The organism is Xenorhabdus hominickii, assembly GCF_002632725.1.
Classification (GTDB): domain Bacteria; phylum Pseudomonadota; class Gammaproteobacteria; order Enterobacterales; family Enterobacteriaceae; genus Xenorhabdus; species Xenorhabdus hominickii.
Window position 1 is genome coordinate 533,296 of sequence record NZ_NJAI01000001.1, and the last position, 43,619, is coordinate 576,914.

Annotated in this window: 34 protein-coding genes and 3 tRNA genes (1 of these 37 running past the window's edge); 13 read left to right on the forward strand and 24 right to left on the reverse strand. The window is 44.3% G+C overall.

Annotated elements, in window-relative coordinates:
- From rnr to tsaE, 11 genes are all read right to left on the reverse strand, one after another.
- Positions 1 to 1,400, reverse strand: the 5' portion of a protein-coding gene (rnr, locus tag Xhom_RS02315; protein WP_069317232.1) for a ribonuclease R. Its footprint begins 1,033 nt before the window's first position; 1,400 of the gene's 2,433 nt are visible here — the first part of the coding sequence; its start codon is at positions 1,398 to 1,400; its stop codon lies beyond the left edge, outside the window.
- A 31-nt stretch (positions 1,401 to 1,431) separates the two neighbouring features.
- Positions 1,432 to 1,863 (reverse strand): nitric oxide-sensing transcriptional repressor NsrR, encoded by a 432-nt coding sequence (nsrR, locus tag Xhom_RS02320; RefSeq protein ID WP_069317233.1) that lies wholly within the window; start codon positions 1,861 to 1,863, stop codon positions 1,432 to 1,434.
- A 223-nt stretch (positions 1,864 to 2,086) separates the two neighbouring features.
- The gene (locus Xhom_RS02325; RefSeq protein ID WP_069317234.1) at positions 2,087 to 3,385 is read right to left on the reverse strand and encodes an adenylosuccinate synthase; all 1,299 of its coding nucleotides are present in this window, start codon (positions 3,383 to 3,385) and stop codon (positions 2,087 to 2,089) included.
- Between the two features lie 247 nt (positions 3,386 to 3,632).
- On the reverse strand, positions 3,633 to 4,634 hold the full coding sequence (hflC, locus tag Xhom_RS02330) for a protease modulator HflC (RefSeq protein WP_069317235.1): 1,002 nt from the start codon (positions 4,632 to 4,634) through the stop codon (positions 3,633 to 3,635).
- A gap of 2 nt (positions 4,635 to 4,636) precedes the next feature.
- The gene (gene hflK / locus Xhom_RS02335; RefSeq protein WP_069317236.1) at positions 4,637 to 5,881 is read right to left on the reverse strand and encodes an FtsH protease activity modulator HflK; all 1,245 of its coding nucleotides are present in this window, start codon (positions 5,879 to 5,881) and stop codon (positions 4,637 to 4,639) included.
- Positions 5,882 to 6,203: 322 nt separating this feature from the next.
- Positions 6,204 to 7,484, reverse strand: coding sequence for a ribosome rescue GTPase HflX (hflX, locus tag Xhom_RS02340; protein ID WP_069317237.1), 1,281 nt, complete (start codon positions 7,482 to 7,484; stop codon positions 6,204 to 6,206).
- A 96-nt stretch (positions 7,485 to 7,580) separates the two neighbouring features.
- Positions 7,581 to 7,883 (reverse strand): RNA chaperone Hfq, encoded by a 303-nt coding sequence (gene hfq / locus Xhom_RS02345; protein ID WP_069317238.1) that lies wholly within the window; start codon positions 7,881 to 7,883, stop codon positions 7,581 to 7,583.
- 108 nt (positions 7,884 to 7,991) lie between these two features.
- Positions 7,992 to 8,933 carry a tRNA (adenosine(37)-N6)-dimethylallyltransferase MiaA gene (gene miaA / locus Xhom_RS02350; RefSeq protein ID WP_069317239.1) on the reverse strand — a complete coding sequence of 314 codons (942 nt, stop codon included), beginning with the start codon at positions 8,931 to 8,933 and terminating at the stop codon, positions 7,992 to 7,994.
- Positions 8,926 to 10,953, reverse strand: a complete 2,028-nt coding sequence (gene mutL, locus Xhom_RS02355; protein WP_069317240.1) for a DNA mismatch repair endonuclease MutL — start codon at positions 10,951 to 10,953, stop codon at positions 8,926 to 8,928. Before mutL ends, miaA begins: the two co-directional genes overlap by 8 nt.
- A 45-nt stretch (positions 10,954 to 10,998) precedes the next feature.
- Positions 10,999 to 12,342: an N-acetylmuramoyl-L-alanine amidase AmiB gene (amiB, locus tag Xhom_RS02360; protein WP_069317241.1), complete on the reverse strand. Its 1,344-nt coding sequence runs from the start codon at positions 12,340 to 12,342 to the stop codon at positions 10,999 to 11,001.
- Positions 12,343 to 12,356: 14 nt separating this feature from the next.
- The gene (gene tsaE / locus Xhom_RS02365) at positions 12,357 to 12,821 is read right to left on the reverse strand and encodes a tRNA (adenosine(37)-N6)-threonylcarbamoyltransferase complex ATPase subunit type 1 TsaE (RefSeq protein ID WP_069317242.1); all 465 of its coding nucleotides are present in this window, start codon (positions 12,819 to 12,821) and stop codon (positions 12,357 to 12,359) included.
- A gap of 205 nt (positions 12,822 to 13,026) precedes the next feature.
- Between tsaE and queG the strand changes: the two genes are divergently transcribed.
- A complete protein-coding gene (gene queG, locus Xhom_RS02370; RefSeq protein ID WP_069317243.1) occupies positions 13,027 to 14,184 on the forward strand; it encodes a tRNA epoxyqueuosine(34) reductase QueG in 1,158 nt (385 codons plus the stop codon).
- Between the two features lie 536 nt (positions 14,185 to 14,720).
- Here queG and Xhom_RS02375 read toward each other — a convergent pair.
- From Xhom_RS02375 to Xhom_RS02395, 5 genes are read right to left on the reverse strand one after another with little or no spacing between them, the layout of a single operon-like run.
- Entirely contained in the window at positions 14,721 to 16,154 is a 1,434-nt protein-coding gene (locus Xhom_RS02375) for a 4-hydroxyphenylacetate 3-hydroxylase family protein (protein WP_069317244.1), read from the reverse strand.
- A 35-nt stretch (positions 16,155 to 16,189) separates the two neighbouring features.
- A complete protein-coding gene (locus Xhom_RS02380) occupies positions 16,190 to 17,419 on the reverse strand; it encodes an acyl-CoA dehydrogenase family protein (RefSeq protein ID WP_069317245.1) in 1,230 nt (409 codons plus the stop codon).
- A 13-nt stretch (positions 17,420 to 17,432) separates the two neighbouring features.
- Positions 17,433 to 18,833 (reverse strand): tryptophanase, encoded by a 1,401-nt coding sequence (locus Xhom_RS02385; RefSeq protein ID WP_069317246.1) that lies wholly within the window; start codon positions 18,831 to 18,833, stop codon positions 17,433 to 17,435.
- Between the two features lie 52 nt (positions 18,834 to 18,885).
- The gene (locus tag Xhom_RS02390) at positions 18,886 to 19,581 is read right to left on the reverse strand and encodes a DUF6875 domain-containing protein (protein WP_069317247.1); all 696 of its coding nucleotides are present in this window, start codon (positions 19,579 to 19,581) and stop codon (positions 18,886 to 18,888) included.
- A 42-nt stretch (positions 19,582 to 19,623) separates the two neighbouring features.
- Positions 19,624 to 21,135, reverse strand: coding sequence for an MFS transporter (locus Xhom_RS02395; RefSeq protein WP_232326137.1), 1,512 nt, complete (start codon positions 21,133 to 21,135; stop codon positions 19,624 to 19,626).
- Between the two features lie 111 nt (positions 21,136 to 21,246).
- Between Xhom_RS02395 and Xhom_RS02400 the strand changes: the two genes are divergently transcribed.
- Positions 21,247 to 22,140 (forward strand): LysR family transcriptional regulator, encoded by an 894-nt coding sequence (locus Xhom_RS02400; RefSeq protein ID WP_069317248.1) that lies wholly within the window; start codon positions 21,247 to 21,249, stop codon positions 22,138 to 22,140.
- Positions 22,141 to 22,284: 144 nt separating this feature from the next.
- Here the strand turns inward: Xhom_RS02400 and Xhom_RS02405 are convergent, their stop codons facing one another.
- Entirely contained in the window at positions 22,285 to 23,718 is a 1,434-nt protein-coding gene (locus Xhom_RS02405) for a 4-hydroxyphenylacetate 3-hydroxylase family protein (protein WP_069317249.1), read from the reverse strand.
- A gap of 222 nt (positions 23,719 to 23,940) precedes the next feature.
- Positions 23,941 to 25,152: an MFS transporter gene (locus Xhom_RS02410; protein ID WP_069317250.1), complete on the reverse strand. Its 1,212-nt coding sequence runs from the start codon at positions 25,150 to 25,152 to the stop codon at positions 23,941 to 23,943.
- A gap of 134 nt (positions 25,153 to 25,286) precedes the next feature.
- Here Xhom_RS02410 and Xhom_RS02415 point away from each other — a divergent pair, with 134 nt between their 5' ends.
- Positions 25,287 to 25,880 carry a TetR/AcrR family transcriptional regulator gene (locus Xhom_RS02415; protein ID WP_069317251.1) on the forward strand — a complete coding sequence of 198 codons (594 nt, stop codon included), beginning with the start codon at positions 25,287 to 25,289 and terminating at the stop codon, positions 25,878 to 25,880.
- A gap of 171 nt (positions 25,881 to 26,051) precedes the next feature.
- On the opposite strand, the gene Xhom_RS02420 is transcribed toward Xhom_RS02415, so the two are convergent.
- Positions 26,052 to 26,127: transfer RNA gene (locus tag Xhom_RS02420), tRNA-Gly, on the reverse strand.
- Between the two features lie 393 nt (positions 26,128 to 26,520).
- Here Xhom_RS02420 and Xhom_RS02425 point away from each other — a divergent pair.
- Positions 26,521 to 29,901, forward strand: a complete 3,381-nt coding sequence (locus tag Xhom_RS02425; protein WP_069317252.1) for an indolepyruvate ferredoxin oxidoreductase family protein — start codon at positions 26,521 to 26,523, stop codon at positions 29,899 to 29,901.
- Positions 29,902 to 30,056: 155 nt separating this feature from the next.
- Here Xhom_RS02425 and Xhom_RS02430 read toward each other — a convergent pair whose 3' ends face one another.
- Together Xhom_RS02430 and Xhom_RS02435 are read right to left on the reverse strand one after the other, a co-directional pair.
- Positions 30,057 to 30,437 (reverse strand): hypothetical protein, encoded by a 381-nt coding sequence (locus tag Xhom_RS02430; RefSeq protein WP_069317253.1) that lies wholly within the window; start codon positions 30,435 to 30,437, stop codon positions 30,057 to 30,059.
- 330 nt (positions 30,438 to 30,767) lie between these two features.
- Positions 30,768 to 30,843, reverse strand: a tRNA-Gly gene (locus tag Xhom_RS02435).
- 397 nt (positions 30,844 to 31,240) lie between these two features.
- Here Xhom_RS02435 and Xhom_RS02440 point away from each other — a divergent pair.
- Both Xhom_RS02440 and Xhom_RS02445 read left to right on the forward strand, forming a co-directional pair.
- Positions 31,241 to 32,674 (forward strand): MFS transporter, encoded by a 1,434-nt coding sequence (locus Xhom_RS02440; protein WP_232326139.1) that lies wholly within the window; start codon positions 31,241 to 31,243, stop codon positions 32,672 to 32,674.
- The gene (locus Xhom_RS02445; protein WP_232326141.1) at positions 32,667 to 33,899 is read left to right on the forward strand and encodes an MFS transporter; all 1,233 of its coding nucleotides are present in this window, start codon (positions 32,667 to 32,669) and stop codon (positions 33,897 to 33,899) included. Before Xhom_RS02440 ends, Xhom_RS02445 begins: the two co-directional genes overlap by 8 nt.
- A gap of 90 nt (positions 33,900 to 33,989) precedes the next feature.
- Here the strand turns inward: Xhom_RS02445 and Xhom_RS02450 are convergent.
- Positions 33,990 to 34,065, reverse strand: a tRNA-Gly gene (locus tag Xhom_RS02450).
- Between the two features lie 199 nt (positions 34,066 to 34,264).
- Positions 34,265 to 34,810 carry an oligoribonuclease gene (gene orn, locus Xhom_RS02455; protein ID WP_069317254.1) on the reverse strand — a complete coding sequence of 182 codons (546 nt, stop codon included), beginning with the start codon at positions 34,808 to 34,810 and terminating at the stop codon, positions 34,265 to 34,267.
- A 112-nt stretch (positions 34,811 to 34,922) separates the two neighbouring features.
- Here orn and rsgA point away from each other — a divergent pair, with 112 nt between their 5' ends.
- From rsgA to Xhom_RS39730, 6 genes are all read left to right on the forward strand, one after another.
- Positions 34,923 to 35,981 (forward strand): small ribosomal subunit biogenesis GTPase RsgA, encoded by a 1,059-nt coding sequence (gene rsgA / locus Xhom_RS02460; RefSeq protein WP_069317255.1) that lies wholly within the window; start codon positions 34,923 to 34,925, stop codon positions 35,979 to 35,981.
- A 94-nt stretch (positions 35,982 to 36,075) separates the two neighbouring features.
- Complete coding sequence (gene asd, locus Xhom_RS02465) at positions 36,076 to 36,996, forward strand: archaetidylserine decarboxylase (protein ID WP_069317256.1); 921 nt, start codon at positions 36,076 to 36,078, stop codon at positions 36,994 to 36,996.
- Between the two features lie 27 nt (positions 36,997 to 37,023).
- Entirely contained in the window at positions 37,024 to 40,356 is a 3,333-nt protein-coding gene (gene mscM, locus Xhom_RS02470) for a miniconductance mechanosensitive channel MscM (RefSeq protein WP_069317257.1), read from the forward strand.
- A gap of 12 nt (positions 40,357 to 40,368) precedes the next feature.
- Positions 40,369 to 41,574: an MFS transporter gene (locus tag Xhom_RS02475; protein ID WP_069317258.1), complete on the forward strand. Its 1,206-nt coding sequence runs from the start codon at positions 40,369 to 40,371 to the stop codon at positions 41,572 to 41,574.
- Positions 41,571 to 42,443, forward strand: a complete 873-nt coding sequence (locus Xhom_RS39725; protein WP_250637333.1) for an aminotransferase-like domain-containing protein — start codon at positions 41,571 to 41,573, stop codon at positions 42,441 to 42,443. The genes Xhom_RS02475 and Xhom_RS39725 overlap by 4 nt, the downstream gene beginning before the upstream one ends.
- A complete protein-coding gene (locus tag Xhom_RS39730) occupies positions 42,379 to 43,038 on the forward strand; it encodes an aminotransferase class I/II-fold pyridoxal phosphate-dependent enzyme (protein ID WP_250637334.1) in 660 nt (219 codons plus the stop codon). The genes Xhom_RS39725 and Xhom_RS39730 overlap by 65 nt, the downstream gene beginning before the upstream one ends.
- 23 nt (positions 43,039 to 43,061) lie before the next feature.
- Here Xhom_RS39730 and Xhom_RS02485 read toward each other — a convergent pair whose 3' ends face one another.
- Positions 43,062 to 43,457: a carboxymuconolactone decarboxylase family protein gene (locus tag Xhom_RS02485; protein ID WP_069317259.1), complete on the reverse strand. Its 396-nt coding sequence runs from the start codon at positions 43,455 to 43,457 to the stop codon at positions 43,062 to 43,064.
- A gap of 52 nt (positions 43,458 to 43,509) precedes the next feature.
- Between Xhom_RS02485 and Xhom_RS48785 the strand changes: the two genes are divergently transcribed.
- Positions 43,510 to 43,619: IS1 family transposase (locus tag Xhom_RS48785; protein ID WP_338063730.1), on the forward strand; the 110-nt coding region annotated here is incomplete at its 3' end.

Genomic DNA, 43,619 nt, shown 5'->3' on the forward strand with positions numbered 1-43,619 from the left:
TTCGCCAATATCATGCACTCTTCAATAAGCTTATGGGCATCGTTACGTACAACTGGCTCAATTCTCTCAATGCGACGTTCTGCATTAAAGATAAATTTGGCTTCTTCAGACTCAAACGAAATTGCGCCCCGCTCTTCGCGCGCTTGTTCCAATGCCTGATAAAGTTCATGCAAATGCTCAATATGCTTGACCAACGGCTTGTAGTGATCACGCCATTCTTGATCTCCCTGCAAGATCTTCCAAACTTTCGTATAGGTCAAACGCGCATGAGAATTCATAACTGCTTCGTAAAACTTATAGGAAGATAGCTTTCCTTGTGCAGAAATGGTCATTTCACATACCATACACAGGCGATCAACTTCTGGATTGAGGGAACACAATCCATTCGACAGAATTTCCGGCAGCATCGGTACGACTTGGGATGGAAAATAGACCGAGTTACCACGGCTGCGCGCTTCCGTATCCAACGGTGTTTGCGGACGTACATAGTAGCTGACATCGGCGATCGCTACCCACAAACGCCAACCGCCGCCACGTTTTTTCTCACAATATACGGCATCATCAAAGTCACGGGCATCTTCGCCGTCGATCGTCACCAGCGGTAATTCACGCAAATCAACGCGACCTTGCTTGGCAGATTCCGGCACTTGTTCATCCAAATCAACCACCTGTTTTTCTACCATTGGCGGCCAGCTATGGGGAATTTCATGAGTACGAAGCGCAATTTCAACCGCCATGTTCGTTCCCATGGTTTCGCCCAATACTTCAACAATTTTTCCGATAGCTTTAGTTCGGCGTGTCGGGTGATTCGTTAGCTCAACCACCACAACATTGCCCATTCTCGCTCCGCAAACTTCTTCTTTGGGGATCAAAATATCGAAGCACAGGCGACTATCATCGGGGACGACAAATCCCATGCCTGCATCCATAAAATAGCGGCCAACAATTTGGCTGCTCTTTGGCTCTAATACTCTCACTATCCGCACTTCAATGCGGCCTTTTCTGTCTGGCCGCAAAGGTTGTGCCAGTACAACATCACCGTGGATTGCCATTTTCATCTGTTCTGCGGCCAGATAAAAATCTTCTTTATGACCTTCTACACGCAGGAAACCATAGCCATCACGATGTCCAATCACCGTGCCTTTCAACAAATCCAGTCGTTCTGGTAACGCATAACATTGACGACGGGTAAAAACCAACTGTCCATCACGTTCCATTGCCCGCAAACGGCGGCGCAATGCTTCCAACGCTTCTGCGCTGGTTAACTGAAGTTCTTGTGCTAATTCCTGACGGCTTACCGGAGTGGTGTGTTTAGAAATGATATCCAAGATGTATTCACGGCTTGGGATAGGAGATTCGTATTTTTCAGCCTCTCGTTCCTGAAAAGGATCTTTTGACATCGTCATTCCTCTGTTGTCATCAGCAAGCTGTTTATCCCCTTACTTCATTAGCTAAAAGCAACTGATAAAGGGGACGATTGTCTTCAACCATATCGGCTAAAGTATGTTTATCCAACTCTTCCAAAAAATTCTCTACCGCTTGATTCAAGACTGATTTTAAGCGACATGCAGGCGTGATTTGACAGGCACTACAATTAACCAAGGAAAGCGGCTCCAATGAACGAACCACATCACCAATTCTGATCTCACGGGCGGGTTTACCCAGACTAATGCCACCATTTTTTCCTCTGACAGCATTTACCAGCCCTAAGTGGCTAAGTTGATTGATGATTTTTACCATGTGGTTACGTGAGACACCATAAACTTCGGTCACCTCTGTAATACTCGTCATTTGCCCTTCCGGCAAAGACGCCATATAGATCAGAGCACGTAAGCCGTAATCGGTAAAACTGGTTAACTGCACACTCACCTCTGGGAGACTGAATATAGCGGAATTTATTTGGAACCAAAAAATATCGGTTTATTGGTTTTCGTTAGTTGTTCATTATTATGTGGGTATTTTAAAAATTAAGCAAAATGAGCCACTCGTTTTAAAATTATCATTAAAAAAATCTTTAAAAAACATCCTAAAAACAAAAACCGGGCATAAAGCCCGGTTATGTGTACTTGAAAGATTAAGCTATCAATTAAGCATCAAATGGATCACGCAGGATCATCGTTTCTGCACGATCTGGGCCTGTAGAAATAATATCAACAGGAACGCCAGTCAGCTCTTCTACACGTTTGATATAGTTCAGTGCTGCTTGTGGCAATTTGCTGTAATCTTTCACACCAAAAGTACTTTCATCCCAACCTGGCAGAGATTCATAGATGGCTTCAAGGCCTTCCCAGTTTTCTGCTGCCAATGGCGTAGTGTCAATAACAGTGCCATCTGGCTGACGATAGCCAACACAAATTTTCACTTCTTTCAAACCATCCAGCACGTCCAGTTTGGTCATGCAGAAGCCAGAAAGGGAGTTGATTTGGATCGCACGACGGATTGCGACGATATCCAACCAACCAGTACGACGGCTACGGCCTGTTGTTGCACCAAATTCCTGACCTTGTTTACGCAGGTATTCGCCTGTTTCATCAAACAATTCAGTCGGGAATGGGCCTGCACCAACTCGGGTGGAGTAAGCCTTGATGATACCCAGAACATAGTCAACGTAACGTGGACCCAGACCTGAACCCGTTGCAACGCCACCCGCGGTAGTGTTGGAAGAAGTTACATAAGGATAAGTACCGTGGTCAATATCCAGCAGTGTACCCTGTGCACCTTCGAACATCACCAATTCACCTTTCTGAGTTGCTTTATAGAGCAGATCAGAAACGTCAACTACCATACCAGTCAGAATGTCTGCAATGGCTAAAATGTCATCCAGTGTTTTTTGGTAATCAACAGCAGGTTCTTTGTAATAGTTAACCAGCTGGAAATTGTGGTAATCGATGATTTCTTTCAGCTTAACTGCGAAAGTTTCTTTATCGAACAGATCGCCCACACGCAGGCCACGACGAGCCACTTTATCTTCGTATGCAGGCCCGATACCACGGCCAGTTGTACCAATTGCTTTGGCACCACGTGCTTTCTCGCGGGCATTATCCAATGCAACGTGATAAGGCAGGATCAGAGGACAAGCTTCAGAAATAAGCAAGCGCTCACGTACAGGAACCCCACGTGATTCAAGCTGTTTCATCTCTTTCATCAAAGCATCTGGTGCTAAAACGACCCCATTTGCGATAATGCTAATGACATTTTCACGTAAGATCCCAGATGGGATTAAGTGGAGAACGGTTTTTTCACCGTTGATGACTAGTGTATGGCCCGCGTTGTGGCCCCCTTGATAACGAACTACGTATTTCGCGCGTTCAGTCAGCAAGTCGACGATTTTACCCTTGCCCTCGTCACCCCATTGGGTGCCCAATACGACAACGTTCTTACCCATTTCAAAAGTTCACTCGGTTGCTTAAAAATGGATTCTACCATCTCATTTAGCACCTTTCAGTATTTTTTGTTACTTCTATTATTTCGTTTCGTTATATAAATGGTCTGTTAAGTAAGCATTGGTAATGATGACAGAAACAAAAAGCCACTGTATGTTTTTTACAGTGGCCTGATAATCGGCCAGATATAACAGCCGCATTAATGATTTTTTGTCAATTACAGTAATTGCAGTTTATCTGCTAATCGACTTAGTCATTCGTATGACGGAGCTGCTTAGATGGCTCTTTCATATAGCGGAAGAAATCGCTATCTGGGCTGAGTACCATGATGTTTCCGTCATTCTTGAAGCTATTTTCGTAAGCACGCAGGCTACGAATAAATGCGTAGAATTCAGGATCTTTGCTAAATGAATCAGCAAATAACTTAGTTGCTTCCGCATCACCTTCACCACGTAAAATCAATGCCTGGCTATATGCTCTGGCCTTAATTTCTGTCGCTTTCTTATCAGCGGTTGCACGGACTTTCTCAGCTTCTTCCAAACCTTGTGAACGATGACGACGCGCTACTGCTTCACGCTCTGCACGCATACGCTGATAAATTGCCCCTGAAACTTCATCCGGCAAGTTAATTTGCTTAATACGAACGTCCACAACTTCAATCCCCAATGCCGCCATACTATTCGGATTCAGGGCAGGTTGTTTACCTTTCGTTTCCTTCTCCACGCGGGCCGCTGCTGAAGCAATATCATTGTCTGCACTTGAGCTATCTTCATTCGTTCCCAAGTTCAGCGCATTACGAACATCCGTTGTCAAACGACCACGGGAATCTGTCACGATACCACGCACATCCAGACGACCAATTTCAGAACGCAGACGGTCACTGAATTTACGTTTCAACAGAAGCTCAGCCTGAGAGATTTCCCCATTACCCGTTGCCAGATAATAGCTGCTGAAATCTTTGATACGCCATTTCAGGTAGGAGTCAACAATCAGGTCTTTATTTTCACTGGTCAGGAAGCGGTCAGCCTTGATATCCATAGTCTGGATACGGGCATCAAGCGTTTTAACAGTTTCAATAAAAGGAATTTTGAAATGCGGGCCCGGCTGATAAACCAAAGGCTTATTTTCAGAATCACGCACAACCTTACCAAAACGCAGCATAATGCCACGCTGACCTTCATACACGATAAATATCGACGAATACAGCACAACCAATATGGCGGCAATAACAAAGACGAACGACTTACGCATGATTATGGTCTCCCTTGTCTTTGCGTATCACCACGCAGGTTATTTGAATTGCCATAGCTAGAACTGTTGTCATCACTGGAATGGTTATAACTTGAGTTCCTTTGTGCCGATGTAGAATGTGTCATGTTGTTCTGCTCTGGCGTAACTCTGGTATCCGGCTGAAGTTTTGGTGCTTCAGGTTGATTACGCAGAATTTGATCCAATGGCAGTACCAGCATGCTATTGCTCTTTTCGTTTGCAATCACTTTGCGGGTATGACTCAAAACACGTTCCATCGCTTCAATATAAAGACGTTCACGAGTAATTTCAGGTGCTGCTTTATACTCTGGCAGAATTTTGGCAAAACTTGCCACTTCACCCTGAGCATTCAATACCACACTCACTTTATAAGCTTTGGCGTCTTCAATAATGCGTTGAGCATTACCACTGGCGATCGGAAGAACAGAGTTCGCATAAGCTTCTGCTTCACGAATGGTTTTTTGCTCTTCTTCGCGTGCGGCAATAACATCATCGAATGCGGCTTTCACCTCTTCAGGTGGACGCGCAGCTTGGAAGTTAACGTCCAGCAGAGTGATCCCCATGTTGTATGGACGAATAGTTTCTTCCAATACCTTTTGGGTGTCATTACGTACGATAGTGCGATCCGCTGTCAGAATTTTTTCCATTGTGTACTTGCCAACCACTCCACGCACAGCACTGTCTGTTGCTTGACCCAGGCTATTGTCAGGAGTAGTGACATTGAAAAGGTAGGCAGCAGGGTCAGTGACACGATACTGAACGTTCATTTCGGCACGTACAACGTTTTCATCCGATGTCAACATGACACCCGATGTCGCCAGCTCACGAACAGATTCGACGTTAACGGCACGTACACGATCGATAAATGTCAATTTCCAGTTCAAGCCAGGCTGAACAACGTGACTGAATTTACCCAAACGAGTAACTACACCACGTTCTGTTTCTTTAATCGTATAGAAACCACTAACAACCCAGACAACAACCGCAGCAGCGACGGCAAGACCAATAAGACGTCCGCCAAATTTTGGGTTCTGTGCAGAACCATTTCCACCTTTGTTTCCACCGAAACCACCGAGTTTTTCACTCAGTTTTCGGAACAAATCGTCGAGATCAGTTGCTCCACGCTTTCGACCACCTTTATTGTTGCCGCCGGAGTTGCCGCCATTATTATCGCTGCTTCCCCACGGGTCGCGGTCCTGTCCGTTATTACCGGGCTGATTCCACGCCATGTTTTAGCTCCACTTTTTAGTTTTTCACTGGTTTTTCAGAGGTGACTGCTCTCCACCCAGATGGGTGAGGCTTCCCACTTCACAGGCCGTTGTCTGTCTATGACAGGTCTGACAGCAGCCTCTGTGGTCAGAAACGACACTCATTTCGTCGTTTTTGTAAGCAACCAATATTTGAGTGATGTTTTTGACAGTGCTAGTTCAGTCACTACAATTCTGGCACAGCCATTTCATCACTGCCATCCCATCCCCATTACTCCATGATTCTAGGTACCTTGAAATGACGTGCAAAATAATACCTTGTTTGTTGCCCTGCGCCAATCAATCAGACAACATAGTCAGTTAAATTCGGTTCTTGTTTGCACAGGCGACGCCAATCCACCATTGGCATTCTGACTTCAACACCAACTTGGCCGTTTTCTTCCATCCATTCGCGTTCAATCGCCTGAAGCTGGTAGAACCGGCTACGCAGACGTCCCGCTTCGGGTGGAAGATGTAATTCATAGTGTGCGATTTCACCTGAAAGACGTTCAGTTAGCGCCTGAAATAACAGCGGAATACCTTCGCCAGTCTGTGCTGACAACCAGACTCTAACCGGACGATTATCTTCATCACGATCGATGCGGGGAATAAAATCTTCCAACATATCGATTTTATTCATCACCAATAGAGAAGGGATCTCATTGGATTCAATCTCTTCAAGAACACTGTCAACAGCGATAATATTTTCATCAAGACGGTTATCAGCTGCATCGACGACATGCAGTAATAATTTTGCCTGTCGAGTTTCCTGCAAGGTAGCTTTGAACGCAGCAACCAAATCATGGGGTAAATGACGAATAAAGCCTACGGTGTCCGCCAAGACAACAGCACCAACATCATCCACATCTATTCTGCGCAATGTCGGATCGAGAGTGGCAAAAAGCTGATCGGCAGCATAGACTTCAGCTGAGGTTATTCGATTGAATAAACTTGATTTTCCTGCATTAGTATAACCAACCAGGGAAACGGTCGGAATATCGGCTTTATTGCGTGCCTGACGCCCCTGTTCGCGCTGTTTTTCAACTTTGCCAAGGCGCCCCAAAATCTGTTTGATTTTATCACGCAACATACGGCGGTCGCTTTCCAGCTGGGTTTCCCCGGGCCCACGCAAACCGATCCCCCCTTTTTGACGTTCGAGGTGAGTCCATCCCCGTACCAGACGGGTCGACAAATGACGCAACTGTGCCAATTCGACTTGAAGTTTGCCTTCGTGTGTTCTTGCCCGCTGGGCAAAAATATCCAGAATCACACCAGTGCGATCAACGACACGGCATTGGCACAAACGTTCCAGATTACGTTCTTGAGCAGGGCTGAGAGCATGGTTAAACAACACCACATCCGCGCCGCTGTTTTTAACAGCGTCGGCGATTTCCTCTGCTTTGCCCTCTCCAACAAAATATTTCGGATGAGGTGCCTTTCGGCTTCCCGTTACAATCTGCACAGGAGAAACACTTGCGGAAGTCACCAATGATTCGAATTCATTGAGATTTTCCGTATCTTTTTCCTGTGAGAAGAAAACATGCACCAGAACGGCTAACTCTCCGCCTTCATAACGATCAAACAATGGTGCAACCTCTCAGGCTGAGTAAAAATCCATAGGAAAAACATAGGTAAAGTCTCCCTACCTATGCTTTTATTTACGTCAGGTGTGGCCACTGATTTATTCAGCGCCATCACTTTCCTGTTGTGCTGCTGGGTTAGCGCCAGCATGATAATTTCCAACGCCAGTCGTCGCATTCGGATTGCTACCGTGATGAGATACAGGACGGGAAGGCACAACAGTAGAGATGGCATGTTTATAAACCATCTGGCTGACCGTGTTTTTCAGTAAAATGACAAATTGGTCAAAAGATTCAATCTGACCCTGTAATTTGATGCCGTTAACCAAATAAATAGAAACCGGGACCCTTTCGCGCCGTAAAGCGTTCAGGAATGGATCTTGCAAAGATTGCCCCTTAGCCATTCTATATTTTCCTTATTTTGTTGTTTTTAACTAAGAACCTATTGGTTCGAAAAAGTAACTACTCAAAAAATGACGCTTTGTACTAATCAATTGTACACAATCAACGATTTATGTACTAATAGACTGCATGACTGTATTTAGTGCTTGTTTAGATTGGTCACTATCTAACCAAGTCACATTGTCCCAGCTCCTGAGCCATGTTATCTGACGCTTAGCCAACTGGCGCGTTGCACAGATACCACGATAAACCATCTCATCATGAGAAATTTCGCCAGAGAGATAAGACCACATTTGACGATAACCAACACAACGAATGGAAGGTAAATCTGTATGCAAATCGCTACGAGCATAAAGCGCTTTTACTTCATCTTCAAACCCTGATTTGATCATTTGTTCAAAACGGGCCGCAATGCGCTGATGCAAGATTTCACGGCTTGTAGGTGCGATCGCAAATTGATGAACACGATAAGGCAATATTTCTCCAGACGTTTCAGTCAATGTAGTTAGAGTTTTACCCGAAATTCGAAAAACTTCCAGTGCACGAGTAAGACGTTGAGGATCATTCGGATGAATCCTTACAGCAGCAACGGGATCAATCTCTTGTAATTGCTGATGTAATGTTTCCCACCCAAACTCCGCAGCCTCTTGCTCGATCTGCGCCCGAATTTCAGGATTAGCTGAGGGCAAAGGTGATAGTCCTTCCAGCAACGCTTTGAAATATAGCATGGTTCCACCAACGAGTAGTGGAATTCTCCCCGCAGCAGTGATATCTGCCATCTCTTTCAAGGCATCACGGCGAAAATCAGCAGCAGAGTAAGTTTCAATAGGATCGAGAATATCGATCAAACGATGAGGTGCCTGTGTTTGCTCTGCTGCGGAAGGTTTTGCTGTCCCGATATCCATTCCACGATAAATCAATGCAGAATCAACACTGATTAATTCAACCGGAAGATTCTGGCGCAAAGCGATCGATAACGCCGTTTTTCCTGAAGCCGTTGGCCCCATGATAAAAATGGCTGTCGGCAGATGTTGAGTTTTGCAATCACTCATGATTAAGACGTGCCACCACTGCTTGTAAATCAATTAACTGTAATAACCCTTCCGGCGGCGATTCCACCAGTTGAGGACAAAGACGCTCGACATCAGCCAAAAGCTGGACGGCTTGTGCGACGTTCCACGTTTCATGTTCGCTACCCACGTGACGGGAAAGCCAAATTGTCACCTGCTCAACCGAAGCCTTTGACTGTTCCCTAAGATAGCTCAACAGCTCCGGCAGGAGTTTCGGCAGGTTCTGTTGACGCAAGGGCAACGATACCGCATGAATAGTTACTTTTCCATGTGTGACTGTAGATTCAATGCCAAAAGTCTTTAATAGCTCACTATTCTGCTTCAAAGTGATCATTTCAACCTGATTGAGAGCCAGTTTCAGCGGGATCAATAATGGCTGAGATTTCAGCCCCTGTTCTCCCGGCGTTAATTGCGCCTGTTTCAGCCAGCGTTCAGCCACGGGCAGAGAAAGCAACCCAATTCCCAATAGGGATTCAGTCAAAGCATAGTAACCTGCATAGATGCTCAATACTTTTCCGAAGCTGTAACAACTTCCCAAATTGAGGCTGCCATTTTTTCCCTGTTTCGATTGCACAGATGTGACAGGAACAGGCGTTGGTCTGGTGATCGACGAACTGGAAATGGGGAAGCTGGAAGATAAGGGCATTTTTTCCGGCTTTGGCATAGCCCTTTCCGGAAGTACCGATCTTTCAGGAGGTATTGTTTTTTCAGGAAATAGTGGCCGTTTTTCTTCCGGCGCGAACTGCATCAATTTTTGGTACAGCTCCCCCTGTTTTTTCTGGTAGCCTTCGCCATGATGCGATAGTTGATGAGGTTTCTGATAAGACGGCTGCGTTTCACGGACTGAATATTGGCTTTCTCCCTGTCCCTGTTTCTTACTATTCGCTACAGTGGATGGCTCTACATTCTTACGGAGAAAATGGTTTTCGCCCGCAGATGGACGATTCTCCGGCACCCAGCTTGCCACTGGCTCCTGAGAACTCAGCCCCAATTCAGCACCTTCGCTACGCTGTTTCAATACCGCAGCCACACCTTGATAAATAAAGTCATGCACTAAACGCGCCTGATGGAAACGCACTTCATGCTTGGCCGGATGTACATTGACATCCACCTGATGCGGATCGACTCCCAGATACAAAACATACGCGGGTTGTTGTTCACCCTGAATCAAATCTTGATAGGCTTGGCGGATAGCATGATTAATCAACCGATCCCGCATCATACGCCCATTAACATAACAATATTGGATATCACTCACTGCCGTCGCATTCATGGGGTCTACAACCCAACCTTTAATGGACAGGGAATCATGCTGCCATGATAACGCCAAAGCCTGCTGCACAAACGCCGTGCCACAAATCGCGGCTAAACGCCGCTCATGTTGGGACTCTTCTTTAGCCGGACGATACTGGCGTACTAATTTTCCGTTATGGTTCAGATTGATGGCAATATCCAACCGTGCTAATGCGATCCGACGCACCACTTCATCAATGTGGCTAAATTCCGTTTTTTCTGTTCTCAGGAATTTGCGGCGGGCTGGCGTGTTATAAAACAGATCTAACACTTCAACCGTCGTTCCTACAGGATGAGCTGCGGGTTTCACAGTGACTTCCATGTCACGGCCTTCTGCATAAGATTGCCATGCTTCAGTCTGATTTTCAGGGCGAGAAGTCAATGTCAGCCGCGAAACAGAACTGATACTGGCCAGCGCCTCCCCACGAAACCCCATACTGACAATGGCTTCCAAATCATCCAATGAAGCAATTTTACTGGTGGCATGGCGCGCCAGTGCTAATGTGAGATCTTGCTGGCTAATCCCACAACCGTTATCACGAATTCGGATCAACTTTGCGCCACCACGCTCAATATCAATATCAATGCGGGTAGCACCAGCATCAAGGCTATTTTCCACCAATTCTTTCACCACGGATGCAGGGCGCTCAACCACTTCACCAGCAGCAATCTGGTTTGCCAATTGTGGGGGTAATACCTTGATAGCCATATTCGACCTTACTTACGATTTAGAGCCCATTCCAATAGGCATTGGTTACTGTGGTGCAATCTGTAATGGATTAGCCTGAAAATATTGGCGTAATCCACGATGAATGCCTTGCGCCAATTTTTCCTGATATTCATTAGAGCCCAACAATTCTTCTTCATACTGGTTACTAATAAAGCCAGTTTCCACCAAAATGGACGGAATATCCGGCGAGCGCAAGACACCGAGGCTAGCATGTTCTGGCGTACGTTTATGCAATGAACCAATTTTAATCATCTGACCCAATACCTGCATAGCAACGTCATAGCCAACCCGCTGGGAATGACCAAATTGCAAATCCAACACCGCCTGACTCAAATAAGGATCAGTACCATTAGCAAGGGCATCTCCCGCACCTCCCAATAATTCCGATTGTTTTTCATGCTGCTCCAGCCAATTTCCCAATTCACTATTTGCACGACGATTAGAAAGCACCCAGACAGAAGCTCCTCTGGCGCTGCGATTAGGGGCAGCATCTGCATGAATCGACACCAACATATTTGCCCGATGCTTGCGGGCAACCTCGGAACGTCCAGCCACGGAGATAAAGTAGTCACCATTCCGCGTTAATACGGGTTTGAACATAGGATCACTGCGCAACAAGGCTTCCAGCTTACGTGCCACACTGATAGTAACATTTTTTTCCTTTAACCCCTTTTGCCCGATGGCTCCGGGATCTTGCCCTCCATGCCCGGCATCAATGGCAACGACAATCGGCTGTATGCCTTTTCCTTGCACCGTTTTGGTTGCTTGCCTTTTCACGCCCTGATCATGAGGATTCGATGCCGCTTTAGTTTCAGGTCTCGTTTCTGACCCCGACAGTGAAGCGCTATTAGTTAGTAACTGCTTACTTTCATTTTGGGGCGTATTATCTTTGGATAGAGATGAAGAATTCACCCTGCCATTGGCTTTTAATGTCATTACCACCTGAGATTTATTTCCCGCATTTTTCACTGTGGAATTAGCCATTGCTTTATGCGCCAATTCCAACACGATTCGCTGATGATGAGCATCGGATGATTGACTAGAACGTACTACTTTCACTAAATTCTGGCCGGATAAACGCATCGGTAAACCAACGACTTTGCTTGCTTGACGAACATCCACCACCAACCGTTCAGGGGAATGCAGGGGGAAAAATCGATAATCTGGATGCCCGCCAGTGAATTCCAACGTTACTGTGGCTTCAGATGGGTTATTACTCACATGAATATTCGACAACGTAGCCGCTGAAGCTGTCATCATGGCTAATTGACTTAGCATGACAAACAGAACAAGGGCCATAATCCAATAAGCTCGCCATTTTTTGCTTATATTCACAAAAAAAGCATTCACGGAAAAGGCATTCATCATGGTCGGGTATTCCTTCATAAGGACGTCAAATTATCCAACAGACTTTCACCATATTCAGATTGCGCTACAAAACGCGCCTGCCGCCCTTCGCTGTCATAGCTCAAGTGCAGCTCAATATCGGCAGCAGGTAAAAAACCAGCGCCCTGTTGTGGCCATTCCACCAAGCAAATGGAATCCTGATAGAAATAGTCACGAATACCCATAAATTCTAGCTCTTCAGGATCAGCCAGACGGTAAAGATCGAAATGGTAGACAGGTCGGGGTTGTAAAGCATACGGTTCAACCAGAGTATAAGTCGGGCTCTTAACATGTCCCTGATGACCGAGTGCCTGTAGAAAACCACGGCTGAATGTGGTTTTTCCAGCCCCAAGATCACCATATAAATAAATAACATAGCCGCGATCGCCGGATGCTGCCACTGCATTGCCTAATGCAACGGTGGCATTTTCATTTGGAAGTGATAAAACGAGTTCTTTCATCGAAAAATATCTATTTTTATTTATTGAATTAAAGCCCAATCAAAATGGGCTTATCAGTTAAATAGCTTAACCAATAACCATAACATAACTCAGACATTATCATTTAACATCTTCTGCGCCCCAGTGACTCCACATGCCGCTTTTTTGTATTCAATCCACACTGTGTTAAGCTACGATCCCTCTTACAGCAGTAAATTGATATTCCATGGCAATCCCTCTCGATCTGAATCTTCTGGCAGCAAACATCAAGCAATGGGGTATTTCCCTTGGCTTCCAACAAGTCGGTATTTGTGACACCGATTTATCAGCAGAAGAACCTAAACTACAGGAATGGCTTGATAAGCAATACCACGGCGAAATGGACTGGATGGCACGTCATGGCATGATGCGCGCTCGTCCTCATGAACTTCTGCCCGGGACTTTGCGGGTTATCAGTGTACGCATGAATTATCTGCCAGCTAAGGCCGCTTTTGCCAGTACGCTTAACAACCCACAAATGGGTTATGTCAGCCGTTATTCGCTGGGCAGAGATTATCATAAGCTACTACGTCAACGACTAAAAAAACTTGGCGATCAGATCCAAGACTATTGCAGTGACCATGAATATCAGGGAACTCTGAATTTTCGCCCTTTTGTTGATTCTGCACCAATTATGGAGCGCCCACTAGCAGCAAAAGCGGGGCTTGGCTGGGTTGGTAAACACTCACTTATATTGAATCGGGAATCGGGTTCTTGGTTTTTCCTCGGTGAATTACTTATTAATCTTCCCCTACCGATTGATACACCCCAAGAGGAACAATGCGGGCGCTGTGTAGCCTGTATGACAACCTGTCCGACAGGTGCCATTGTTGAGCCTTACACTATTGATGCTCGACGCTGCATTTCTTATCTGACAATTGAACTGGAAGGTGTGATACCAGAAGAGTTTCGTCCACTGATGGGGAATCGAATTTATGGCTGCGATGATTGCCAACTTATTTGCCCATGGAACCGCTTTTCGCAATTAACAGATGAGACCGATTTCAGCCCTCGCGCGACACTGCACACTCCTCAATTACTTGATCTATTCAGTTGGAGTGAAGAAAAATTTCTGCGCATTACAGAAGGATCAGCAATCCGCCGTATTGGTTATTTACGTTGGCTACGTAATATTTCAGTTGCTTTGGGCAATGCTCCTTATCAGGTTGAGATCGTACTGGCGTTGGAAAAAAGAATGGATTTGAGTGATATTTTGAATGAACATATCCGCTGGGCAATCGAGCAACAAATAACTCGCCGCAATGCTAATTCAATCGAAGTTCAAACTTCACAACAAAAACGATTAATCCGGGCAATAACCAAAGGATTACCCCGAGACGCTTAATAATCAACCACTCTAATTTTTTGTTAAAAAAGCCGTCTGTTTCCTTGTGAATAAAATAAAAATGCTTTGTTGATCAACGAACAAAACAAGGTTAAATCTTGAACGGTGTATTTTTACATGAGGTTAATTATTTTAACTAATCAATAAGTTAAAGATGATCAATTGATTCGAAAAACAAATCAATAAATTTAAGTATGGCACAGCTCCCTGTGGATAACTCTGTGTAATATGTAGAGCGCCACTAGGTGGCTCAATATGACAGTAATCTTAAAAATTGTGGATAAAAAACAAGAATTGAATTTTAGTAGAAAACATCTTAAATCAGCAGCTAAATAAAAAAATACCCACTTATTCTCAACACTAGTGGAGAAATTTTCCTCCACCTCTTCAAAAATGAGGCGGCATTATGGACCTGTTGAGACAGGATAGCAAGTGCTTTATTGACAATTCCTTGCTGGGGATAAATCCACTTGAAAAAAGTGCCAACGTCTTCCCCGTTGGCACTTTTCCCCTATCGATAAAACGATAAGGTAAGACTAGGACACTTTTATATTCTCAACTAATTCCCTTGAAAATTGCCAATCATACCGATCATAGAAGCGGTTAAGCGTGACAATAGAAGATCCTGAATAAAACATTTCATACTGCAAATGCCTTGACGCAAATTCGGAACCAACCGAATCCCAAACGAGTTTCATAAGACGAACTTTTTCCACAGGGGAAAGAACAGAGGAGTATTGCGTTTTCTCAATCACACTTAAGATCTCATCATTCAATAAATCCTCTTCACTGGATGGCAGCATAATGACACCTCCCCCAGCCAAACGCCGTATCGTATCCATTATTTTTGGGTAAATAGACTGCGCAATAATCTGACAAGTATAGAGCAGAGTTTGATCAGGAATATAAAATCCATTATGCACATTTGGATTATGGATCAAGCTTCTAAAAAGCCCTTCAATATTCATTGCGTAACAAGCAAGTTCTGCAAGCGATTCTCTTACAGCAGGATATTTATCAACTCCATTTGCTTCGGTCATGGCTTGCGCCAACCCAGCAAGAAAATGCAATTTCACTGCGTAGCGAGCCATACTCTGAGTATCCATCAGAGCTTCAGCGCCAGTTGAATGAAATTGTCTGCGGCACATTTCTATATTTTCAAAAAGAAACACCCGTTCCCAAGGAACAAATACATCATCAAAATAGAGAACTGCGTCATTCTCATCAAATTGACACGACAACGGATAATCTTTGTGATTTACATCTATGGCATAAGAACGCCGCGAAATAATTTTGATACCTTCAGCACTAAGTGGCATTGCAAAAGATAAAGCATAACGCTCATCAGCACCCGGTTTTAGAGGATTATGCACCCCAACTAAAACTTCATCAGCCAATGGTGCTCCTGTGGCGAGCATTTTCGCCCCTCTGACCGTAATTCCCTGTGCATTCTTTCCAATCACCCCCAATGTGTGATAACGGTTTTTCGTGTGTTCACTTGGACTCTTTGAGCGATCTCCCTGTGGATTCACTAGCGCATAAGTCAGGTAGAGATCTTTCTCGCTCACATAATGAAAATAATTTCTCAGGGCATCCGCACGTTCTTGCGAATAGGCTTCAAACACTTCAATGTGAGTCATCATTCCAACTAAAGCGGATGAAACATGATCAGGACTTCGGCCTAACCAACCTGCCCCCAACCTAGCCCAATCATAAGAAGCCAAACCTCTTTCTATTAGTTTCTGGCTTGTTGTAGGAAACATCCAATGCTTCCCGATTCGATTACCTGAAGCAGTCATAAACGTCATTTTATCAAAATGCGTGCTCTGATAATCATATAAGACTGCAATCGATCTAATCGCATTTTTAAATGCAGGATGATCTACATGATGAGTGATTTTTTCTCCATTGATAAAAATAGTGCGTCCATCGCGAAGCTTCTCAATATATTGCTCTCCAGTTCTTATCATCTTTTCTAAACTCCTATCCGCTCATACGGCTTGTTTTAAAGATCAAGAAAAGAAATTTTTCTATTCAGCAATGAACGCCCAACATACAAAGATAATTGTTCCTTCTGAGATCCAATATGACCACGGTACATTTGTGCATCATTAAAATATTGCAGAAGACGAGATCCTTTTAATGCTGCTGATGTCCCCGCATTTCGAAAGAGAGTCTCAATACTTTCACTGGCTAAACGACCCGCCTGCTGTAGCTGTCCCCATAAACGTAAGTTTTCATCTACTGTTATAGGCAAACGATGCCGCTCCCAACGTTGGCACAATAAAGCATACTTATCTAATACATTAAATAAGATAGCTTCAGCTGAATCAGAAAGTAATGTTGCCAAACCTAATGTCTGAACGAATACCATTTCATTGGTATCACCCGGTTTTTCATATTTTCTGAACTCCTCAAGTGCCGCTTTACTCGCACCAATAATAGGAACAAGCAAATTAGCGTGATAGGGAGCCATCAAATAACCTAAATACATAGGATTACGATGTATCCTTGTTCCTTCCGTACCATTATCAACATTTTGATCCGCATAAAATGCACGAAAAGGAACTGTCATTCTCTCCGGTACAAACACCGAATCCAGACGAACACTATTAGAGCCACTCGCCCACATACCTAATGCTCTGTATTCTCCCCAATCATTTAATATTTCAAAATCTCGTCTGGGAATAATACAGTTTATAGAATACGGATTAGATTGTTTCGAATCACAAATAACATTGAGAATGACATGGGTTGAATAAGTAATGCCACTACAGTAAGAAAAAAACCCATCGATAATATATCCTTGATCCACCTTTTTACACGTTCCAGCAGGAAATGCCTTATGTGCCGCAATAAACTGTTGGTTGTCATTAAAAAGCTCATCTTGGACATATTCAGGCCAATGTGACGCAAGTAAGAAAACGTGTGAAGCAGCTAAAGTCAGATTCCAGCCCAGAGAAGGATGCCCTTCTGATATCGCCAACATGACTCGATAATATTCAGCAAGAGAAAATTCAAAACCACCATATCTCTTAGGTTGCAATAAACGGTAAAATCCCTGTTTTAAAAATAATTCATGCAATTCCTGAGAATAAGTCCCTAATTTATTGTGTTCGTCTTGTTTTTCTCTGAGCAAAGTCCGCATATTCAATGCTATTTGATGAAAATGGGAAGCTGACTCCACTATTTCGCCACAGACTTCTCCTAATGCAACATACATCGTACTTTGCATTTTTTATTCCTCTTCAACGTTCAATTTCCCTGAATCGAGCGGTAAATTGTCTTAATATTAGGGGTTCATACTCAAATTCTAACGGTTTTAGTGTGTCGGCTTTTTCAATAACGTCAATCAGTGACTTAGCAACATAACTCATATGATTATCTGTATAAGTTCGACGTGGGATAGTTAATCTCATTAATTCAAATAATGAAGGTTCCTGCTGCCCAGTAATGGGATTTCTTCCCATCATCAATGAACCTATTTCTGTTGCCCGCACTCCGCTTTCTAAATACAACGCATTACAAAGAACCTGAGCAGGGAAATTTTCCGGCTTTATATCAGGAAATATTTTACGTGCATCAACAAATACAGCATGTCCCCCAACAGGAGTTTGAATAGGAATACCTGCTTGTTGTAATTTATGCCCCAAATATTCAACTTGAGCGATCCGGCTACGTAAATGATCCTCATCCAGAGCTTCTCGCAACCCTATCGCCATCGCAGACATATCCCGACCCGCCAGTCCCCCGTATGTCACGAATCCTTCCATCGGAACACACCTTAGTTGTACCTGTCTGAACCAAGATTCATTATAACGAAAACAACATAAACCACCAATATTTACCATACCGTCTTTCTTTGCAGACATGGTAAATATATCTGCTTCATTGAATATTTCTTTAACTATCTGAGAAATTGTTTCATTAAAAAATGAACTTTCTCTTTGTTTAATGAAATAAGCATTTTCAGCGAAACGAGCAGCATCAATGATAACAGGAATACCTGCATCTCGGGCCATTTTTGCAGCGAGTCGAATATTTTCCATCGAAACTGGCTGTCCCCCTACACTATTACATGTAATAGTAATAACAATGGCGACAATGTTTTTTTGGTTATTTTTAATTTCATTTTCAAGTTCATTTAAATCAAAATTACCTTTCCAATCATCAGAAACATCTGTTTGTAAAGAAGAAGGACAAATTAAATTCTTAGCCCTAGCACCGGCTATCTCCACATGCGCTTTTGTCGTATCAAAATGGTGATTAGATAAAAACACAGGTTCAGATGCGCCTTTTTCTTTTGCCAATTCTACAAGGAATGGAAATAATATTTGTTCTGCTCCTCGCCCTTGATGTACTGGAATTGTGTATTGAAAACCAAATAAATCTTTTACGGTCTGTGACAACTGATAATAGCTTCTGCTACCTGCATAAGATTCATCACCTAAAAACATGCCAGCCCATTGCCGATCACTCATAGCCCCTGTGCCGCTATCAGTAAGTAGATCAATAAATACTTCTTCTGACTTTAACATAAATGGATTTAACCCGGCTTCCATCAATGCTTTTTGACGTTGGGCTCTGGTTGTCATTCTTATTGGTTCAACCATTTTAATACGCCAAGGTTCTGGTTCAGATCTAGACATAGCCATTTTCCTCTAGATGTCATTATTGTTATGGGATGCTATTCTATTGATACTATAAATATGATTTCAGCACCGAGACTTGCTCATCACTGAGATTGATTTTTTTATTTTTTTCCAAAAATTGCTTTATGACAGATAAACCTCGTTCGCCATACTTATGAAGATACTCATTGACATATTCTGTGGAATTTGAAAGAAATGCTATATCAAATTCCAACATTTCTCTGACAACCAATAATGGGATAGGCGAATGTAACGGTTGAAAATGAGAATTCCGTAACCCTATTTTTTGGCAAGAGCTAAAAAACTCGCCCAACATTAATCCCTCATGTAAAAATATTGGTTTCATTTCATGATGCAAACGAGCAATTTCTTCTTCAGGATAAATATCATCCCACACACTAACAATCGTCTTAAATTGTTTCTCTTCTCCATGCTGAGGCTCCAGCTCATGAAATAAATGAGAAAGATGAATAATATCTTTTTTTATTTCTTCCTCTGTCCGTCCTTTAGTTTTTATTTCTGTAAGCCAAAAAGTTTCTTTTTTCATAGAAATAGGTGAATAAGGACAAACAACACCCGACCTTCCTAAATTAGGATGTGGATTACATAAATAATCCATACACCACTGGACTATTGTCTTCAATGAGTCTGAACTTAATTCATTAGATGATAATACCTCTGATATCGGAACAATTTTTGGATAACTAGATGATTGATTTAATACTGGAGTCAAATTAGTCGTCATGGTAAATCCTCCAAGCTAAATTATTATCAGTCTATATATTTTTTAATTAGGATTGACCATTACTCGTTCATTTCTCAAAGTGAAAAAACATATCACAGTAGCTAATAATGTTATTCCCATCAAGGTATAGGTCAATATACTAAACGCCCCGCTATAAATGGTCATCAATTCTTGCTCCGATAAGATAACAAATAAACCTTTGGCACTTTCAAAATTACCTGTTGTCAGATTATTCGCTGCCTCCGAGATCACACTCGACGATTGTTGAGAAACCTGTCGCAAATCCATATGCAAAAGCGAATTCAGCATAGCTAATGCTCCCGCTACACAGATAGCTTCACCACAAGCCCGCATGGTGGTAAAGATACCCGTCGCCATACCGGCTCGTTCAATCGGAACAACGCGGATTGAAAGATCATCCATTAATCCCCAAGGGAAGCCGGTTCCAACACCAATCAGCAACAATGGGATCATTAACGTTGTCGGCGCGGTTCCAACAGGCATATTTGAAAGCCATGCCAACCCAATGGCTGCACACAATAAGCCCATACAAGAAAGTATTGGTGATGAAATCCAACGGGTCAGTAATGCCGCCAGGAAAGGAATAAAAAGCATTGGAGCTGACAGTGCAATCATCATCTCTCCCGCTTCAATTGCGCTGTAACCTTCAATACCAATCAGGCGGATCGGGAACAATATCAGTAAAACAATAAAACAGACTGCAGTTGCCAGTGGTAAAAATTGCACTCCAATAAATTTTTTGAACCTAAAAAGGGAAATATCCAACATTGGACGACTATGAGTCAGCTCACAGGTAATGAAAACAGCCAACATCAATACGGCTGAACCAAGAAGTAAGATGACTGGGAGGCTGCTTATGCCGCTCTGTGGGATCTGCATGATGCCGAATGTCAGTAGGACTAAAAATGCCGTAAAACTGAACAAGCCTTTAATATCGAGTTTAGCCGCATCAGGATCTCGTGATTCGCGCATGTGCAAACCACCAATTATCAATGCGATACCACCGAACACGGCCCCCAATAGAAAGACCGAACGCCAGCCTAACGTCTCGACTAAAGCACCTGATATCACGGGGCCAAATGCCAGTCCAACACCAAAAGCCGTTCCCAATAAGCCGAATGCTTTTGTTCTCCCTCTACCTTCAAATTCTTGAGCCAAGGAAGCATTTCCCCCCGCCATCGTTAAAGCCGCAAAAAAACCTTGAATACCACGGACTAAATCAAGAAAAATCACATCATTGGCTACACTAACGATGAGAGAGAATAGCGTGAATCCAGCTATGCCAATCACAAACATCTTCTTACGTCCATACTGATCAGCCAACGCTCCTGCAGCCATCACGATACTACCAAAACTTAACGCAAACGCATTGATGACCCAAGATAACGCAATCCCACTGCCTCCCAACTCAGCTTGGATCGCGGGTAAAGCCACTGCCGGGCCAGTATATTCCAAAGGCAAAATCAGCCCCGCCATACAAACCGCTATTAAAACCCAATAGCGCCCCCATGACTTTTTCTCCATCATCTGCATGCTATGTTCTCCACAATGTCTCTCAAGAAACACTTCTAGATAGTTTGATTTTACTTATGTAAAATCAGCAATAATATTGCTATATACTCAAATATAAATTGTGGAAATAGCATGAATCACGATCTGACACTCTGGCAGCTCTTTATTCGTATTGTCGAAAGAGGTAGCCTGACAAAAGCGGCAAAAGACTTACGATTGGATCCCTCGGTTGCCAGTCGGCGTTTGGCTGCCCTTGAGCATCAACTCAAAGTTCAGCTAATCAATCGTTCAACGAGAAAACTTAGTCTGACAGCAGCCGGAGCCTTGGCATATGAACAGATGCGCCCGTTATTGGATGAAATGAATGGCATATTGGGTGATATCAGCAATAATTCATTGACTGGAAAAATCAAAATTACTGCTCCTGTAAATTTTGGAGAACACTACGTCACACAATGGCTGACTCTTTTTCAACATCAACACCCTGATATCACATTTGACTTAATTCTTTCGGACAAATGCTTAGAACTCCGGCAAGAAGGAATTGACCTTGCCATTCGTATCGGAGAGTTACCCGCATCAGCTCTTATTGCCAAAAAGTTGGGCAACATGTCTGGTGTATTATGTGCCAGCCCTGAATATTTAGTGAAATATGGAACACCAGAGCATCCACAAGATTTAATGAATCACAAATCGATCATTTATTCACTGCATCAAAATCCCCATCCGACACGTTTACAACTATCCCGAAATAGCCTAAAAGAGCAGGTCGAGTTATCCGGAAATTTCTACCTGAATAATGTGGGAGCGATTTACCATGCGGTGTGTAACGGTGCTGGTATTCATGCGGGCCCAACATGGTTATTCAATGAAGCCATTTACAATGGAGCATTAGTTAGATTACTGCCCGATTGGGATCTACCGACACTGCCTGTTCACCTTCTAAGAATACAGAGCCGTTACATCCCCAGCCGGGTATCCGCATTGAGTGATTGGATTGTCAGATGTTGGCAGGATATTGAATGATTACACAACTGAGCGCATTCTCATGTGGGACGGTGATTAACCTTATGTTTTGATTATCACATTTACAAAGCGATGATTGAGATATAAGGTTAATCGTGAAAAAACATAGTACAGGTATAGGGTGAAAGTTAACGGATTCTTTCGCTAAAATCCTTTGATCTTATCAACCAATTCTTTCGATGATCCCCAATCGTATTGCTTGTAAAGCTGCCCCAACGTCTGATAAGAAGCCCCGGCATAGAACAATTCATATTGATGATGCCTTGAAGCAAATTCCGATCCCACAGCATCCCATACCAACTTCATCAACCGAACTCTTTCGACAGGAGAAGCAACAGAGGAATACTGTGTTTTCTCAATGATGCTCAGGATTTCGTCATTTTCTAAATCCGCCTCACTTGATGGCAGCATCAAAATACCTCCGCCTGCCAATTTTCTTATCGTCTCTAAAACCTTTGGATAGATTGACTGCGAGATAACCCGATAAGTACAAAGTTGGGTTTTATCAGGTATATACCATCCGTTATAAACTTTTGGGCAATGGAGCACACTATTAAACAGCCCCTCAATATTCATCGCATAGCAAGCTAACTGAGCAAGTGATTCTTTCACTGCCGGATACTGGCAAACTCCATTTGTTTCAGTCATAACCTGAGCCAAGCCAGCCAAAAAGTGTAATTTCACCGCGTAACGAGCTAGACTTTGAACATCCATCATAACTTCTGTCGCAGTGGATTCCATCTGCTTAAAGCACATCTCAATGTCTTCAAAGATAAACACCCGCTCCCAAGGAACGAGAACATCATCAAAATAGAGCATTGAGTCATTTTCATCAAACTGGGATGACAGTGGATAATCCTTTGAATTAGCTCCTAATTCGTAAGAGCGCCTTGAAATGATTTTGATGCCTTTCGTGCTAAGTGGCATAGCGAAAGAGAGTGCATACCGTTCATCAACGCCCTGTTGAAGCGGCTTATATGAACCGACCAAAACTTCATCGGCCAATGCGGCCCCCGTAGATAACATTTTTGCTCCTCTGACAATAATGCCCTTCGCATTTTTTTCCACCACACCCAAAGTGTGATAGATATTTTTCGTATGCTCACCGGGTGTTTTTGAGCGGTCACCTTGCGGGTTAATCAATGCATAAGTCAGATAGAGATCTTTTTCACTCACATAAGCAAAGTAATTTCGTAACGCATCAGCTCGTTCTTGCGAGTAAGATTCAAATAAATCAATATGCGTTATCATGCCAACCAGCGCCGAGGCAACATAATCAGGGCTTCTTCCCAGCCAACCGACTGTCTGTTTAGCCCATTCATATGACATATGACCACGTGCAATCAGCTTTTCAGGCGTAGAGGGCAACTGCCAATACAGGCTCTTTTGCTCTCCGGCTTCTGTCCTAAAAGCCATTTCTTCGGCATGTTCAACTTTATAATCATATAGCTTTGCAACAGACCTGATAGCATTCCTGAACGCAGGATGATCTACATGATTAGTAACCTTTTCTCCGTTAATAAAAATGGTTCGTCCGTCACGTAGATCATCCAGATATCTTTCTCCGGTTCTTATCATCTTTTCTACACTCCTATCGCTAACAACGATTGGGGGACATAACCTTCTCAGAGCAACAAAAAATTACTTTTCAATACACTGAGGTATATTCTTGTGGTTCCGTCAGAAAAGCGATATCAAATTCCAGCATCATCGTGATAGCCAATGATAAGTAGTTAAGTATCAGAAATATTAATTTAATGCGTACGTAGTCATAATTAGCTATAAATAAAAAATTAATTCTCATCTCGCGATATCAGAATTAAAGCTCATGCGAGCATTTCTCAGCATCAAAAAACAAGCGGCAACAGTTAATAAAATAATTACACCCGCCACAACCGCAACACTAAATCCACCTCCGACGCCATACACATCAACTATCTGTCCAGATACTGACGCACCTATCGCACTCCCCGTATTCAAACCCGATAATAACCAAGTCAGCCCTTCTGTAAGCTTACTTTCTGGTACTATTTGCTCAATCAATGCCATCGCTACAATCATGGTCGGAGCAAAAAAGATCCCTGCAATCAATACGGCAGCAGAGAGTTCTGGGATATTACCGACAATAAGTAACGGCAGAGTGGTAGCTGCGGTGGCTAAACCGCCGAAAAACAGAAGACGAGGCAAAGGGACAGAAAACTTCAGAGCACCAAACACCAATCCGGCAATACATGAACCTATCGCATAAGCAGACAGAACAAAACTAGCAGCAGCAGGTTGGCCTTGTCGTTCAGCAAATGCCACACTCACTATATCAACCGTACCAACAACGACTCCCATTGCAACCAGTAATAACGTGAGAATGATGACTTTACTATCGCGCAATACTGAACCACCGCGCTTAGCGATCGCTGCTTCTTGAACGACGGGTTCTGTTTGTCGCTGTCCGACAAATGTGAATACCCCAATCGCGAGTATGGTTGCCGATGCAATTAAAGCAGCCTGAGGAAACATTCCTACGCTCAAACCAACTGATATAGGAGGGCCGACTATAAACGAAATTTCATCCATCACTGTTTCAAGAGAATAAGCTGTCTGCAATTCAGGTTTGCCACGATAGATCGCCGTCCAACGAGCACGCGTCATAGCCGACATACTAGGCATAAAGCCAGCCAATATAGCAAAAATGAAAAACGTCCAGTCTGGCGTTTTCAAATAGGTACAACCAACAAGAGCAATAAGCCCAATCACACTGATAATGGCGGTTATTGGCAGTATCCTGCCTTGCCCTTTACGATCCACCAGACGAGATACCTGAGGAGCAATAATTGCATAGGTGAAAACAAAAGTGGCGGCAACAGCACCCGCTAACCCATAACTACCGCGAAGTTGAGACAGCATGATGATGATACCTATCCCGATCATGGGAAGAGGTAACCGCCCCAAAAAACCAGCAAGCGTAAAACCAATAGTGCCGCGTACCCTGAAAAGATCACGATAAAGATTTGCCATAAAGCCTCCGACCATTGATGCGAATTAAGCACAAAATCAAGACTGCAATATTGACATGTATGACGTATGTGAATCATATTACATACGTTAAGTATGTCAATTAACATACGTGATGTATGTCAATAAGGAAAAAGATGGTACGCAGAACTAGAAAAGAAATGATTGAAGAGACTCGTGGCAAGTTGATTGATGCTGCACTGCCCGCTTTTACCCAAAGAGGATACGCGGAAACCTCTATGGATGATTTCACCGCTTCTGCGGGCCTCACACGAGGAGCGCTCTATCACCATTTCGGCGATAAGAAAGGCCTTTTGTTTGCTGTCGTAGAAAAATTGGATACTGAAATGGACCAACGACTGAAAGCAGCATCAGACAACGAAATAAATCTCTGGAAGGGGTTCATTTCCCGATGCCATCTTTATCTCGAAATGGCTCTTGAGCCTGAAGTCCAACGCATTATACTTAGAGATGCCCCCTCTGTTCTGGGCGCTGCTTACACCCAAGCCAGCAAGCGCCAATGTTTGGCTTCCTTAACTGAAATTCTCTCTGCATTAATGGAAACTGGCACGATCAAGAAAGGTGATTCTGCAACATTGGCTCGGCTTATCAACGGGTCTCTTGTCGATGCAGCACTCTGGATCGCTGATGGAGAAAATCCAAATGAACGCCTCATCAATGCTATCCAGAATATTGATCTACTTCTTTATGGTCTTATCAAAGATAATTAACTGACACCTAAAACCAATACCTTGTTAATTCATTGATATTAAAATATTTTCACTTGAAAAAGCGGATAACTGTGGATTACAGAAACGTTTCTGAGGAAGGGAATTATTTATTCGATCTTTTTAAGAAAAGTGATATGTATCGGTATAAATGAAATATTGAAGATTAAATCTTGGAGCGGGAAACGAGACTCGAACTCGCGACCCCAACCTTGGCAAGGTTGTGCTCTACCAACTGAGCTATTCCCGCGTCGTAACGGCTAATATTAGCCTGAGATACCTGAATGCTGATTTTAAATATCAGTTAACTATATTGTTAACTGCATGAATAATAAAATTATTTTATTATTCCAAAAATCAGGAACGGGCGCCATTATGAAGGTGTTCAGATAATATGGCAAGTCTTTTGCCCCATTCCTTTGCTAAACGCTCAAAATATATTCGACCCAACCCGCTATCTAAATTACTACGATAACTCCAACAGTTATCCAGATCACCTGACAACTATCAAATTTTAACATAAAACAAACATATAAATAACATCTAATAAGATTTATGCTTGCTGTAACCTTTTTACGGAAATAGATTAACTCCAATTTTGAAGCAACTTAGATGATTATTCTCTTCAGAGAGGGTCAAAAGTATGGCTCGATATTATCAATCTAAATTTGTCACGGGCACTGAAGCTCTGGTTGACCTTCTACTCGCTCAGGCTGAACTAGATGAATTCCACAATCTCAACACAGCAGGATTTGTTTCTGGCTATCGGGGTTCACCACTGGCCCGCTTAGACCAAGTATTATGGCAACATCAAAAAAAGCTGACCCAAGCCAACATTCGTTTTCATCCATCAGTCAATGAAGATCTCGCCGCTGATGCACTAATAGGCACACAGAAAGTCGAATCTGACCCCGATAGACAGGTTAACTCTGTCTTTGGTATGTGGTATGGAAAAGGGCCGGGAGTAGACCGCTCTGGTGATGCGCTCAGGCATGGCAATGCCTATGGCTCTTCTCCACATGGAGGTGTACTTGTTATCGCCGGAGACGATCATGGTTGTGTCTCTTCCTCCATGTCTCACCAGTCCGATCTCGCCATGATGGCATGGAGTATGCCCGTTTTGCATCCGGCATCGGTCGCTGATTATCTCGAAATCGGATTATGGGGATGGGCTGCATCACGCGTGAGCGGGGCGTGGTTTGGATTCAAGGCAATCAGTGAAGTTGTGGAAAGTGGCGCAGTCAGAGCAAGCCTGCCATTTCCGGATTATAAAATTCCCCAGGTCGATACCGGCCCGGATGGACTGCACTGGCGCTGGCCCGACCTTCCCGGCCCGCAGATTGAGAAACGCTTGGCCTATAAACTGAAAGCCGTTGAAGAATTTGCCAAACTAAACCCCATTGATCGACTTCTTGCTCCTTGCGAACATCCACGCGCTTTATTGGTAACGGTCGGGAAAGCGCATAAAGATGTGATGGAGGCTCTACGTGCCGGAGGCCTGACACCTTCCGAGCTCGCACAGCAAGGCGTTGCATTTCTTCATGTCCGTTTGGTTTATCCCTTATCACCTCTTCTTTGCGAACTCGCGGCACAAGTCACCGATATTTTTGTCATAGAGGAGAAAACGGCCGTCGTTGAAATGCTACTCGCACATCAGCTGGTTAAGTTACAAAAAAATATCAGGTTGATAGGCAAACATAATCATCTTGGCCAAAAACTATTGCCCGCAGATGTGGAGTTACGCCCTTCACGAGTCGCTGTTCCGCTTTCGGGATGGTTACAACAGTTCAATCTCTCCCTCTCCGTGCCACTCGAATGGTCAACTGCCATCATTCCGCACGATGCCTCCTTGCCAAAGCGTACACCTTATTTCTGCGCAGGTTGCCCACATAGCACCTCGACTCGCTTGCCAGAGGGTAGTCAAGCCCAGATTGGCATTGGGTGTCATGTAATGGCAGCCTGGATGGATCGCAACACAGGAAGTGGCCTCTTACCCATGGGAGGTGAAGGGATCGACTGGATAGGACATGCCCCTTTTGTCAATCGATCTCACGTATTTCAGAACTTGGGTGATGGTACTTATTTTCATTCCGGTCATTTAGCCATTCGCCAATCAGTCGCCGCAGGAAGTCACATTACTTATAAATTGCTGTTTAATGATGCCGTAGCAATGACAGGCGGCCAGCAACTAGATGGAAACATCACCATACCGCAGATTGCCGCTTCGATGATTGCCGAAGGTGTGAAAGAAGTCGCGGTCGTGACAGATAATCTTGATAAATACCAAGATAAAAATCGTCTTCCTGCCAATGTGAGTCTCTATGGACGAGATTATCTCGAAGATGTACAAAAACGTTTTCGAGAGATCGAAGATGTGACAGTGATCATCTACGATCAAGCCTGTGCCACAGAACTTCGCCGCAAAAGAAAACGGGGATTAACCCCAAAAGCACCACGACGTGCTGTTATTAACGAGCTGGTTTGTGAGGGATGTGGTGACTGTCAGATACAATCGAATTGTCTTGCTGTCGTGCCTGTAAAAACACCGTTAGGCACTAAGCGCATGATAGACCAGCACGTTTGCAACTCGGATTTATCCTGTCTGAAAGGATTTTGCCCCAGCTTTATCACGGTAGAAAATGCCACTCCACTCCCCAACCTCAGCAAAATTCTCTCACAGACCGACTTAGAAAAAGTTATCCATAAATTACCCCAGCCAACACTTTTTCCTGCGGAAACACCTTATGAAATCCTGCTGGTTGGTATCGGTGGTACAGGTATCGTCACCGCAGGACATCTACTCGCAAATGCAGCTCAATTAGATCATTGTGTCGTCAGTCTGCTTAATTTTACTGGCTTTGCCCAAAAAGGGGGGGAAGCGATAACTCATGTACGGTTATGCCGTGACATAAATAAACTACACCAAGTCAGAATTGATCGGGAACGTGCCAATCTGGTTATCGCTGCTGATTTAGTGGCTGCAACTGGGCAAAGTTCACTGGAAGTCATGTCGAGAAGTACAACAAAATGCATCCTGAACACCCATAAAACACAAATCGGCACCATGCTCCGAGCACCTATGCTGGATTTGGATCAGCCCAAAATGCTCGACACCCTTAACCAACATATTTATAAATTACACTCAATTGATGCAGAAATGATGGCCACTATGCTGGTGGGTGACAGAGATCAAACAAATATCATATTAATCGGTTACGCGTGGCAACTCGGCAAACTTCCAATCTCTTTATATTCCATCGACGACACTATTCAAGAGCTGGGAAGTTCAGCAGATAATGCCCGACGGGCTTTCCATATTGGCCGTATTGCGGCTGTACAGCCAGAGATCTTATATGAACATCTGAATATCCATCCACAGAAGAGCGTGGATAGTCTGGATGACCTCATTATGCAGCGATATCAATTGCTGGTTGATTACCAAAATGAAAGATATGCGATGCGTTACCTCAGCCGCATTGCCCAAATTCAAATGGTGGCTCAACAGATTGATGCCGAAGAAATTACCAAGTCCGTCGCTGAAAATTTATTTAAATTGATGGCGTACAAAGATGAATATGAAGTCGCCCGCCTTTACGTCAAAACAGATTTTCTCGATAAGCTCCGCTCACAATTTGACAATACAGACAATATTCGTTTTCACCTTAGTCTTCCCCTTTTCAATCGTAAAGACCCTCGCACGGGTCAACGAGGAAAACGGGAATATGGTTCGTGGATTATTCCTGTATTCCGTTTTCTGGCCGCCTGCAAGCCACTTCGCGGTACAGTTTTCGATATCTTTGGCTATCAGGAAGAGCGTAAACAAGAAAGAAATTTACTGCTTGAATATGAACGAGTTATTGATTTTCTGATAGATAAACTGGATCGCAATAATTTGACCATCTGCCAGCAACTCGCGGAACTGCCCAATCAAGTTCGTGGTTTTGGTCATGTAAAACAAAAAACAATAAAAAACATGATGGAACATAAGGAAACATTGCTGAAAGAATTGCAAAAAGCGATGTGATAATACGTGTTGGACATCATAAATAGTGATGTCCAACATTTTTCGAACACCCATATACAAATTCGTCCCCCTCAAGCATCAAGTAATAATCTTTGTACTAACTCTACTGTTCGTCATCATCCATTATTTCCAGCAGTTTTTGTTCCTTCCAACTGCTATTCCTTCCAGTTGCTATAGTAATCACGTAGCCGCGTTATTATTTGTTCATCATAACAAGAAAATGCAATCAAATCAGGGGGCGGCGTATAAGTAGCATCAATAGATTCAACTTGTGTACGATACTTATTGAGTAAACATTCATGGATTAATTCATCCCATTCAGGCCTAATATTCCAGAGACATTCATAACCCATCGCCATCGTTTGTTGTACCGTCTCCAAAATAGTCATATCTCGGTTAAGCCCCACTAAAGGCTGACGAATAGGTGTGAAGTCCCCTAAGTCAATCTCCAGATTAGGTAGCCCTATGAGTGCATTCGCAGCATAATCAGCTAAAAGCGGGGATTGATGCAGGCCATCCCTGTAAGTGCCAGTCACAAGCCACAGCCCATCTATACCACACTCCCCAATCAATGGAAAACCGTCTGCGGAGACAGGCCTATTGCCAACCTAAACGGCAAGAACCTCAGATTCAAACAAATCAATGTGTACCTGATTGTAAGCGCACTCCACAAGAAACTATATGGTAGCCACTGTCCCATAGGCACGAGGTTGGCTGAACACAAGGTTAGTCGCGCCGACGTAAAGAACACCATCACCACGCGGAACACAATTGGCCTTAGTTAGATATTTTGAAAACAAAAAAAGCGCCTTTCGGCGCTTTTTCTATGACTGGCAGACTTTGAAAAAAGTCTACCGTCCTGAATTTGGAGCGGGAAACGAGACTCGAACTCGCGACCCCAACCTTGGCAAGGTTGTGCTCTACCAACTGAGCTATTCCCGCATTACCGTGATATATGCAACATGCTGTAAAAACCAATAAATCTGTAACCATTTGATTAACAGATAGTTTTTATGATGAATAATCAGGATGGGCGCTATTATGGACTTGTTTAATGACAATGGCAAGCCCTTTACACACAATCAAATATCAAGCGCTCAAAATACATGCTAACTCGATTAATATTGCGACTTTCCCTCCCTCATCCACCCATCTGGCACCGCTCTACAGTCAAGAGCCTCACTTACCGTAGAAAAAGGAAAAATACCATTGGCTATGGACCAGGACCATTGACGAAAAACTAAAGTCACATTAATCTATTATTCAATTATTATATTGAATGTATATTATGGTATTGCTGTGCTTCATATCGCATATTCATTAATTAGGAGTTTTCATAGTGACACCCAATAAAATGCACTCTAACAATAAGCCGCAGCCTAAGTCGCTAAAAGACACCAAACATCTAGCATTCGCGATCCTAGCAATCGTCCAAAGTACATTGATCTTCACAATTGCACTGATCACTGTTCCACTCCCAAAAATCGCAGTAGAACTCAATCTTACATCTGCTAACTTACTTCTTATTCTTGCTGCCTATGGACTTCCATTCAGTGGGTTGCTGCTTTTTGGTGGGCGGTTGGCAGATAGGTTCCAGGGAAGACAGATGTTTACTATTGGTTTACTCATTTTCAGTATATCTTCCCTTTTGGCAGGTTTAGCCCCCTCTTTCAAAGTACTTGTAGCCATGCGCTTTGTTCAAGGAATAGGAGGAGCCTTGACAGCACCAGCAGCAATGGCAGTACTCCGTTCATTGTTCCCAGAACCTAGTGCGTTTTCCCGGGCAATGGCCACATGGGGGGGTGTTTCCGTGCTTGGTGCCATCTTGGGATTTGTGTTCTCAGGAGTGGCAACAACGTGGATCTCCTGGCGATGGATGTTCACTATTCCAGTCCTTGTATCAGTCATAGGCTTAATAAGTACTCGGAGCCTACTTCCTGCTGACGCTGACGAATCCAATCAGTATCGCCCCAAACTGGATCTAGTAGGAGCGATATTAGCCACATTAGGCATTTCATTGGGTAGTTATGGCTTAATATTAACTGGTGATCACTCATGGTCATTACCAATCGTGCTAATTCCACTTCTGGCAGGTCTTGGGTTATTAACTGCTTTTACAATAGTCGAACGTTTCGTCCGCGATCCACTTCTTCCCCCTGGGTTTATTTTCGAACGGCATCGCCTCACCGGATTGTTTGGCATGTTGCTGGCCGCAGCAGGGTCAGGTGTTACCAATTTTGCTTTATCACTCTATCTTCAACAAGAATTGGGATGGACACCACTCATGACAGCTGTTTCATTCCTACCATTCGCAGTTGCTCTCATTGTGACAGGACAAATGGCAACTCCTCTAGTTAGCCGCATCGGTGCAGCACGAGTAACAAGCTCTGGGTTGCTTATTGCTGCAATTGGACTTGGTCTGCTAGCCAATATTGACAGAAGTACCACTTATATTCTGGGCCTGCTACCCAGTTTAGTTTTGGTAGCAATAGGTATTTCACTCGCTTTCTCGGGTTCTGCCGTGCTTTCCACAATAAATGTGCCTATGCATCAGGCTGGCCTCGCAGGTGGCGTCATGAATACCGCCATGGAACTCGGCCCAACCGTTGGTCTTTCGACATTAATGGCTGTAGCCGCGACACAAATAGATACAGTTGATGGCTATGCATGGGCGTTCGGAACGGCTGCGGTTGCTTATACCATCGCAGCGCTGCTGGCAATTTTGTTCACAAATCAAACTGCTGCTACATTAGGTAAACCTCACCATGAATAAACTTCAATCTGAGGGAATAAACCCAAAAACTTCACCAAGAATGACATCATCAGCCCAAAAACCTCACGATATCCCTATCTCCATTTACCTGCTTGGACTGACTATATTCACACTCACCACCTCTGAATTTATGGTGGTAGGTATGATGCCATCCTTAACCGATGTATTTGGTGTCACTGTCGCGGATATTGGCTATCTGATATCACTCTATGCCGTTGGTATGGTTGTCGGTGGGCCAATACTGACGGCACTATTTGTCGTGCTACAAATCCCAAATAAACAGGCGTTACTTTGGTTACTCGCACTCTACAGTGTCGGGGGGATCATCGCCGCAACGTCCGGAAGTTATCAGGTGATGGCTATTGCCCGTGTTATCACTGGCGTTGCCGGTTCAGCTTGTATCGGTATCTCTTTAGCTGTTTGCGGTGAGGTAGTAAAAGCTGATATGCGGGGCAGAGCATCATCAATTGTGCTCAGTGGCATGATGTTAGCCACCGTTTTAGGTGTACCCGCAGCAACCGTAATCGACCAGAATCTTGGCTGGCGTTTGAGCTTTTGGCTGGTCGTTGTATTCACCATAACCTGTTCCTTAATCGTATGGGTACTCGTACCCGCTTCGCGCAACAAGTCAGATGTCCATATTGGAGATCAGCTTGCATCATTTCGCAACGGCAGGTTATGGGCTGCTTATGGCACAAGTGCCCTAATCATCGGGGCCTCTTACGCCGCTTTCAGCTACATCTCTGCAATTTTGACTGAAATCACAGGGTTCATGCCTGCTATCGTGCCTATCATATTAGCGCTTTATGGTGCAGCGAATGTCATTGGTAATACGATGACTGGACGTTTTGCCGATCGGTATACCTTGTCAGTACTCACCATCGGGTTAAGTATACTGGCTGTATCACTGCTGGTATTCGCGATCTACCCAGAGAACCGTTATATCAGTGTGATCGCATTTTTAGTGATCGGCCTTGTGGGAGTTCCGATGAGCCCAGCTATGATCACACGTGTTATGCGGGTGGCAAATGCAGGGCCACTGGTCAATAGTGTCCATGTATCGGTTATTAATAGCGGTCTGGCATTCATCGCATGGGCCGGAGGAATAAGCATTGGTGCTGGTTATGGCCTGATATCACCACTGTGGATAGGATTAATTCTGGCTATCTTCGCCCTGCTTTCACTCACCCCACCTAGCGTCCGGACGGCAATGAAATTGTCTTAAACTGAAAACATTTTAAACAAGTAAGGCAACTTTTTTCAACAATGCTTGGGGATAATAAGGAATTTGTTTGGAATTCTAGGCAATAAGATTTGGAGCGGGAAACGAGACTCGAACTCGCGACCCCAACCTTGGCAAGGTTGTGCTCTACCAACTGAGCTATTCCCGCTTAGATTTTGGTGTGCTGTACTTCTGAAATTCTTCATCGGTACGGGGAGCGCATTATACGAGGAATTATTCTTCTGGCAAGTCCCCAAACGTAAAAAATCGCATTTTTTCTCTGGTTGATGATTAAATCGGCAAGTTATTCATTTAATCGTCAACTCAGAGATTCATTTACGTACAAATTTTGTACCAAGCACTATTTTTTATTTCTGAATAAAATGCTCGCGGTAGTAAACCAATTCAGCTATCGATTCCCGAATATCATCCAGTGCCTTATGAGTATTTTTCTTGCTGAACCCAGCCAACATTTCAGGCTTCCAACGACGAGCCAGCTCTTTAAGCGTGCTGACATCCAAATAGCGATAGTGAAAATATTTCTCCAACTCCGGCATATAACGGAACAAAAAACGGCGATCCTGCCCCACACTATTGCCGCAAATTGGCGACTTTCCGGCCGGAACCCACTGTTCCAGAAAGGCTATCATCGCTTTTTCTGCCTGAGCATCATCAAGCTGACTCTGTTTCACTCTCTCAACCAACCCACTGGCAGTATGCGTCCGTACATTCCAATCATCCATCAAGGCCAACTGCGCATCAGATTGATGTACCGCAATCACAGGCCCTTCCGCGAGGATATTCAACTCAGAGTCGGTGACAATGATTGCAATTTCGATTATGCGATCCCGCTCTGGATCTAAACCGGTCATCTCTAAATCTATCCAGATAAGATTGTTCTCACTTTTTGACATGATATATCCTAGTTTCCTTTAAAACAGGTAGTCTGTATCTGTGATGTATCATAACGTTTTTGATCATCCACAGCGATAATCAGCAATATAGATGAAATAATAGTGAGGTTCGGTGGCTAAAAGTAAACTCTCCAAAGGGCAGCAACGCCGTGTGCAAGCCAATCACCAGCGCAGGCTGAACAAAAAAACTGACGCCAATAAACCAGAAATGGATGATAGTCAGTTTGGTGAGCCACAGGAAGGGCTGGTGATCAGCCGCTTCGGGCAACATGCCGATATTGAAGCCGCTGATTCATCCATACAGCGTTGCAATATCCGCAGGACGATCCGCTCTTTGGTCACGGGTGATCGTGTCGTATGGCGTCCCGCGCTGCAACTCCAATCAGATGTCAAGGTTAATGGGATCGTCGAGGCGGTTCATGAACGTACCTCTGTGCTCACCCGTCCCGATTACTATGACGGCCTCAAGCCCATAGCATCAAATATCAACCAAATCGTGGTTGTTTCGGCTATCTTGCCTGAACTCTCACTGAATATTATCGACCGCTATTTAGTCGCTTGTGAAACACTCGATATCGAGCCTTTGATCATACTCAATAAAATTGACCTGCTGGATGCCGAAAGCCGTGAATGGGTCAACGGTATCATGGATATCTACCGTCATATCGGCTATCGCGTACTGGAAGTTTCCAGCCACACCGGTGAAGGCATGGCAGAACTCACCTCCCAGCTGGCCGACAAAATCAGTATTTTTGCAGGGCAATCTGGTGTCGGGAAATCAAGCCTGCTCAATACCCTGTTGCCTGACGATGAAGATATTCTGGTCAATGACGTTTCAGATAATTCCGGCCTCGGCCAGCATACCACCACTACCTCACGCCTTTACCATTTTCCACAGGGAGGTGACGTGATCGACTCTCCGGGCGTCCGAGAATTCGGATTGTGGCATTTAACACCCGAACAGGTGACACAAGGCTTTATTGAATTCCGCGAATATCTTGGAAAATGCAAATTTCGTGATTGCAAACATCAAGATGATCCCGGATGTGCATTAAAGGAAGCACTGGAACAAGGTACCATTGCAGAAGAACGTTTCGAAAATTATTACCGGATTCTGGAAAGCATGGCGCAAGTTAAACCACGCCGAAATTTCACAGACGTTCAAAAATAAAACAATAACTAACGATACACTGACATTAAAAACAATGGCGGGTACAATAGTAGGCTTTTGTCCAATTTGCCAAGAATAAATCCAAGAGGTTGACGTGCTGGATAATCTTAAAATCAGATTACAATATTTACTGCCAAAACAATGTATGACTCACTTGGCAGGCTGGTTCGCTAATAAAAAGGCTGGCTGGCTGACACAGTTTGCAATCAAGGCTTTCTCCAAAGCCTATAAAGTGGACATGAATGAAGCAAAAGATCCTTCATTCACCGCTTACTCAACATTCAATGAGTTTTTTGTTCGTCCGTTGAAAGAGGGCATTCGGCCTATCGTCAATGACGCCCATCAGTTAGCTCTGCCAGCAGACGGAACCGTTAGCCAACTTGGGGCGATCCGTGAAGATCAAATTATTCAGGCCAAAGGCCACTACTACACTGTAGAAGCTCTGCTAGCAGGACAGTATCAACTGGCCGAACAATTCCGCAACGGCCAATTTATCACGACTTACTTGTCACCAAAGGATTACCACCGTGTCCATATGCCATGCGACGGTGTGCTGAAAGAGATGATCTATGTTCCCGGTGATCTGTTTTCAGTCAACCCATTGACAGCGGCTAATGTTCCAAATTTGTTTGCCCGTAATGAACGAATTATCTGTATATTCGAAACAGCATTCGGGCCAATGGCACAGATCCTGGTTGGTGCGACAATTGTCGGCAGCATGGAAACCGTCTGGAGTGGCTGTGTCACACCGCCACGCGAAGGCATTATCAAACGTTGGGCCTATCCTGAAGAAGGTCAGGAAAGCGCGGTTTCCCTTAAGAAAGGGGAAGAAATGGGACGATTCAAGCTCGGTTCAACCGTTATCAACCTGTTTGCCTCTAATCAGATTCAATTTGCCAATAACTTATACAGTGGTTCACAAACCCGTCTGGGTGGATTGATGGCTCAGGCTATCACAGCAGAAGAGCAAGCAATGAACACCGATGAATCAGTGAATAACGATATCATCAGCTAATTTAGAGACTAGGAGGAGCCCCTTATTGTGCGCCTGATTATCAGTTTACTTCTCAGCCTGTGTATTACGAATTCGGCTTTTGCCGCTATCACACAATTGGATGAAATCCAGTTGAAACAAGTTGGAGGTAATAAAAATCCACAAGATGCTGAAATCGCGCAAACACTTCAAGGGGCAATCAATTGGGTTAACGATACAAAATCCGCCGAGGAGCGCACCCAAAAGTACCAACAGACCATTGATGACTTTCCTGCCATCATCAAAGAATTGCGCCAAAAAATTCTCAATGAAAGCAATACAGTTGCCCCTATTCCTGTAAATCAGCCTATCAGCAATTTAGAGCAACAGATTATCCAAATCAGTAGCCAATTGCTGGAACAAGGACGCCAATTACAGCAAGAACAGGATAAAATCCGGGAAATCAGTGACTCAATTAACCAATTGCCTCAACAGCAAGTTGAGGCAAAGCGTCAGTTAACTGAAGCAACGTCCCGCTTTCAATCGTTGGGGTCGCCTTCCACGCCACTGGCTGAAGCACAATTGACTCTTGCCCAAGCAGAGATCAATGCCCGTAAAGCGGTAACTGGTGAGCTGGAAATGGCACAACTTTCTGCCAATAATCGGCAGGAAATTGCACGTATACGCACCGATTTATTTAAAAAACGCTACCAAAAGCTGGATCTCAAACTCCAGCAATTACGCAATCAGTTAAATAACCAACGCCAGCAGAAAGCAGAATCTGCACTTGAACATACCGAAATGCTGGCGGAACAGAGTGGCGGGAAACTTTCACCATTTTTGCAGGATGAACTCCAGCAGAACCGCCAACTGTCACAAATGCTCAGTCAGCAAACCCTGAGCATGGAGGCTATTGGCTCACAACAACACAAAGCTGCCAGCGACATTCTGCAAGTTCGCCAAACCCTGAATACAATCCGTGAGCAGGCGCAATGGCTGAACGATTCGACCGCGCTCGGCGAAGCATTAAGAGCTCAAGTCACCCGTATTCCTGATATGCCAAAGTCCCAGCAGCTTGACAGAAATATTGTTGAACTGCGGGTTGAAAGATTGAAATATGAGGAGATGTTGGAACGTTCACAGCGGGATATCGAACAAACCTCACCTGCGAATCATTCCCTGACGCCGGCACAAAAACAGGTCTATGAGTCACTTATCCGCACCCGAAAAGAGCTATTAAGTTCTCTGATCTCAGGCTATGACAACGAAATACTGGAACTGACAAAGCTCAAAGTAGCCACCAGCCAGTTAAACGATGCCCTGAAAGAAGTGCAAGATGCAACCCACCGCTATCTGTTTTGGGTCGCGGATGTCAATCCCATTTCGCTGAAATATCCACTGCTGGTCGTACAAGATCTGACGCGGCTGCTGTCTCTGGATACATTCTCGCAGCTAGGCGTTGCAATCCATGTCATGCTGACGACGCAAGATACCTTGCTCTATTTGCTGGGAACGTTATTACTGGTAATTTTCAGTATTAGTTCACACCGCCAATACAATGCCTTTCTTGAACGCTCCAGCAATCGCATCGGTAAAGTGACACAAGACCATTTCTCCCTTACCCTGCGCACAGTTTTTTGGTCTATCGTCGCCGCGTTACCTCTGCCGATGCTCTGGTCTGCCATTGGCTATGGGCTGCAAAATGCGTGGCAATATCCGATGGCTAATGCAATCGGCAATGGCGTACGTGAAACAACGCCAGTCCTGTGGGTCTTTATGCTCAGTGCCGCATTTGCCCGCCCTAATGGCTTATTTATCGCACACTTTCGTTGGCCGGAAGAACGCATAAAACGAGCAATGCGTTTCTATCGCCTTTCCATTTTCCTGATCGTGCCTCTGATGATGGCATTGATTACCTTTAATCATTACAGCGACCGAGAATTTACCTCTACCCTCGGCAGACTGTGTTTTGTCATGCTCTGTATTTCACTGAGTTTGGTGACCAGCAGCTTAAAACGCGCGGGTATCCCGCTTTATATGGACAAACATGGGTCTGGCGAAAATCTCGTTAGCTCAGTCTTATGGTGGATACTGCTTTCTGCCCCGATTTTAGCAGCACTTGCTTCGATCCTTGGTTATCTGCAAACCTCACAGGCACTGCTGGGCCGTTTGGAAACGTCTGTTGCCATCTGGTTCTTCTTACTGGTCATTTACCATATTATTCGTCGATGGATGCTGATCCAGCGCCGCAAAATTGCTTTTGAACGGGCGAAACAACGCCGTGCAGAGATACTGGCCCAACGCGCCAAAAGTGAAGAAGATTCATCCAATACCAATAGCAGCGTAGAAGGTTCAATCGAAGTTGAAGAACCAGTGATCGATTTGGATGCAATTAGCGCTCAATCATTGGGATTGGTGCGTTCTATCCTGACGATGATTGCACTGGTTTCCCTCATCCTGTTGTGGTCTGAATTACATTCTGCCTTCTCTTTCCTTGAGAACATCAGGCTCTGGGACGTTAGCACAACCATCAACGGTGTCGATACCATCCAACCAATTACGTTAGGTTCGATATTAATTGCGATACTTGTCATCGTCATTACGACACAACTTGTTCGTAACCTACCGGCATTGCTGGAACTGGCTTTATTACAACATTTGGATCTGGCGCCGGGTACGGGTTATGCCATTACAACGCTGACCAAATACAGTATTACCCTGATCGGTGGCCTGGTTGGTTTCTCTCTGGTGGGTGTTGAATGGTCGAAGCTGCAATGGCTCATTGCTGCAATGGGTGTTGGTCTGGGTTTTGGCTTACAGGAAATTTTCACCAATATTATTTCCGGCCTGATCATCTTGTTTGAAAAACCGATCCGAATTGGGGATACCGTGACTATCCGTAATCTGACGGGCAGTATCACGAAGATCAATACACGAGCAACGACCCTGTCTGACTGGGACAGAAAAGAAATTATCGTTCCCAACAAGGCATTTATTACAGAGCAATTTATCAACTGGTCATTGTCAGACACAGTCACCCGTATTGTTCTGACTATCCCTGTCCCCGCCGATACTGAATCGGCCTATGCTACAGATATCTTGATGACCGCAGCCAAAAGCTCACCATTAATTCTCGATAATCCAATGCCAGAAGTGTATTTAGTGGATTTACAGCAAGGCATTCAGATTTACGAACTACGTGCCTATGCCGCAGAAATGGGGCACCGTATGCCTGCCCGCCATGAAGTGCATCAACACATTTTGCAGGAATTCCACAAACACGGTATTACCTTGCCATTCCCGCCTTTTCAGGCTCGTGTTGATATTTTTGGGCAGCAGATCCGCAGTTCTACAGCCAATATTTCGGGCCGCAATCCCCCACGTAAAGCAGGAGAGCTGTAATCTGATGTCAACATGACCAGACACATACCTTTTCAAATTAGCGGATTACTGGCATTAAATGGTGTTTCCATCCTGGGAAACACCATCACTGAAATTGCCATTCCGTGGCTGATTCTGGAAATATCAGGCAGCCCGCTGCTGGTTGCCACTGTGATGTCTGCAAAAATCTTACCCTTGATATTTTCTATTTTCTTTAGCGCACAATTGGTAGATAAATACGGTGCCTTTCGTATCTCACTCTTATCTGATTTCGTAAATTTCCTGAGTATCCTGCTGATCCCTGTGTTTTATACGATGGATAGCCTGAATTTTTACCTGCTGGCTATTTTGTTGATATTCTCCACCGTTCTGGATTCTCCGGGGCGATTGGCAAAAGATGTGATGCTGTCGAAGGAGATCAAACACAATAAAAGTCAACATGAGTTGATTAATGGGATCAACAGCACCATTGAGAATATTTGTGACCTGACCGGCCCTGCACTTGGATCATTAATTATTGCGATGCTGGGCACGATCAACTCCCTGTATTTCGATGCAATCAGTTTTTTAGTCGCCGCTCTAGGGCTGATCATTCTGAAAAAGCATTTTGTCGCCAATATCAATGAAGTGACAGAAACACCGTCTCTGCCACACCATTATTTCCTTGAAGCATTCCGATACATTAAGTCCGAAAAAGAACTTTACGCCGTACTTATCATCAGTTCAGTCGTGAACTTTGTTATTAGTCCGTTCCTGATCGTTTATTTACCTTATATCAATAAACAAGAATTTAATTCCGTTTTAAGCCTTGGCATCTCAATGACCTGCTTCGGTGTGGGAACAGCGGTATCTTCATTTCTGTATGGTGTATATGGCAAATATTTTTCCAGCAACCGCATCATTCTTTCCGGCTACAGCTTGCTGGTACTCGCCCTGATATCCCTGAGCCTGTTCAGCGGACAATATGCCTTGTGCACCCAACTTTTTGCCATTGGCGTTGGCATTGGCTTTTCTGCTCCCGTAGAAGTCACGCTGATCCAACATCAAGTACCAGAAAACCTGTTTGGCCGAATCATGACACTGTTTACCTCCACCCGCTTTCTTGCCATCCCGGTTGGATATATCTGTTTTGGCGCGGTGTTGGAATCCAGACTTGCTGAGCAAACACCATTAATAATGGCAGCCATAGTATTAGGAGGCTTAGCGGTTTATGGGTATATGCGAGGGAAACGTCAGTGAAGACAACTATTTTTCAGGCTGATGAGCCATTACAGCACAATACTTCTTTGCCCCTATATCGCCAGATATACCAACGTTTTATTCAGGCCATCACCCAAGGAATACTACAACCGGATCAACGTGTGCCGTCTATCCGTGCGTTATCCAGTGAACTTCGCGTGTCACGCAGTACCGTAGAATCTGCTTACACCCGGTTGATTGAAGAGGGCTATCTGGAAGCCAAAGGACAAGCAGGAACCGTCGTTTCATCACAGCTTACGGGCATACCCTTAAAATCACCTGCAATACTGCTTCCACCTGAGCCAGAGGTGGATCATTTATCACTGTTCGATTCTGCTGCATTAACGCAGCCACTGACTTATCAATTGGGGTTGCCTGCGTTAGATCTTTTTCCCCGAAAATTATGGAACACTCTGACCACTAAGCATATCCGTTTGCAAAGCCGGCATCTGTTTTATCCCCAATCTACGGGCTATCCGCCCTTGCAAGAAGCCATTGCATCTTATCTGCAATTATCGCGGGGCGTAATCTGTGTCCCAAAACAAATTTTCATCACCGCAGGCTATCGTGACGCACTCAATCTGATTGGCCGGGCTCTCCTCAAACCAAAGGATCAAATTTGGCTCGAAGATCCCTGCTTTCCTCCCGGTTACCATTTACTGACGCAAATGGGAGCTGAAATTGTTCCCATTCCTGTTGATCAGCATGGTATCTGTGTCTCACTCGCTCAGGAACGAGCCCCCAATGCGCGGCTTGCCTTGGGTGACGCCCACACATCAAAGTCCATTGGGCGTCTCTTTGTCAATGGTGCGCAGACAAGCACTTTTGGCATGGGCAGAGCAAAACCATGCCTTTGTGATCGAAGATGATTATGACAGCGAATTCCAATACGAAGGCCGTCCCCAGCCTTCACTAGCCAGTTTGAGGTCTGACAATATCTTGTATCTCGGTACATTCAGCAAAGTTTTAACACCTGCACTCAGGCTCGCTTATCTGGTGGTTCCTCCCCAATTGTTACCGCTGTTCAATGCGACATGCCACACGTGGCATGATGGTTGCCCTTTATTGCAGCAAGCCATTGTTGCTGATTTTATACAAGAAGGGCATTTCACCCGCCATTTACACAAAATGCGCACCGCTTATGCACAACGACGCCAGATAGTGATTGAGAGCTTAAAACAGGTTTTTGATACCCGTTTACAGTTCGATATTTCGGCTGGCGGGCTGAATTTACTAGCTCGCCTTGAACATCATGAAGATGATGTGGCTCTGGCTCAACACGCCAGAGAACACCAATTTGGCATTGCCGCGTTGTCTGCCCGTAGTTTGAGGTCAGACAGTTTAAGGTCAGATAGCTTGGGTGCAGATTGCGGCAAAGGATTACTATTTGGATTTGCCAATGAAACCACACAGGAAGAAGCATTGAAACATGCGCAAAAACTGAAAAAATATCTGCACATATAAGCACATAGATACTAAGACGAAAGTTATTGGCGCATACCAATCGCCAGACGGTTCATTCCATTCATCAATGCAATCGCAAAAGTCAGATCCACAATTTCTTTATCCGTAAAATAGTCTTTCAAGGGTAAATAGGCGTCATCATCAGCATGTGTTTTCGCGACATACGTCAATGATTCAGCCCATTCCAACGCGGCCTTTTCACGTAAGGTAAACTGTCCGCTGACATGCCATCCCGCCAATTCAGCCAGACGGAGTTCAGTTTCCTGATGGTTTCTCAGAAACTGAGTGTGTTTGTTCAAACAGAAAGCACAGCCATTTATCTGAGAAACACGCAGATAAATCAGTTCAATCAACGGCAAACCCAACGGGCTTTTTTCCAATCCTTGTCTTACCGCACGAAATCCCTGCAATAGGGTCATGTATTAAATAGTTAGTTGTTGTGATATGCTTCCCGCCTTTTAAGGGTAAAGCATGGCCAAAGTTGACGTCTATTGCCGTTATTGTCACAAATCAGAACATGTCAAAGGACATGGAAAAGGGAATGGCGGACATCCTCGTTATCGTTGCTATACCTGCTGTAA

What these genes read in the sequence shown, in the direction of transcription:
- Xhom_RS02380 (WP_069317245.1), bottom strand. Translation starts at nt 17,419, where the DNA reads ATGCAAAGTACGATGTATGTTGCATTAGGAGAAGTCTGTGGCGAAATA.
- Xhom_RS02325 (WP_069317234.1), bottom strand. Translation starts at nt 3,385, where the DNA reads ATGGGTAAGAACGTTGTCGTATTGGGCACCCAATGGGGTGACGAGGGC.
- Xhom_RS39730 (WP_250637334.1), top strand. Translation starts at nt 42,379, where the DNA reads ATGGTGCGCAGACAAGCACTTTTGGCATGGGCAGAGCAAAACCATGCC.
- Xhom_RS02405 (WP_069317249.1), bottom strand. Translation starts at nt 23,718, where the DNA reads ATGATAAGAACCGGAGAAAGATATCTGGATGATCTACGTGACGGACGA.
- Xhom_RS02395 (WP_232326137.1), bottom strand. Translation starts at nt 21,135, where the DNA reads ATGCAGATGATGGAGAAAAAGTCATGGGGGCGCTATTGGGTTTTAATA.
- mutL (WP_069317240.1), bottom strand. Translation starts at nt 10,953, where the DNA reads ATGGCTATCAAGGTATTACCCCCACAATTGGCAAACCAGATTGCTGCT.
- queG (WP_069317243.1), top strand. Translation starts at nt 13,027, where the DNA reads ATGGCAATCCCTCTCGATCTGAATCTTCTGGCAGCAAACATCAAGCAA.
- Xhom_RS02375 (WP_069317244.1), bottom strand. Translation starts at nt 16,154, where the DNA reads ATGATAAGAACTGGAGAGCAATATATTGAGAAGCTTCGCGATGGACGC.
- hflC (WP_069317235.1), bottom strand. Translation starts at nt 4,634, where the DNA reads ATGCGTAAGTCGTTCGTCTTTGTTATTGCCGCCATATTGGTTGTGCTG.
- hfq (WP_069317238.1), bottom strand. Translation starts at nt 7,883, where the DNA reads ATGGCTAAGGGGCAATCTTTGCAAGATCCATTCCTGAACGCTTTACGG.
- Xhom_RS02415 (WP_069317251.1), top strand. Translation starts at nt 25,287, where the DNA reads ATGGTACGCAGAACTAGAAAAGAAATGATTGAAGAGACTCGTGGCAAG.
- amiB (WP_069317241.1), bottom strand. Translation starts at nt 12,342, where the DNA reads ATGATGAATGCCTTTTCCGTGAATGCTTTTTTTGTGAATATAAGCAAA.
- Xhom_RS02410 (WP_069317250.1), bottom strand. Translation starts at nt 25,152, where the DNA reads ATGGCAAATCTTTATCGTGATCTTTTCAGGGTACGCGGCACTATTGGT.
- Xhom_RS02385 (WP_069317246.1), bottom strand. Translation starts at nt 18,833, where the DNA reads ATGTCTAGATCTGAACCAGAACCTTGGCGTATTAAAATGGTTGAACCA.
- Xhom_RS02390 (WP_069317247.1), bottom strand. Translation starts at nt 19,581, where the DNA reads ATGACGACTAATTTGACTCCAGTATTAAATCAATCATCTAGTTATCCA.
- miaA (WP_069317239.1), bottom strand. Translation starts at nt 8,933, where the DNA reads ATGAGTGATTGCAAAACTCAACATCTGCCGACAGCCATTTTTATCATG.
- tsaE (WP_069317242.1), bottom strand. Translation starts at nt 12,821, where the DNA reads ATGAAAGAACTCGTTTTATCACTTCCAAATGAAAATGCCACCGTTGCA.
- orn (WP_069317254.1), bottom strand. Translation starts at nt 34,810, where the DNA reads ATGTCAAAAAGTGAGAACAATCTTATCTGGATAGATTTAGAGATGACC.
- Xhom_RS02485 (WP_069317259.1), bottom strand. Translation starts at nt 43,457, where the DNA reads ATGACCCTATTGCAGGGATTTCGTGCGGTAAGACAAGGATTGGAAAAA.
- Xhom_RS02400 (WP_069317248.1), top strand. Translation starts at nt 21,247, where the DNA reads ATGAATCACGATCTGACACTCTGGCAGCTCTTTATTCGTATTGTCGAA.
- Xhom_RS02475 (WP_069317258.1), top strand. Translation starts at nt 40,369, where the DNA reads ATGACCAGACACATACCTTTTCAAATTAGCGGATTACTGGCATTAAAT.
- hflK (WP_069317236.1), bottom strand. Translation starts at nt 5,881, where the DNA reads ATGGCGTGGAATCAGCCCGGTAATAACGGACAGGACCGCGACCCGTGG.
- Xhom_RS02425 (WP_069317252.1), top strand. Translation starts at nt 26,521, where the DNA reads ATGGCTCGATATTATCAATCTAAATTTGTCACGGGCACTGAAGCTCTG.
- Xhom_RS02445 (WP_232326141.1), top strand. Translation starts at nt 32,667, where the DNA reads ATGAATAAACTTCAATCTGAGGGAATAAACCCAAAAACTTCACCAAGA.